The 46,998-nt window shown below is 61.6% G+C and carries 54 protein-coding genes, 1 tRNA gene and 3 pseudogenes; 4 read left to right on the top strand and 54 right to left on the bottom strand.

The features are described from left to right. The first annotated feature begins 294 nt into the window (after positions 1-294). Entirely contained in the window at positions 295-672 is a 378-nt protein-coding gene (locus tag AB4Y85_RS18405; RefSeq protein WP_441986374.1) for a hypothetical protein, read from the top strand. Positions 673-727: 55 nt separating this feature from the next. Here AB4Y85_RS18405 and AB4Y85_RS18410 read toward each other — a convergent pair whose 3' ends face one another. The 3 genes from AB4Y85_RS18410 to AB4Y85_RS18420 form a co-directional block, all read right to left on the bottom strand. Then, positions 728-1,462, bottom strand: coding sequence for an ATP12 family chaperone protein (locus AB4Y85_RS18410; RefSeq protein WP_441986375.1), 735 nt, complete (start codon positions 1,460-1,462; stop codon positions 728-730). A 65-nt stretch (positions 1,463-1,527) separates the two neighbouring features. After that, complete coding sequence (locus tag AB4Y85_RS18415; RefSeq protein ID WP_441986376.1) at positions 1,528-2,205, bottom strand: HAD-IA family hydrolase; 678 nt, start codon at positions 2,203-2,205, stop codon at positions 1,528-1,530. A gap of 18 nt (positions 2,206-2,223) precedes the next feature. Next, complete coding sequence (locus tag AB4Y85_RS18420; protein ID WP_441986377.1) at positions 2,224-2,349, bottom strand: hypothetical protein; 126 nt, start codon at positions 2,347-2,349, stop codon at positions 2,224-2,226. Positions 2,350-2,624: 275 nt separating this feature from the next. On the opposite strand from AB4Y85_RS18420, the gene AB4Y85_RS18425 reads away from it, so the two are divergent. Next, entirely contained in the window at positions 2,625-4,307 is a 1,683-nt protein-coding gene (locus AB4Y85_RS18425; RefSeq protein ID WP_441986378.1) for a sensor histidine kinase, read from the top strand. On the opposite strand, the gene ftsH is transcribed toward AB4Y85_RS18425, so the two are convergent. The 9 genes from ftsH to AB4Y85_RS18470 all read right to left on the bottom strand — a co-directional run bounded on the left by ftsH (position 4,304) and on the right by AB4Y85_RS18470 (position 12,789). Then, positions 4,304-6,091: an ATP-dependent zinc metalloprotease FtsH gene (ftsH, locus tag AB4Y85_RS18430; RefSeq protein ID WP_441986379.1), complete on the bottom strand. Its 1,788-nt coding sequence runs from the start codon at positions 6,089-6,091 to the stop codon at positions 4,304-4,306. The two genes, AB4Y85_RS18425 and ftsH, sit on opposite strands and share 4 nt — an antisense overlap. Before the next feature lie 113 nt (positions 6,092-6,204). Beyond that, complete coding sequence (locus AB4Y85_RS18435) at positions 6,205-6,480, bottom strand: GNAT family N-acetyltransferase (protein WP_441986380.1); 276 nt, start codon at positions 6,478-6,480, stop codon at positions 6,205-6,207. 83 nt (positions 6,481-6,563) lie between these two features. Beyond that, entirely contained in the window at positions 6,564-7,151 is a 588-nt protein-coding gene (locus AB4Y85_RS18440) for a GNAT family N-acetyltransferase (protein WP_441986381.1), read from the bottom strand. Between the two features lie 139 nt (positions 7,152-7,290). Beyond that, complete coding sequence (locus tag AB4Y85_RS18445) at positions 7,291-7,752, bottom strand: hypothetical protein (protein WP_441986382.1); 462 nt, start codon at positions 7,750-7,752, stop codon at positions 7,291-7,293. A 117-nt stretch (positions 7,753-7,869) separates the two neighbouring features. Next, on the bottom strand, positions 7,870-9,153 hold the full coding sequence (locus AB4Y85_RS18450) for an RluA family pseudouridine synthase (protein WP_441986383.1): 1,284 nt from the start codon (positions 9,151-9,153) through the stop codon (positions 7,870-7,872). 68 nt (positions 9,154-9,221) lie between these two features. Further along, the gene (gene crcB / locus AB4Y85_RS18455; protein ID WP_441986384.1) at positions 9,222-9,608 is read right to left on the bottom strand and encodes a fluoride efflux transporter CrcB; all 387 of its coding nucleotides are present in this window, start codon (positions 9,606-9,608) and stop codon (positions 9,222-9,224) included. 3 nt (positions 9,609-9,611) lie between these two features. Continuing rightward, on the bottom strand, positions 9,612-10,931 hold the full coding sequence (locus tag AB4Y85_RS18460; RefSeq protein ID WP_441986385.1) for a replication-associated recombination protein A: 1,320 nt from the start codon (positions 10,929-10,931) through the stop codon (positions 9,612-9,614). Then, positions 10,928-11,371, bottom strand: coding sequence for a GNAT family N-acetyltransferase (locus tag AB4Y85_RS18465; RefSeq protein WP_441986386.1), 444 nt, complete (start codon positions 11,369-11,371; stop codon positions 10,928-10,930). The genes AB4Y85_RS18460 and AB4Y85_RS18465 overlap by 4 nt, the downstream gene beginning before the upstream one ends. Further along, a complete protein-coding gene (locus AB4Y85_RS18470) occupies positions 11,368-12,789 on the bottom strand; it encodes a Do family serine endopeptidase (protein ID WP_441986387.1) in 1,422 nt (473 codons plus the stop codon). The genes AB4Y85_RS18465 and AB4Y85_RS18470 overlap by 4 nt, the downstream gene beginning before the upstream one ends. A gap of 128 nt (positions 12,790-12,917) precedes the next feature. On the opposite strand from AB4Y85_RS18470, the gene AB4Y85_RS18475 reads away from it, so the two are divergent. Further along, positions 12,918-13,583 carry a 3'-5' exonuclease gene (locus AB4Y85_RS18475; protein WP_441986388.1) on the top strand — a complete coding sequence of 222 codons (666 nt, stop codon included), beginning with the start codon at positions 12,918-12,920 and terminating at the stop codon, positions 13,581-13,583. A 52-nt stretch (positions 13,584-13,635) separates the two neighbouring features. Here AB4Y85_RS18475 and rplQ read toward each other — a convergent pair whose 3' ends face one another. From rplQ to rpsL, 31 genes and pseudogenes are all read right to left on the bottom strand, one after another. Then, positions 13,636-14,058: a 50S ribosomal protein L17 gene (gene rplQ, locus AB4Y85_RS18480; RefSeq protein ID WP_441986389.1), complete on the bottom strand. Its 423-nt coding sequence runs from the start codon at positions 14,056-14,058 to the stop codon at positions 13,636-13,638. 121 nt (positions 14,059-14,179) lie between these two features. Beyond that, positions 14,180-15,202: a DNA-directed RNA polymerase subunit alpha gene (locus AB4Y85_RS18485; protein WP_441986390.1), complete on the bottom strand. Its 1,023-nt coding sequence runs from the start codon at positions 15,200-15,202 to the stop codon at positions 14,180-14,182. A 94-nt stretch (positions 15,203-15,296) separates the two neighbouring features. Next, positions 15,297-15,686 carry a 30S ribosomal protein S11 gene (gene rpsK / locus AB4Y85_RS18490; RefSeq protein WP_047186967.1) on the bottom strand — a complete coding sequence of 130 codons (390 nt, stop codon included), beginning with the start codon at positions 15,684-15,686 and terminating at the stop codon, positions 15,297-15,299. Positions 15,687-15,764: 78 nt separating this feature from the next. After that, on the bottom strand, positions 15,765-16,133 hold the full coding sequence (gene rpsM, locus AB4Y85_RS18495; RefSeq protein ID WP_441986391.1) for a 30S ribosomal protein S13: 369 nt from the start codon (positions 16,131-16,133) through the stop codon (positions 15,765-15,767). Positions 16,134-16,328: 195 nt separating this feature from the next. Continuing rightward, complete coding sequence (locus AB4Y85_RS18500; protein WP_441986392.1) at positions 16,329-16,910, bottom strand: adenylate kinase; 582 nt, start codon at positions 16,908-16,910, stop codon at positions 16,329-16,331. Between the two features lie 59 nt (positions 16,911-16,969). Then, positions 16,970-18,307, bottom strand: coding sequence for a preprotein translocase subunit SecY (gene secY, locus AB4Y85_RS18505; protein ID WP_441986393.1), 1,338 nt, complete (start codon positions 18,305-18,307; stop codon positions 16,970-16,972). Positions 18,308-18,513: 206 nt separating this feature from the next. Next, positions 18,514-18,987, bottom strand: a complete 474-nt coding sequence (gene rplO / locus AB4Y85_RS18510) for a 50S ribosomal protein L15 (protein WP_441986394.1) — start codon at positions 18,985-18,987, stop codon at positions 18,514-18,516. Between the two features lie 10 nt (positions 18,988-18,997). After that, positions 18,998-19,204: a 50S ribosomal protein L30 gene (rpmD, locus tag AB4Y85_RS18515; RefSeq protein WP_441986395.1), complete on the bottom strand. Its 207-nt coding sequence runs from the start codon at positions 19,202-19,204 to the stop codon at positions 18,998-19,000. 14 nt (positions 19,205-19,218) lie between these two features. Beyond that, positions 19,219-19,782 (bottom strand): 30S ribosomal protein S5, encoded by a 564-nt coding sequence (rpsE, locus tag AB4Y85_RS18520; protein WP_441986396.1) that lies wholly within the window; start codon positions 19,780-19,782, stop codon positions 19,219-19,221. 120 nt (positions 19,783-19,902) lie between these two features. After that, positions 19,903-20,265, bottom strand: coding sequence for a 50S ribosomal protein L18 (gene rplR, locus AB4Y85_RS18525; RefSeq protein WP_441986397.1), 363 nt, complete (start codon positions 20,263-20,265; stop codon positions 19,903-19,905). 12 nt (positions 20,266-20,277) lie between these two features. Beyond that, on the bottom strand, positions 20,278-20,811 hold the full coding sequence (gene rplF / locus AB4Y85_RS18530; RefSeq protein WP_441986398.1) for a 50S ribosomal protein L6: 534 nt from the start codon (positions 20,809-20,811) through the stop codon (positions 20,278-20,280). Between the two features lie 36 nt (positions 20,812-20,847). Then, on the bottom strand, positions 20,848-21,243 hold the full coding sequence (gene rpsH / locus AB4Y85_RS18535) for a 30S ribosomal protein S8 (protein WP_036352993.1): 396 nt from the start codon (positions 21,241-21,243) through the stop codon (positions 20,848-20,850). Positions 21,244-21,258: 15 nt separating this feature from the next. Next, the gene (gene rpsN, locus AB4Y85_RS18540; protein ID WP_441986399.1) at positions 21,259-21,564 is read right to left on the bottom strand and encodes a 30S ribosomal protein S14; all 306 of its coding nucleotides are present in this window, start codon (positions 21,562-21,564) and stop codon (positions 21,259-21,261) included. A 39-nt stretch (positions 21,565-21,603) separates the two neighbouring features. Next, the gene (gene rplE / locus AB4Y85_RS18545) at positions 21,604-22,164 is read right to left on the bottom strand and encodes a 50S ribosomal protein L5 (RefSeq protein WP_441986400.1); all 561 of its coding nucleotides are present in this window, start codon (positions 22,162-22,164) and stop codon (positions 21,604-21,606) included. After that, entirely contained in the window at positions 22,157-22,474 is a 318-nt protein-coding gene (gene rplX / locus AB4Y85_RS18550; protein ID WP_441986401.1) for a 50S ribosomal protein L24, read from the bottom strand. Before rplX ends, rplE begins: the two co-directional genes overlap by 8 nt. Further along, complete coding sequence (rplN, locus tag AB4Y85_RS18555; RefSeq protein ID WP_009764309.1) at positions 22,474-22,842, bottom strand: 50S ribosomal protein L14; 369 nt, start codon at positions 22,840-22,842, stop codon at positions 22,474-22,476. The genes rplX and rplN overlap by 1 nt, the downstream gene beginning before the upstream one ends. Before the next feature lie 165 nt (positions 22,843-23,007). Beyond that, positions 23,008-23,247, bottom strand: coding sequence for a 30S ribosomal protein S17 (gene rpsQ, locus AB4Y85_RS18560; RefSeq protein ID WP_243375466.1), 240 nt, complete (start codon positions 23,245-23,247; stop codon positions 23,008-23,010). 12 nt (positions 23,248-23,259) lie between these two features. Next, a complete protein-coding gene (gene rpmC, locus AB4Y85_RS18565) occupies positions 23,260-23,472 on the bottom strand; it encodes a 50S ribosomal protein L29 (protein ID WP_190846515.1) in 213 nt (70 codons plus the stop codon). A gap of 10 nt (positions 23,473-23,482) precedes the next feature. After that, entirely contained in the window at positions 23,483-23,896 is a 414-nt protein-coding gene (gene rplP / locus AB4Y85_RS18570; protein ID WP_009764306.1) for a 50S ribosomal protein L16, read from the bottom strand. A 24-nt stretch (positions 23,897-23,920) separates the two neighbouring features. Further along, a complete protein-coding gene (rpsC, locus tag AB4Y85_RS18575; protein ID WP_441986402.1) occupies positions 23,921-24,625 on the bottom strand; it encodes a 30S ribosomal protein S3 in 705 nt (234 codons plus the stop codon). An 11-nt stretch (positions 24,626-24,636) separates the two neighbouring features. Beyond that, complete coding sequence (gene rplV / locus AB4Y85_RS18580) at positions 24,637-25,017, bottom strand: 50S ribosomal protein L22 (protein ID WP_441986403.1); 381 nt, start codon at positions 25,015-25,017, stop codon at positions 24,637-24,639. Position 25,018: 1 nt separating this feature from the next. Further along, the gene (rpsS, locus tag AB4Y85_RS18585; RefSeq protein WP_036352963.1) at positions 25,019-25,297 is read right to left on the bottom strand and encodes a 30S ribosomal protein S19; all 279 of its coding nucleotides are present in this window, start codon (positions 25,295-25,297) and stop codon (positions 25,019-25,021) included. 15 nt (positions 25,298-25,312) lie between these two features. Continuing rightward, the gene (gene rplB / locus AB4Y85_RS18590; protein ID WP_441986404.1) at positions 25,313-26,149 is read right to left on the bottom strand and encodes a 50S ribosomal protein L2; all 837 of its coding nucleotides are present in this window, start codon (positions 26,147-26,149) and stop codon (positions 25,313-25,315) included. A gap of 20 nt (positions 26,150-26,169) precedes the next feature. Further along, positions 26,170-26,466 (bottom strand): 50S ribosomal protein L23, encoded by a 297-nt coding sequence (locus AB4Y85_RS18595; protein WP_230533535.1) that lies wholly within the window; start codon positions 26,464-26,466, stop codon positions 26,170-26,172. After that, complete coding sequence (rplD, locus tag AB4Y85_RS18600; protein ID WP_441986405.1) at positions 26,463-27,083, bottom strand: 50S ribosomal protein L4; 621 nt, start codon at positions 27,081-27,083, stop codon at positions 26,463-26,465. Before rplD ends, AB4Y85_RS18595 begins: the two co-directional genes overlap by 4 nt. Continuing rightward, complete coding sequence (gene rplC / locus AB4Y85_RS18605) at positions 27,083-27,811, bottom strand: 50S ribosomal protein L3 (RefSeq protein WP_441986406.1); 729 nt, start codon at positions 27,809-27,811, stop codon at positions 27,083-27,085. The genes rplD and rplC overlap by 1 nt, the downstream gene beginning before the upstream one ends. A 47-nt stretch (positions 27,812-27,858) precedes the next feature. After that, positions 27,859-28,167, bottom strand: coding sequence for a 30S ribosomal protein S10 (gene rpsJ / locus AB4Y85_RS18610; RefSeq protein ID WP_009764298.1), 309 nt, complete (start codon positions 28,165-28,167; stop codon positions 27,859-27,861). 67 nt (positions 28,168-28,234) lie between these two features. Beyond that, positions 28,235-29,127 (bottom strand): annotated as a pseudogene (locus AB4Y85_RS18615) (elongation factor Tu). A gap of 2 nt (positions 29,128-29,129) precedes the next feature. Further along, positions 29,130-31,055, bottom strand: a pseudogene (fusA, locus tag AB4Y85_RS18620) (elongation factor G); the annotation flags it as partial. An 18-nt stretch (positions 31,056-31,073) separates the two neighbouring features. Continuing rightward, positions 31,074-31,544 (bottom strand): 30S ribosomal protein S7, encoded by a 471-nt coding sequence (gene rpsG, locus AB4Y85_RS18625; protein WP_441986407.1) that lies wholly within the window; start codon positions 31,542-31,544, stop codon positions 31,074-31,076. A 35-nt stretch (positions 31,545-31,579) separates the two neighbouring features. After that, complete coding sequence (gene rpsL / locus AB4Y85_RS18630; RefSeq protein ID WP_009764294.1) at positions 31,580-31,951, bottom strand: 30S ribosomal protein S12; 372 nt, start codon at positions 31,949-31,951, stop codon at positions 31,580-31,582. A gap of 445 nt (positions 31,952-32,396) precedes the next feature. Here rpsL and AB4Y85_RS18635 point away from each other — a divergent pair, with 445 nt between their 5' ends. Then, a complete protein-coding gene (locus tag AB4Y85_RS18635; RefSeq protein ID WP_441986408.1) occupies positions 32,397-34,058 on the top strand; it encodes a glycosyltransferase family 4 protein in 1,662 nt (553 codons plus the stop codon). 72 nt (positions 34,059-34,130) lie between these two features. Here AB4Y85_RS18635 and rpoC read toward each other — a convergent pair whose 3' ends face one another. The 11 genes and pseudogenes from rpoC to tuf form a co-directional block, all read right to left on the bottom strand. Further along, a complete protein-coding gene (gene rpoC, locus AB4Y85_RS18640; protein WP_441986409.1) occupies positions 34,131-38,306 on the bottom strand; it encodes a DNA-directed RNA polymerase subunit beta' in 4,176 nt (1,391 codons plus the stop codon). Positions 38,307-38,415: 109 nt separating this feature from the next. Next, the gene (gene rpoB / locus AB4Y85_RS18645) at positions 38,416-42,549 is read right to left on the bottom strand and encodes a DNA-directed RNA polymerase subunit beta (RefSeq protein ID WP_441986410.1); all 4,134 of its coding nucleotides are present in this window, start codon (positions 42,547-42,549) and stop codon (positions 38,416-38,418) included. Positions 42,550-42,789: 240 nt separating this feature from the next. After that, the gene (rplL, locus tag AB4Y85_RS18650) at positions 42,790-43,167 is read right to left on the bottom strand and encodes a 50S ribosomal protein L7/L12 (RefSeq protein ID WP_441986411.1); all 378 of its coding nucleotides are present in this window, start codon (positions 43,165-43,167) and stop codon (positions 42,790-42,792) included. Between the two features lie 52 nt (positions 43,168-43,219). Further along, on the bottom strand, positions 43,220-43,738 hold the full coding sequence (gene rplJ, locus AB4Y85_RS18655; RefSeq protein WP_441986412.1) for a 50S ribosomal protein L10: 519 nt from the start codon (positions 43,736-43,738) through the stop codon (positions 43,220-43,222). A 496-nt stretch (positions 43,739-44,234) separates the two neighbouring features. Beyond that, entirely contained in the window at positions 44,235-44,375 is a 141-nt protein-coding gene (locus AB4Y85_RS18660; RefSeq protein WP_441986413.1) for a hypothetical protein, read from the bottom strand. 109 nt (positions 44,376-44,484) lie between these two features. Continuing rightward, entirely contained in the window at positions 44,485-45,183 is a 699-nt protein-coding gene (gene rplA, locus AB4Y85_RS18665; protein WP_441986414.1) for a 50S ribosomal protein L1, read from the bottom strand. A gap of 11 nt (positions 45,184-45,194) precedes the next feature. Further along, positions 45,195-45,644: a 50S ribosomal protein L11 gene (gene rplK, locus AB4Y85_RS18670; RefSeq protein WP_441986415.1), complete on the bottom strand. Its 450-nt coding sequence runs from the start codon at positions 45,642-45,644 to the stop codon at positions 45,195-45,197. Between the two features lie 167 nt (positions 45,645-45,811). Next, the gene (gene nusG, locus AB4Y85_RS18675; protein ID WP_441986416.1) at positions 45,812-46,345 is read right to left on the bottom strand and encodes a transcription termination/antitermination protein NusG; all 534 of its coding nucleotides are present in this window, start codon (positions 46,343-46,345) and stop codon (positions 45,812-45,814) included. Between the two features lie 12 nt (positions 46,346-46,357). Continuing rightward, positions 46,358-46,558 (bottom strand): preprotein translocase subunit SecE, encoded by a 201-nt coding sequence (gene secE / locus AB4Y85_RS18680; protein WP_441986417.1) that lies wholly within the window; start codon positions 46,556-46,558, stop codon positions 46,358-46,360. 169 nt (positions 46,559-46,727) lie between these two features. Further along, positions 46,728-46,800: transfer RNA gene (locus AB4Y85_RS18685), tRNA-Trp, on the bottom strand. Positions 46,801-46,849: 49 nt separating this feature from the next. After that, a pseudogene (tuf, locus tag AB4Y85_RS18690) lies at positions 46,850-46,998 on the bottom strand (elongation factor Tu); the annotation flags it as partial.

Raw genomic sequence — 46,998 nt, forward strand, 5'->3', positions numbered from 1 at the left:
GCCCTTGTCGAGCAGAAGCTCGATGCGCTCGCGGGCCGTGAGCTTGCCACGGGCGTGCTGCGCCTCGATGCGCTTCGCACCGCCGCCGAGGCGGGCCTGGGCGCGCCGATCTTCAAGACGTTCGAGGATGTCTTTCATAGGGTCTTCCCTGACCTTGAGGGGAAAAGGTCTTCTCGCTTAGCACAGCCATACGCCCCTTAAAAATCCCACTAACGGCGTGTGCTCCACAGCACTTCACAGTCAAGGTTCAGGCCCTAGAACCAAAAACGCAATAACATTGTGTTGGAGCCTCACTTGAAAACCATTCAAACTTTCGCCGCTCTCGTGGCCACCCTGTCCCTTACCGCCGCCGGCTGCGCCAGCCGCTCGGAGGACGTGGCCGCCGCTTACGTGTCACCCATGGCTTATACCAGCTACAGCTGCCGCGAGCTGCGGATCGAGGCCCAGCGCGTCAGCGCGGCTGCAGCCGCCGCCGCCGGTGCCCAGGACTCGTCCCGCACCAAGGACGTGGTGGCGACCACCGCCGCCGTCGTCATCTTCTGGCCCGCCGCCTTCTTCGTGGGCGGCAACAGCGCCCAGACCGCCGAGCTCGCCCGCCTGAAGGGTCAGATGCAGGCCGTCGAGGAAGCTTCGATCCAGAAGCGTTGCGGCATCACCTTCCAGCGTTCGTAAAGCTGTCTCGCGTAAGAAAAGGCCGCCGGGGAGCCCCTTCGGCGGCCTTTTCTTTTTATTCGGCTGTAAGCCTGTAAACTTCGGACGCGGCCCTGAAATCGGCCTCGCGCTTGCGCCTGCGCTCCATGGCCTCGTGATCTTCACCCCAGACGCTTTCCTGGAACAGCTCGTCAACATGGGCAGCGGACCAGGCCTGATCGACATCGAGCGGCCCTTTGGCATGGGCGAGCGCGATCAGGACAGAGCCCGACAGCGTGGTCATCACGTGGAGAGCGGCCAGGGCAAAGGGCGATTCTATTCGCTCCACCGCGCGCCGGACGGCCGCGACTGATTCTTCCGGCTGGGTCACATGCATGACGCCTTCCGCCAGAGAAAACCGCGCGCCGTGCTCATCCCGTGCCCAATCGAGAACCGGATTCCAGGCCTCACCCTGCGCGCGGGCCAGACGCTCCGGTTCGCTTGCCCTGTAATAGACGAGATCAGAACCGGCATAGCGCGCCAGATCGTCAACCACCTCCGTTTGGCGCGGCACAACGCCGTCAATGGCGGAATTCACGATGCGGGTGATCGGCATGGTGGCGGGGTCTATCTCATCCCCCTGCCCGGCCCATTCCTCGGCCATCGCTTCGGCTAGACCGCGCGTCGGCACGGCCAGCACCTGCTTGGTCGGGGTCTTGGCCGTGCGCCCGTCGAGAGTCAGGTGGAATAGGCCGTCCCGCTCCTCGACGCCCGCTTCCTTGTAGAAGCGTTTGGGCAATGTGGGCTTCATGCCGGCCTGGGCCGAGCGCATGGGATTCGGTTCGTCCTGTGGGGGAAACCAGTCGCGAGAATCTGTCATGGGTTTGAGATAGGCGATCAGGCGCGAAGATTCGAGGGCTTGTCGAGGAAGGTGCTCAGCACTGGGTCGAGTTCAGCATAGCTGTCCACGATATGGGCCGCTCCCGCCTCGGTGAGAGCCGCCACCGGCTGGAATCCCCAGGAGACGCCAATCGGCAGGGCGCCTGCTGCACGGGCCATCGCCATATCGTAACTCGAATCGCCGATCATCACCGTGTCACGCCCCGCCACACCCACAGCCTCCATGGCCTGATGGATCATGGCCGGATCGGGCTTCGAGGGCGCATCGTCCGCTGTTTGAATGATCGAGAAGATCTCAGCCCAGCGATGCCGCTCCAGGAGATGCGCGACACCTCTGCGGGACTTGCCCGTGGCGATCCCGAGCACCACGTCTTCCCGCGCCCTCAAAGAAGCCAGGCATTCGACGGCTCCAGGGAAGACGGTCTCGTGGTAGGCCGGGTCTTCGCGGAAGACTGAGAAGACGTCCTTGTAGGCCTTGACCAATCCCTCGATGGGAGCCTTCGATCCCAGCAGCACCGTGAAAGCCTCCGCCAGCGAGAGGCCGACGATGGAGAGCGAACGCTCCCGGTTCGGCGGCTCCAGGTCATAGGTCAGAAACGCTTCGCGCAGAGATGCGACGATGATGTTCTGGCTGTCGACCAGCGTGCCATCGACATCGAAAAGGACGAGCTTCACGTCAGGCGCCAGGGACAATCAGTTCTGCGGAAGGGTGGATTGGCAGAACTGGGGCTTGTTGATGTTCCAGTTGCCGCATTTATCGCAAGCCGTTGCCAGAAACCCGATGCCGACGACGAGAGCGGCTTGAATGATACGCTTCATACTCTGTGCCCCTTGATAGGGTGCCACCTTATTCAAGTTCCAGGCTCTGCGCCAGCATGCCGTTAAACGACAATTTTCCTATCAAGGGAACCGATTTGCACTCTCGATGCTTCAAGCTTTGCGGGAACGATTGTCATGGGCCCGCACTTCCGTTCTGGAACATGAATCCTAGTTAGGAGCCGGGACCTTTCGCTGATGATCGAACATTCATTGACGGAGGGTCGAGAACTGCCGACAACGATTGATGGGACCCAAATCCGCCTGGGCAAAGGTGAATGAATAAATCCGAGACCATCGACGCAGATTCCCTTCTGAAGCGCCTTGAAATGCTCGAGCGTGAAAACCGGGCGTTGCGTGGCCAGTTGCAGGAGCAGAGCACCAGATCAGCTGCAGTGACGCTCGGCCACGAAGCAGAGAGTCGCGAGCGTGACAGGGCCATGACCTCGGCGACTTCACGCATCGATAGGCTGGAGGATTCGCACACCTTTCTGGAGGCCAGCGAGAAAAGACTGCGCGACAGCGAGAAGAAGCTGCGGGAGATCACGGACAACATTCCCGCGCTCATCGCATATGTGGATGCGGAGCAGCGCTACCGCTTCAACAACAAGGCTTATCAAACCTGGATGGGGAGGTCGCCGGAAAGCTTTTATGGCGTCACACTGCTCGATGTGGTCGGCGAGAAAGCTTATTCCCGCGTGAAGCCTTACATCGAGACGGCTCTCGGCGGTCAGCGCACAAACCACGAATGGTGGGCCCCGCTTCCGGGCGGACTTCGTTACGTGCGCTCGGAATATATCCCGGATTTTTCCGAGGACGGAAACGTCGCGGGCTTTTATGTGCTGGCCTCCGACCTGACGGAGTCGAAGCGCTCGCAGGAGGCGCTTACTGCCAGTGAAGGCCGACTGAAGCTTGCCATCGACGCCGCCCGCATGGCGATCTGGGAATCCGACAACGTCACGCGGACCATCAAATCATCGCCGGAGCTGAACCAGCTTCTCGGCTTCCCACCGGATGCTTCTCCGACGACGGAGGAGATCCAAGGCCGCTACTCACCGGGAGAGCGCAAGCGCCTGCATCAGATCGCGCGGGAGGCCATTTCCCGGGACGATCGGTACGTGGAGACCGAACTCCAGATCATCTGGCCGGATGGCTCCCTCCATTGGCTCCTTCTCCGCGCCGAACTCCTCGGCGACGCGAGCGGCCTGCCGACCCGCGCGGTCGGTGTCGCGCTCGACATCACGGAGCGCAAGAAGGCGGAAGACCATCAGCGTCTTCTCATCAACGAGCTGAACCACCGGGTGAAGAACACACTCACGACGGTGCAATCCATCACCACCCAGAGCCTGCGCAATGCCGAAACCGCCGCCGGCGCACGCGATGCAGTCGAAGGACGCCTGTTCGCCCTTTCCAGGGCCCATGACGTGCTCACCCGCGAAAACTGGGACGGTGCTTACTTGCGGGAAGTGGTTCACAGGGCGCTCGAACCATTCCAGGCCGCACGCGGTGACCGGTTCGACGTGTCAGGCGCGGATATCCGCCTGCCGCCCCGCATTGCGCTCGCGCTCGCGATGGCGATCCAGGAGCTTGGCACGAATGCGGTGAAATACGGCGCGCTCTCAAGCGAGGATGGACGCATTGCCATCGACTGGACCGTTGTCGGCGAGAGAAAAGATCAAAAGCTTTTTGATGAAATGGCGAGAGGACGACGGCCCACCCGTCGTCCCTCCCGAGCGCCGCGGCTTCGGCACACGCCTCATCGAGCGCAGCCTTGCTCAGGAGCTGAACGGATCTGTCGAGATCGACTTCGCTCCCAAGGGCGTGATCTGCACGATCAGCGCGCCTCTGACGGTGGAATAATGAGTCTTAGAGGCTCATCGAAGTATGCTGACAGCTTCTCCCCCAAGGGGGAGGGAATAAGGACGGCTCATCCATCTCGAAAATCGACAAATGCCAGTTAGGCTGCCGCCAGCTTCGTCTCGCTCTGCACCGCACTCATGGCAACGATCCGGCGAACCTCGTCGCCATCGATGGTCTCATCCTGAAGCAGAGCATCGACCAGCGCATCGAGTCCGTCGCGGTTGTCCTCGATGCAGGATTTCGCGGCAGCGTACATCTCTTCGATGATCCTGCGGATTTCCTGCTCAACCTCCCGGGGCAGGCTCTCACCGGAGCGAGTGATCTTCACCATGCCGATGGTCGGGCTCATGCCCCATTCCGTGACCATGCGGGTTGCGATGTTGGTCGCGTGAGCAATGTCGCTCGCGGCACCCGTCGTTACCTTGCGCGCGCCGAACACCACTTCCTCGGCGGCCCGACCGCCCATGGCGACGATGAGATCGGCTTCGAGCTTTTCGACCGGAATGCAATAGCGGTCGTTCTCGGGCAGACGCATGACGAGGCCCAGCGCCTGGCCGTGCGGGATGATGGTTGCGCTGTGCACCTTGTCGGAACCGGGCGTCAAGCAGGCGCAGAGAGCATGTCCCGCTTCGTGAACGGCGACGAGATGGCGCTCCTCGCTGGTGATCACGAGGGAGCGGCGCTCCAGGCCCATGATGATCTTGTTGCGGGCGGATTCCAGATGCTCACGGGTGATCTCCGCGACGCCCTCACGGGCGGCAAATATCGCGGCCTCGTTCAGGAGATTGCCGAGATCGGCACCGGAGAAGCCGGGCGTGCCCCGCGCGATGGAACCAAGCTCCACGCAGGCGGCAAGCTTCACGTTGCGCGCATGCACGCCGAGGATGGCCTCGCGGCCCGTGATGTCGGGCAGACCGATATGGACCTGCCGATCGAAGCGGCCCGGACGCAGCAAGGCCGGATCGAGCACATCGACCCGGTTCGTCGCGCCGATGACAATCACGCCGGAGGTGGTGTTGAAGCCATCCATCTCCACGAGAAGCTGGTTGAGAGTCGATTCGAACTCGCGATCCGCCGCCGAACCGCCGCCGCCGCGCTTACGCCCGATGGCGTCGATCTCGTCGATGAAGATCAGGCACGGAGCCTTCCGGCGCGCCTGCTCGAACAGTTTGGAGACGCGGCCCTTGGCGATACCGATGAGAGGCGCGGAGAAATCGCTGCCCGACACGGCGATGAAGGACACACCGGCCTCGCCCGCCAATGCCTTCGCAATCAGAGTCTTGCCGGTTCCGGGAGGACCGACCATCAGCACGCCTCGCGGAATGCGGGCTCCCACCGCCTCGAAGGCTTTCGAGTCGCTCAGGAAGGAGATCACCTCCTGAAGCTCGGCCTTGGCCTCCTCCTGCCCCGCCACGTCATCGAAACGGTCGGCGACATTCTTGACGCTGCGCGGCCAGCGGGAGGTCGGCTTGAAGTCCGCCTGGATGGCAACGAGCGCCAACACGGCGGCCACCATGATCAGAGAGACGAGAAAGCTCGCCACGTGGGAAGGATCGATACCGGACTTCTTGAAATCCACCTCTGCGCCCGCAGCGGTAGCGCGCTCAATGGTCTGTGCGCTCAAGAGAGAGCTGGGCAGCCGGACAAAAGCTTCGCGCTGATTCATCCACACGGTCAGGCCGCCATCCTCCACCTGCACCTTGCTCACCTTGCCTGCAGTAAGCTCGCGCGAGAAATCGGAATAGGCGATCTCGTCGATATTGTTCGACAGCGTAAAGGGCACGGTCACGGCAGAAACGACGACCATCAAAGCCACGACGGCAGCGGCAATGGCTACGCTTTTCTTACGGAAAAGCCTTCTTGCCTTCTTAATCACGTTGGACACGGGAGCCCCCCTAGAACGGCTGTCACTTTTTTCAATGAATGCCGATCTCTAGTCTGTTTTGCCGCACCACGCAGTACGGCGAATAGGCACACCCGGTTTGGGGAGGATCAATTTTAGTTCAGAAGATCGTGATATTCCCGATGGCGGCGGACCCAGGCATAAGCGTAGCCGCAGAGCGGCGTGATCTTGCGGCCCTCAGAGCGGGCAATCTCCGCCACGCCCTGCATGAGATCGCCGGCGGCACCCGTGCCGCGCAGCGGGATGGCCGCCTCCACATGCCGAATCACGAGATCGGACTCACGACGCTCATAATTGGCGAAGGCCATGTGTCCGTTGCGCTCAAGCTCGAAGCGACGGCGCTCCGTATTGTCGCGAATTGCACTGCCCATTGACTCAAAGTCCCGTGTCACAACGTTCAGGGTTCAACGCAACCTGAAGGCGGGCGTTCCTGCCTTCTCTGTTTCTGCCATCTCTATGCCGGCAGCCGCTTCTCCAGCCTCGCCCTCACCTCGGGCCACTCTTCCCGAATGATACTGTAGACTGCCGTATCGCGGATGTGCCCGTCGGGCATGATCATGTGACGGCGCAGGATGCCGTCGAGTTTGGCGCCCAAGCGCTCGATGGCAGCCCTTGACTGATCGTTGAGGGAATGGGTGCGGATCTCGACCGCATTGCATCCCAGATCCTCGAAAGCATGCCGAAGCATCAGGAACTTGGCATGCGTATTGACGAAGCTGCGCTGCCAGGACTTGGCGATCCACGTGGTGCCGATTTCAACCCGGTGATTGGCCGCATCGATGTTCATGAAACGGGTCGAGCCCACTATCTGATTGCCGTCCCTCACCGTGGTCGCGAAGGGAAGCGCGAGGCCTGCTGCCTGCAGCTCAAGTGCCTTCTTCACATAGTCCTCGAAACCCTCCGGACGCGGCACCGTCGTGGTTTTCTTCTCCCAGAGATCGCCATCGCTCGCAGCCTTGGCGAGAGCCGGGACGTGATCGAGGGTCAGGGGCTGAAGAATGAGGCGGTCCGTCGACAGGGTAACGGGAGCGATGCGAAGCATGGGTCGGGAGCCTTGTGCGATGGGCTGACCCTTTCTTCATCGTCGAGCTTGCGGCAACAGTCAAACGGGCCCGACCGCAAACAGGCCCGACCGGAGGACGGGTGACGTCTTCCGGTCGCGTGATGATGTGCGTGCCGTCTCAGCTCAGCAGATAAATGATGCCCGGCAGGCTGACGGCGAGGCTGGCGAGTGCCCAGGCTCCGATGGCGGAATGCCAGGCGGTGCTACTCGTGCTGTTGCGCAATCTGCGGGCGAAGGAACCGGCTTCCGCCGTATGCCCGCTGAGGCACGAGCACAGGGCGTAATGCGCCTGCCCGTCCGAGATTTCGAAATAGCGCATGGCATCGCCAAGCCGGTCGCTTTCAAGTCCATCCGTCCTGAGGACCGGATCATCAAAAGCGACGGTGAGCGGTGAGTTGTCTTCCCTCACGAGCGCCCGCTCCGCCGGCGGCTTGTATTCGATTTCACCAAGGGAGTTGAGGCGGCGCGCCGGATCCCTCTCGAGAAGGTCGATCCATCGCTCAAGCCGTTCCTGCCGGGTCAGGGGCCTCGGCTGAACGTCGGCTACGTTACGGAGAGTGTCGAGATCCTTGTGTTCCATCGATCTCCTCCTTGCCTATGGCTCGCACGGCCAGCAGGCCGAACGAGTCGTGGCATGGTGTGCCGAACGCACGGCAAAAGTGCGACGGCGGAGGATCTCGAAAGAAGTAGTTGCCCGCTATTCCTCGGGCGCTTCGACGATGGGATCGTACTGGCTGGTATCGAAGCCGAGCAGGTTGAAGCTCTGCTGCATATGCGGCGGCAGCGGCGCGGTGACATCGATGGGCTTGCCCGTGCGCGGATGCGCGATGACGATGCGCCGTGCGAGCAGGTGCAGCTTGCTCTGGATGCCGCCGGGCAGTTCCCAGTTCTCGATGTCGAAATACTTCGGATCGCCGACGATGGGATGGCCGATATGGGCCGTGTGCGCGCGCAGCTGGTGCGTGCGTCCTGTCACCGGCTTCAGCGATAGCCAAGCAAGCTTCTGAGCGGCCGTATCGATGGTCGCATAATAGGTGAGCGCGTGGCTCGCGCCTTCATCACCGTGATGCGCGACCTTCATGCGGGAATCACCCTCGTCGCCTTCCTTGGCGAGATAGGTCGAGACCCTGCCCTGCCGCACGCGCGGCACGCCTGCCACCAGCGCCCAATAGATCTTGCGCGTGGTGCGGGCGCGGAAGGACTTCGCCATGGTGGACGCGGCAAAGCGCGTCTTCGCGATGACGAGGCAGCCCGCCGTGTCCTTGTCGAGACGGTGGACGAGGCGCGGCTTTTGTCCATCGGCATCGGTCATGCATGCGAGAAGGCCGTCCACATGACGCGTGGTGCCCGAACCGCCCTGCACGGCAAGCCCCATGGGCTTGTTGATTATGAGAACATCCTTGTCCTCATAGAGCGTGATCGACTTGAGGAAATCGAGATCGCTCTGGTCCTTCGCCGGGCTGCGCGAGACGGGACGCGGCTGATCGAGCTTCAGGGGCGGGATGCGAACCTTCTGCCCCGCGCTCAGGCGGTCGTTGGGCTGCGCCCGCTTGCCATCAACGCGCAGCTCGCCCTTTCGGACGATACGCTGGATATGGGTGAAAGCGAGCTGGGGAAAGCGCGCGACGAGAAACCGGTCGACGCGCATGTCGGCCTCATCCGGCTCGACCACGAGCGTCTGCACGCCGGTCGCCAGAACTTCCTGGGCCGCAGCCCTGGCCTGGGCGCGCGTGGGCTTCGGAGCCTCTGCGGAAGCAGCAGGCCGTGCCTGCGCCTTCTCCACGGGCCGTTCGCGCTTCTCCGCTACCGGGCGCGCACGGCTAGGGGCCTTTGTGGCTCCTTTGCCTGTGGTCTTCGCGGCGCCTTCCTTGGCGGCCCTGCCGCCACGCACGGGCTTGTCCTCGCGTGAGCGAAAACCCTGTCGGGTGCCCGAGCGTCCGCCGCTGCGGGCGCCATTCTGTCCTGAACCATTCTTTCTCATGCGATGTGGGTAGCAGAGCGCCGCATCGGCGGCAATTCTCCTCAGCAATCATCGAGAATTAAGTCCATTTACCCGACGAGTGAGCGGATAGCAGCAAGCCCCGCAACGAGGCCCGCAATCGACAGGGCGACGGACGCCGCCACATAAGCTCCTGCAAGGCCCAGCTGCCCGCGCTCCCAGATCAGCACCGCATCGAGGGAAAAGGCGGAGAAGGTCGTGAAGCCGCCAAGAACGCCCGTGGTCAGGAACAGGCGCAAAGGCTGGCTCCATCCTTCGCCTGCCTTGAAGGCAAGCCATCCTGCAAGCATACCCATCACGAATGAGCCCACCACGTTCACCGTCAACGTCCCCCACGGAAGCGCGGTGCCGCACAAACGGGCGCAACCGATATTGACCCCATGACGAAGAGCGCCTCCGATCCCGGCGCCGAGAAAGACGAGAAGATAGGCTTTCATGGCTTAGTCCCGCTCATCCTCTCCCCGCTCCCGCCTGAGCTTTTCCCACCAATCCAGCCGCTTCTTCACTTCGCGCTCAAAGCCCCGGTCCACCGGCTCGTAGAATTGCTGCCGTCCCAGTTTCTCCGGCCAGTAATCCTGACCTGAGAAGGCATCCGGCTCGTCATGATCGTAGCGGTAGGTGGCGCCATAGCCGATCTTCTTCATGAGCTTGGTAGGCGCATTCAGAATGGTCTTGGGCGGCATGAGCGAACCATGCTCCTTCGCCACCCTGGTCGCCGCCTTGTAGGCGTTGTAGATCGCGTTCGATTTCGGCGCGGTGGCGAGGTAGACCGTCGCCTGCGCCAGTGCCAGCTCGCCCTCGGGCGAGCCTAGGAAGTCGAAGGCGTCCTTCGCAGCATTGGCGACCACGAGCGCCTGCGGGTCGGCCAAGCCGATATCCTCCACCGCCATGCGCACGAGGCGGCGGGCGATGAACAGGCGATCCTCCCCCGCATCGAGCATGCGGGTCAGATAGTAGAGCGCCGCATCCGGATCTGACCCACGGACGGTTTTATGCAGAGCCGATATGAGGTTGTAATGCCCCTCCTGACCCTTGTCGTAGATCGGCGCGCGGCGCTGGATGATCTCCTGCAGCTGCTCCGCATCGAAGACCTCGTCAGGCTTGGCAGAGCGCCACACTTCCTCCGCCAGCGTCAGCACCGCGCGGCCATCGCCATCCGCCATGCGCACGAGGGAGGCGCGCGCCTCCTCGTCGAGCGGAAGGGATTTTCCGGTGATCTCCTCGGCCCTTAGCAGGATTTTCTGAATCGCGTCCTCATCGAGAGACTTGAACAGCAGCACCCGCGCGCGGGAGAGGAGCGCCGCGTTCAGCTCGAAGGATGGGTTCTCGGTCGTTGCGCCAACGAGCGTGATAGTGCCGTCCTCCATGACGGGCAGGAAGGCATCGAGCTGGGCACGGTTGAAGCGATGGATCTCATCCACGAACAGCAGGGTACCCTTGCCCGTCGAGCGGCGATGCCGAGCGGTCTCGAAGACCTTCTTCAGATCGGCGACGCCGGAGAAGATCGCCGAAATCTGGTCGAAGTGAAGCTCGGTCTCATGGGCGAGAAGCCGGGCGACCGTGGTCTTGCCGGTGCCCGGAGGGCCCCAGAAGATCAGGGAGCCGAGGGACTTCGAGGCGATCAGGCGGCTGAGAATGCCGTCCGGCCCGACCAGATGACCCTGACCGACGACTTCGGACAGCTTCTGTGGGCGCATCCGGTCGGCCAGGGGCCGAGGCGCGTTCTGATCGAGGCCGGCGGATGAAAACAGGTCGCTCATGGTCTTTCAGAGCTTAAGCGGGCATAGAGGCCCTGGTCCAGACGAACCATCAGCCTTTCGGGGTTTTGAGGTATCTCAAAGCCGTAGTTTTCGTAGAGCCCATGCGCATCGCGCGTCACCAGCATCCAGCGACGCAGAAGCTGCAATTCAGGGTGATCCATGATGGAGGACATGAGGACCTTTCCTGCTCCCTGCCCGCGCACGGAAGCACAGACGAACACATCGCAGAGATATGCGAAAGTGGCCTTGTCGGTGACCACTCGGGCAAAGCCGCGAAGGTCGCCTTGCCTATCGCGCAGGGCAAAGCTTAAAGAGTTGGAGACCGAGCGCTCGAAGATCTCCCGCGGGATCCCGGCAGCCCAATAGCTCTCCTCCGAAATCCAGCGATAGGCAGTGCCGATTTCCGCAAGCGACAATGCGTTGGAAACCGACCAGCTCATCGCCCGAGAACCGTGGTGAAGACCCGCCCGCCGCGATTGACGGTGATCTCCCAATAGCCGCCGGTCCTGCGGTCGATCAAGCGGTCCGCATCCTTCGTCGTGCTTAGGCGCTCGCCGTTGATGGCCACGATCTGGTCGCCCTTCTCGAAGCCGAGGCTCGCGGCGACGCTGCGCTCCTCAAGTTCCGAGACGACCACGCCGTCATCTCCGACCTCGACCTGCAATTCATCGGCCACAGCCGGCGACATGTTCACGAGGGTTGCGCCTGCGAACGGCGTGCGGGCGCGGCCCTTGACCGGCTCCCGCGCAGGCGTCTCCGGCGGAGGCATCAGCTTCACCTGAATAGCACTCTGCTTGCCGCCGCGCAGGATGGTAATCGGCACCTGGCCCTGGGTGCCCTTGAGGGTGAAACGGTAGCCGAAGGAATCCGGGTTATCGATGGGCTGGCCATCCACCGCGAGGATCGCGTCTCCCCGCTTTAGGCCGGCCTCCGCAGCCGGGCCCTTCTCATAAACCGAGGTGACGAGAACGCCGGTGGGGCGCTCCAGGCCAAGGCCTGACGCGATATCGCCGTCCACGGGCTGGAGGCGCGCGCCGAGCCAGGGACGGACCACGTTGCGGGCGCCACCCTTAGCGGAATTGAGCACCACGCGGACCATGCTTGATGGCACGGCAAAGCCGATGCCGATGCTGCCGCCGGAGCGGGAATAGATCGCCGTGTTGATGCCCACGACCCTGCCGTTCATGTCGATGAGCGCACCGCCGGAATTGCCGGGATTGATGGCCGCATCCGTCTGAACGAAGAACTGGTAGTCGGAGATGCCGACCTGCGTGCGAGCGAGCGCCGAAACGATGCCTTGGGTCACCGTCTGCCCGACGCCGAAGGGGTTGCCGATGGCGAGCACTATATCACCCACCTGCAGGGCCTCGGAATCGCCGAGCTCGACGGCCTGAAGATTCGTGGCATTCTTAAGCTTCAGCACTGCGATATCCGTGCGAGGATCGCGCAGGACGATCTCGGCCTCGAACTCGCGCCGGTCGGCGAGCGCCACCTTCACCTCGTTCATGTTCTCGATGACGTGGTTGTTGGTGATGACGAGGCCTGAAGAATCGACGATGACACCCGAGCCGAGAGAACTCTGTCCCCGTCCGCGCGGAACGCCCGGTGCATTGTCTCCGAAGAAACGGCGGAAATACTCCTCCATGGCCGCATTCTGCCGCCGCTCGGAGCGGGTCGCGTAAACATTGACCACGGAACCTGCGGTCTGCTTCACCACCTGCGCGAAGGAGAGCTGAACCTGGGCCTTGCTCTCGGGAACGACGCGCTGGGCCTGGGCCTGGGCGCCGGTGAAGGAGCCGCAGCACAGGACGAGGCCGAGGCACAGGCTGGGGAGCGCGCGAAGGGCGGATAGACGCATAGCTGCAGTTTCCTGTTGCAAAGGGAACGGAATAATCTGAATTCCAAAAAACGCAAAAGAGTTGGCCCTCTTCGCTTATAAAATCTGGGGTGGCATCGGACGCGTCCTCCGCAAAGCCAAGGATATTCATGGAAAACGGTCTTCTGAAGCATTCCGAGCTCATCTTCGCGGATGTAGAAACCACGGGCGTGGGCGCGGAAGACCGGGTCGTTTCCATTGGGCTCGTGAAGATATCGACAGCGTCCGTTCGAACCGGCTCCCTGGAGGCGGAATGGATGCATCTTGTCTTCGATCCGGGGCGAGACAGTCACCCTCGCGCGGAACAGGTTCACGGCCTCTCGAACTGGACACTTCGGCACCAGGACGCCTTCAAGGATCATGCCGAGACGATCTGGGACTTTCTGCACCAAGCGCCGGTTGTTGTCGGCCATAATGTGAGCTTCGATGCCAAGTTCATCAGCCGGGAACTCGCCGCGTCCGGCTTCCCGCCAATCGGCAGCTCCCTGTTCTGCACACTCGCGGCTTACCGACGCCGAGGGGTAACCCGCTCCGCATCTCTGGACACGGCCTGCTCACAGATCGGCCTTACACGCATTGGGCATACCCACGGAGCCTTGGAGGACGCCTGGCTCGCTATGTCCGTTTTCCTCTGGCTACACGATTGCCCTTACCGCTTCCGCCTTCCTGAGGCGATGCACGGCGAACCGACCAACATGAAGCCAGCACCATCCCGGTCCATGCGCACCTCCCTGGAGCGACCGCACGGCAAGGTCGCGGATCTCATTCGGGCATAAGAAAAGGGCGGCCCAAGAGCCGCCCTTCATGAATTCTAGCTGGCGCTGAGGATTACTCAGCGGCCTCGACGATCTCGTCCTTCATGGTCGGACCGGAATCCTGGCCGCGCGCATCCACGTCGCGGTCCACGAACTCGATCACGGCCATCGGGGCATTATCGCCATAGCGGAAGCCGGCCTTCAGGACGCGGGTATAGCCACCGTTGCGCTCCTGATAACGCGGGCCGAGGACGGCGAAGAGCTTCTTCACCATACCTTCGTCGCGCAGCTGGGACATTGCCTGACGGCGGGCGTGCAGGTCGCCGCGCTTGCCGAGCGTGATCAGCTTCTCGACGACGGGACGCAAGTCCTTCGCCTTCGGGAGCGTGGTGACGATCTGCTCGTGCTTGATCAGGGCAGCCGCCATGTTGGCGAACATTGCCTTGCGGTGCTCGGTCGTGCGGTTGAAGCGACGACCACGAAATCCGTGACGCATTGGCTTTCTCCTAAATCTTCCGGCCGCCGTGCCAAGGTACGGCCGTCTCTCTTAATTAACCGCCGGTTTTTCCGGCGGGGTGATCGAAGCCGCCCCATGTGGAAGGGCGGCTCCGGAATTCTTAGTAATGCTCTTCGAAGCGCTTCGCGAGGTCTTCGATGTTCTCCGGCGGCCAGCCCGGCACGTCCATGCCGAGGTGCAGGCCCATGCCGGCGAGAACTTCCTTGATCTCGTTGAGCGACTTGCGGCCGAAGTTCGGTGTGCGGAGCATTTCCGCCTCGGACTTCTGGATGAGGTCGCCGATATAGACGATGTTGTCGTTCTTCAGGCAGTTCGCCGAACGGACCGATAATTCGAGCTCGTCGACCTTCTTGAGCAGCGCAGGGTTGAACGGAAGCTGCGGCGCGGCGGCGGCAGCCTCTTCCTTGCGGGGCTCTTCGAAGTTCACGAAAACCTGGAGCTGATCCTGCAGGATGCGGGCGGCATAAGCCACGGCATCCTCAGGCGTCACGGCGCCATTGGTCTCGACCGTCATGATGAGCTTGTCGTAGTCGAGAATCTGACCCTCACGGGTGTTCTCGATGCGATACGACACCTTCTTCACCGGGCTGTAGAGCGAGTCGACCGGGATCATACCGATCGGAGCGTCTTCAGCGCGATTGCGCTCGGACGGGACATAGCCCTTGCCGGTATCGACCGTGAACTCCATGCGGATCTCGGCGCCCTCGTCGAGGGTGCAGAGCACCAGCTCGGGGTTCAGGATCTGCACGTCGCCAACCGTGTTGATGTCGCCAGCGGTGACAGCGCCGGGGCCGGTCTTGCGAAGCGTCATGCGCTTCGGGCCCTCGCCCTGCATCTTGATGGCGATCGTCTTCACGTTGAGGACGATGTCCGTCACGTCCTCACGGACGCCCGGGATGGAGGAAAACTCGTGCAGCACGCCGTCGATATGAATCGACGTCACTGCGGCGCCCTGGAGCGACGACAGCAGAACGCGACGCAGGGAGTTTCCGAGCGTCGTACCGAAACCGCGCTCGAGCGGCTCAGCCACGACCGTCGCAATGCGCTTCGGATCGTCGCCGGGAGCAACTTCGAGCTTGTTCGGCTTAATCAGTTCTTGCCAGTTCTTTTGGATCACAACCACACCTCTTGAGGTACGGCTTGAAGGGGAGCTTCAGGCCAACCCTTTAAACCGGGAAGCGCGTGAGCGGAGGCCCACGCGCCGGATGATCTTGATATTAGACGCGGCGACGCTTGCGCGGGCGGCAGCCGTTGTGCGGGATCGGCGTCACGTCACGGATCGAGGTGACGGTGAAGCCTGCCGACTGGAGGGCGCGCAGCGCGGACTCACGGCCGGAGCCGGGGCCGGACACTTCGACCTCGAGGGTGCGCATGCCGTGCTCGGAAGCCTTGCGGGCCGCATCTTCAGCGGCAACCTGCGCGGCGTAAGGGGTCGACTTACGTGAGCCCTTGAAACCCATCGCGCCGGCCGAGGACCACGAAATCGTGTTGCCCTGAGCGTCGGTGATGGTGATCATGGTGTTGTTGAACGAGGCGTTCACATGCGCCACGCCGGAGACGATGTTCTTACGTTCGCGGCGGCGGACGCGGGTCGCTTCTTTAGCCATTCCAAAGGTCCTTCAAACGCGCCCGTCATGCCAGGCGCTCGGGAGAAAGGGCCACCCAGGCGGGTGGCCGTCAGAAAACTATTTCTTCTTGCCGGCGATCGGCTTCGCCTTGCCCTTACGGGTACGGGCGTTGGTGTGCGTGCGCTGACCACGGGTGGGCAGGCTGCGGCGGTGGCGCAGGCCACGGTAAGCAGCGAGATCCATCAGGCGCTTGATGTTCATGGACACTTCGCGGCGAAGGTCACCTTCCACGAGGTAGTCGCGGTCGATGGTTTCGCGGATGGCCAGAACTTCGGCGTCGGTCAGCTGGTTCACGCGGCGCTCGGCCGGAATGTTGACCTTCTCGATGATCTCTTGGGCCTTCTTGGCGCCAATGCCGTGGATGTACTGAAGCGCGATCACAACGCGCTTGGCTGTCGGGATGTTGACGCCTGCTATACGGGCCATCGTCCGTCTCCATGTCTCGAAGCCAGAAGCTTCTGTTGATGTTATCGCGCGTCCGGTGGAGGCCGGCCCCTGCGCGGGTTTATTGCGAACACAACAAGCCAGAGAGGTTCCTTACGAAACCCTCTGGATATGCAGGCTCTTGTGCAAGAGGCATGGCCCTAACGAGATTCTTCCCGCGAGTCAAGCCCTTGCCCCTCAGCGACCCAAGATTCCCTTGACCGCTTCGGTGACTTCGTCGATCGGGCGCATGCCGTCGACGGTCTTCAGCTTCGCCTTGCTTTCGTAATAAGCCGAAAGCGGAGCCGTTTGATTTCTGTAGGCTTCGAGGCGGGTCTTAAAGACGTCCGGATTGTCGTCCTTGCGGACGGGCTCGCCCCGCGCCTCGGTTTCCTTGGCCCGCTTCACGATGCGGTCCACCAGCTCGCCCTCGTTGACCTTGAACTCGATGACGGCATCGAGCTTCAGGCCCTTCTCGGCTAGCATGGTGTCAAAGGCCTCGGCCTGCGCCACGGTGCGGGGAAAGCCATCGAGGATGAAGCCGTCCTTGGCATCGGCCTCTTCGATCCGATCGGCAATGATGCCGACCACGATGTCGTCGGAGACCAGGTCGCCCCGGTCCATCACCGCCTTGGCCTTGAGGCCCACCGGTGTGCCGGCAGCCACCGCTGCGCGGAGCATATCGCCGGTCGACAGCTGGGGAATCCCCAGGCGCTCGACCATGCGCACGGCCTGGGTCCCTTTGCCGGCCCCAGGCGGCCCCAGCAGGATGATCCTCATCGACGTCCCCCTCACAATTCTTGAAGTCCCCTCGCCTCGCCCGGTGAGGAGCCCCGTTCTTACCGCCGCCGCGCGCCCTTGAGCTTCGCCTTCTTCACGAGCCCCTCATACTGGTGAGCCAGCAGATGGCCGTGAACCTGGGCCACGGTGTCCATGGTAACAGACACCACGATCAGAAGCGAAGTGCCGCCAAAGTAGAATGGCAGGGCCGCATAGGACACTAAAAGCTCTGGAATCAAGCAGATGATGACGAGGTAGGCTGCACCAAGAACGGTGATGCGAGTCAACACCTGATCGATGAAATCGGCAGTGCGCTCGCCTGGACGGATGCCCGGAATGAAGCCGCCCTGCTTTTTCAGGTTGTCGGCAGTCTCGGTGGGATTGAACACGATGGCCGTATAGAAGAACGCGAAGAACACGATCAGGGCCGCGTACATGAACATGTAGGCGGGACGGCCGTGGCCGAGATAGGCGGTGAGCGTCGAGATGATGCCAGTGCCGTCCGCATTGCTCTGGAAGCTGGCGATGGTGGCCGGCAGCAGCAGTAAGGAGGAGGCGAAGATCGGCGGAATCACGCCCGAGGTATTCAGCTTGAGGGGCAGGAACGAGGTCTGCCCCTCGTACATCCGGTTGCCGACCTGGCGCTTGGGATAGTTGATCAGCAGGCGGCGCTGGGCGCGCTCCATGAACACCACGAAGTAGATGATCAGGATCGCCATGGCGATAACGCCGATGATCAGGCCGGTGGAAATCGCGCCTTGACGGCCGAGCTCCAGGGTGCCGGCGATGGCCGTCGGCAGGTTAGCGACGATGCCCGCGAAGATGATCAGCGAGGTTCCGTTGCCGATGCCGCGCGACGTGATCTGCTCACCGAGCCACATGAGGAACATGGTGCCGCCGGTCAGGGTAATGACCGTCGAGATCAGGAAGAACGGACCGGGCGAGACCACGATGCTGCCCGAGCTCTGCAGGCCGACGGCGATGCCCCAGGACTGGAAGACCGCCAGGAAGACCGTGAGATAACGGGTATATTGATTGAGGATCTTGCGGCCTGCCTCGCCTTCCTTTTTCAGCGCCTCGAGCGAGGGCAGAACGGAGGTGAGGAGCTGCACGATGATCGATGCCGAAATATAGGGCATGATGTTCAGGGCGAAGATCGCCATGCGCTCGACAGCACCGCCCGAAAACATGTTGAAGAGGCCAAGGACACCACCGCTGGCACCCTGGAAGCTCTGGCGCAGGGCCTCCGGATCGATTCCGGGCAGCGGTATGTAGGTGCCGAGGCGATAGACGATGAGCGCGCCGAGGGTGAACCAAATGCGCTTCTTCAATTCCTCGGCTTTGGCGATTGAACCGAAATTGATGTTTGCGGCGAGTTGCTCGGCTGCTGAAGCCATTTTTCGTCCCCGAAATACCCAAGCATGGTCGACGTTACGCGAAGAGGGTCTCCGCACGGACCGTGCAATTCTTGGAAGGCAGGAGCTTGATCGCGCCTTCACGCAGCGCAGTCAAACTGAAACTTACGTAACTCACATCACACAAACGGCGGCCACGCGATCAGACGCGGGCCGCCGCTTGGATCTTGATTAATGTGGGCGCTGGCTCACGCCTGCGCAACGGCGCCCAGAAGGGTCACCGAACCACCAGCCTTCTCGATAGCCGCGACGGCCGACTTGGACGCGCCATGGACCTGGAAGGACAGCTTGGCCTTGAGCTCGCCAACGCCGAGGATCTTCACGCCGTCGCGCGGCTTGGAGACTACACCGGCGGCAACCAGCGACTCGACGGTGACCGCAGCGGTCTTGTCGAGCTTGCCGGCCTCGATGGCCTGCTGGATACGGCCGACATTGACCTCGTTGAGATCGATCGCGTTCGGCTTGTTGAAGCCACGCTTCGGAAGACGACGATGCAGAGGCATCTGACCGCCTTCGAAGCCCTTGATCGCCACGCCGCTACGGGAGGTCTGACCCTTGACGCCACGGCCGCCGGTCTTACCCTTGCCGGAGCCGATACCACGGCCGACACGCATGCGGTTCTTGGTAGAACCTTCGTTGTCACGAATTTCGTTCAGTTTCATGACGCTCTCCTCACTGCCCGTCGACAACGCGCACGAGGTGCTTGACCTTCTCGATCATGCCGCGCACGGACGGCGTGTCTTCGAGGGTCGAGGTGCGGTGAAGCTTGTTGAGCTTGAGACCGATCAGCGTCTGGCGCTGCTTAGACTCACGGCGAATCGGCGAACCGATCTGCTCAACGGTGATGGTGGATACTGCAGCTGCAGGCTTCTTTGCCATTATCGAAGCCTCCCTTAAGCATCAGCGCCGAGGTCGGCGGACGCATCGGCGTCACGACGACGAGCCTGCAGCGTCGAGACCTTCAGGCCACGGCGAGCAGCCACGGAACGCGGGCTGTCCTCGTTCTTGAGCGCGTCGAAAGTCGCGCGAACGAGGTTGTAGGGGTTGGACGAGCCGAGCGACTTGGACACGACGTCCTGCATGCCGACCGCCTCGAAGACGGCGCGCATCGGGCCGCCGGCGATGATGCCGGTACCCTGGGGAGCAGCACGCAGCACGACCTTGCCGGCGCCATGGCGGCCGTTCACGTCGTGGTGCAGGGTGCGACCCTCGCGGAGCGCAACGCGGATCATCGAGCGCTTGGCAGCGTCGGTGGCCTTGCGGATCGCTTCCGGAACTTCGCGGGCCTTGCCGTGACCGAAGCCGACGCGACCCTTCTGGTCACCGACGACGACGAGAGCAGCGAAGCCGAAACGACGGCCGCCCTTTACGACTTTTGCAACACGGTTGATGTGGACCAGGCGATCCACGAATTCGCTGTCTTCGCGATCAGCACGTTCTCTTGGTTCTCTTGCCATGAGACCTCTCACTTGCGCGGGCGGCGGGCCCGCTCGCTAGGGGTTTATACGATACCCGCCGTAAAGCACGATCAGGGCAGGAGGTAAACACCACCCGCCCCGTTCATGAATGTCTTAAGATTAGAAGTCCAGACCACCTTCACGGGCAGCGTCGGCGAGAGCCTTAACGCGACCATGATAAAGGTAGCCCGAGCGATCGAAGATCACCTGCTTCACGCCAGCCTTGGCTGCGCGCTCAGCGACGAGCTTGCCCACTTCCTTTGCGGCCTCAACGGTCGCGCCGGTCTTGAGCTTGCCCTTCAGGTCCTTCTCGACCGTCGAAGCCGAAGCGACGGTTACGCCGCGCTCGTCATCGATAACCTGGGCGTAGATCTGCTTGGACGAACGGAACACCGACAAACGCGGGCGTCCATTCGCAGCCTTCCGGATCGCACGGCGCACACGGGCCTTGCGGCGATCTTCGGCGCCTTTCTTCTCAGCCATGATACGTCGTCCTTACTTCTTCTTGCCTTCCTTGCGGAAGATGAATTCGCCGGCATACTTGACGCCTTTGCCCTTGTAGGGCTCGGGACCGCGATAGTCGCGGATCTCGGCGGCGGTCTGGCCGACCTTCTGCTTGTCGATGCCGGTGACGACGACTTCCGTCGGCTTCGGCGTCGCGATCGCGATACCAGCCGGGATTTCGTAGTCGATGTCGTGGCTGTAGCCGAGCGACAGCTTCAACATCTTGCCCGCGACAGCGGCCTTGTAGCCGACGCCGTTGATCTCGAGGCGCTTTTCGAAGCCGTTGGACACGCCCTGCACCAGGTTTGCAACCTGAGCGCGGGACAGGCCCCACTTCGCACGGGCGGCCTTGGACTGATCGCGCGGGGTCACCGACACGGCACCGTCCTCAAGAACGACCGACACCTCTTCGGGAACGAGGAACGAGAGTTCGCCCTTCGAGCCCTTCACCTTAACCATCTGACCGTCAACGGTCGCCGTCACACCCGACGGAACCGGAACTGGCTTTTTGCCTACTCGTGACATTTTCGAATCTCCGTGGTTCTGTGCTGATGCCTGGCCTTAGAAGACCTTGCAGAGCACTTCGCCGCCCACGTTCTTCTCACGGGCCTCATGATCGGCCATCACGCCCTGGGGCGTCGAGAGAATGGTGATGCCGAGGCCGTCAGCCACGCGAGGCATGGTGTCGACGGAAGCATACACGCGGCGGCCCGGCTTGGAGACGCGCTCGATAGAGCGGATCACCGGCTGACCGTCATAGTACTTCAGCTCGATCGAAAACTCGGTACGGCCATTGCCGAACTCGGTCTGCGAATAGTCGCGGATGTAGCCTTCGCTCTTGAGAACCTCAAGAACGCGGGCACGGAGCTTCGAGCCAGGGGTGGAAACAGTACCGCGGCGGCGCATCTGCGCGTTGCGGATACGGGTGAGCATATCGCCCAACGGATCGTTGATCATATGATGCTCTCCCTCTTACCAGCTGGACTTCACAAGGCCCGGGATCAGGCCTTTGTTGCCGAGCTCACGCATAGCGATGCGCGACATGCCGAGCTTGCGGTAGTATGCGCGCGGCCGGCCCGTGATTTCGCAACGGTTGCGAATGCGGGACTTGCTCGAGTTGCGCGGCAGCTCAGCCAGCTTGAGGCGCGCTTCGAAACGCTCCTCCATGGACTTCGACTCGTCGTTGGCGACCGCCAGGAGGCGCTCACGACGGCCCGCGAATTTCTTCACGAGCTCGCGACGAAGCTTGTTCTTCTCAATAGCGCTTTTCTTAGCCATTCTTTTATCTCCAGTGTCCGCGTCTGAGGACAGCTATCCTCACTGCCGGAACGGGAAGTTGAAGTGACGCAGCAGAGCGCGGGCTTCATCGTCGGTCTTGGCTGTCGTCGTGATGACAACGTCCATACCCCAAACCTGCTCTACCTTATCGTAGTTGATCTCAGGGAACACCAGGTGCTCCTTGATGCCCATCGCGTAGTTTCCGCGGCCATCGAACGACTTGGGGTTCAAACCCCGGAAGTCGCGGACGCGAGGAAGCGCGATGGTGACGAGACGATCGAGGAACTCGTACATACGCACCTTGCGGAGCGTAACCTTTGCACCGATCGGCATGTTCTCGCGGACCTTGAACTGCGAGATAGCCTTGCGGGCCTTCGTGATCACCGGCTTCTGACCTGCGATGAGCGCGAGGTCGGCAGCGGCAACCGTAGCCTTCTTGGAATCGGCGGTCGACTCGCCAACGCCCATGTTGAGGACGATCTTCTCGATCGTCGGCACTTCCATGGGGTTCTTGTAGCCGAATTCTTCGATCAGCTTCGGACGCACCACTTCTTCGTAGTGCTTCTTCAGCCGCGGGGTGTAGATGTCAGCCTTAGCCATCGATCAGGTCTCCCGAACGCTTGGCGAAGCGAACCTTGCGGCCGCCTTCGAGAACTTTGAAACCAACCCGGGTCGGCTTGCCGTCCTTGGGGTCTGCGTAGGCCAGGTTCGACAGCTGGATCGAGGCTTCTTTCGTAATAATGCCGCTTTCCTGGGTCGCCGTCTGGCGCTGATGGCGCTTCACGAGGTTCACGCCACGGACAACCGCGCGATCGTCCTTCGGGAGCACCTGAACGACTTCACCGGTCTTGCCCTTGTCGCGACCGGTCAGGACGACGACCTTGTCGCCCTTCTTGATCTTCGCGGCCATTAGAGCACCTCCGGCGCAAGCGAAATGATTTTCATGTGATTCTTGGCACGCAGTTCACGCGGAACGGGGCCGAAGATACGGGTGCCGACCGGCTCTTTCTGATTGTTGATCAGAACGGCGGCATTGCGGTCGAAACGGATGACCGAGCCGTCAGCGCGACGGATGTCCTTCGCGGTGCGCACGACGACCGCCTTCATGACGTCGCCCTTCTTCACGCGGCCGCGCGGAATAGCCTCTTTCACGGATACGACGATGATATCGCCCACCGAAGCGTATTTACGCTTCGAACCGCCGAGAACCTTGATGCACATCACGCGACGGGCGCCGGAATTATCGGCGACGTCAAGATTCGTCTGCATCTGGATCATGGCTTTGATCCTTTCCTTTGTTTCAGACAGGTTTCCGGGCAAAAGGCACTATTGCCCCCCGGACTACGCCTGACGGGGATCTGCTGTCCCCTGCCCTTCAAATGTCGAGAGAGGCGGTCGTATACACGAACCGCCCCTATCGGACAACCCCAAAAGAAAGCCTTATTAGGCTTTCGCTTGGTCGACGAGCACCCAGGTCTTGAGTTTGGAGAGCGGTTTGGTCTCTTCGATGAAGACCGTATCGCCCACCTTGGCCTTATTGGCCTCATCGTGTGCATGGTAGTTCTTCGTCTTACGCACGGTCTTCTTCAGAACCGGGTGCGTGAAACGACGCTCCACCTTCACGACGACCGTCTTGTCTTGCTTATCGCTGACAACGACGCCCTGCAAAACGCGCTTCGGCATCTTGATTTCCTCTTAAGCCTTAGCCGCAGCGGCCTTCTGGCGCTGCAGCGTCTTGACGCGGGCGACGTCCCGGCGGACTTCGCGGACACGTCCGGTGTTCTCGAGCTGGCCGGTGGCGCGCTGGAAGCGGAGGTTGAACTGCTCCTTCTTCAGGTTCAGCAACTCATCCGACAGCTGATCAGCGGACATTGCCTTAAGGTCAGAGAATCTCTGCTTGGTTTTCATGATTCTCTCCTTACTCGGCAATGCGCTGGATGAAGCGCGTCTTGATCGGGAGCTTCGCTGCGCCGAGGCGCAGGGCCTCACGAGCGATATCTTCCGGCACGCCGTCGATCTCGAACATGATGCGGCCAGGCTTTACCTTGGCTGCCCAATATTCGGGAGCGCCCTTACCCTTACCCATACGCACTTCGGTCGGCTTCGTCGACACCGGCACGTCCGGGAAGATGCGGATCCACACCCGACCCGCGCGCTTCATGGCGCGGGTGATGGCGCGGCGAGCCGCCTCGATCTGACGAGCGTTAACACGCTCGGGTTCCATCGCCTTCAAGCCGAACTGGCCGAAGTTGAGGTCCGTACCACCCTTCGCAGTGCCGGAAATACGGCCCTTGAACTGCTTACGGAACTTGGTTTTTTTCGGTTGCAACATGGCAAACCTCTCCTGACCTCTCCGTTACGCCGCGTGATCGCGGCGGCCACCAGAGCGGCCCCCTTCGTCACTCATACGCTTGTCCTGGGCCATCGGATCATGCTCAAGGATTTCGCCCTTGAAGATCCAAACCTTGATGCCGCAGGTGCCGTAGGTCGTAAACGCGGTGGACACACCGTAATCGACGTCCGCACGCAGCGTGTGCAGCGGAACGCGACCCTCGCGATACCATTCGAGGCGGGCGATTTCAGCGCCACCCAAACGGCCCGAGCAGTTGATACGGATGCCCTCTGCGCCAAGACGCATCGCCGACTGAACGGCGCGCTTCATGGCACGGCGGAAGGCGACGCGACGCTCGAGCTGCTGAGCGATCGAGTCCGCCACCAGGGTGGCGTCCACTTCCGGCTTACGGACTTCGACGATGTTGATCGCCACATCCGCGTCCGTCATCTTGGCGACGGTCTTGCGGAGCTTCTCGATGTCGGCACCCTTCTTGCCGATCACCACGCCCGGACGACCCGAGTGAATGGTGACGCGGCACTTCTTGTGCGGACGCTCGATCACGATCTTCGAGACGGCGGCCTGCTTCAGCTGCTTCATCAGAGCTTCGCGGATCGCCATATCCTCGTGCATCAGCTTGGCGTACTCGCCCTTGCCGGCGAACCAGCGCGAGTCCCAGGTCCGGTTGATGCCGAGCCGAAGACCGATCGGGTTGATTTTCTGACCCATCTGGTTCTCCTTTATGCCTGTTCGGCAACTTCCCGAACCACGATCGTGAGGTTCGAGAACGGCTTTTCGATACGAGCGCCGCGACCGCGGGCCCGGGCGTGGAAGCGCTTCATGACGAGCGCCTTGCCGACGAATGCCTGGCTGACGACGAGATCGTCCACATCGAGATTGTGGTTGTTCTCGGCGTTGGCGATGGCGCTCTCGAGGCACTTCCTTACATCGCGAGCGATGCGCTTACGGGAGAACTCGAGATCAGCGAGAGCCGTCGAAACCTTCTTGCCGCGGATGAGAGCCGCAACAAGGTTAAGCTTCTGAGGGCTGACGCGCAGCATGCGAGCGACGGCTTTCGCCTCGGAGTCGCTCAATGCGCGAGGAGTTGCGGCCTTACCCATCTTACTTCCTCTTCGCCTTCTTGTCCGCCGCGTGGCCGTGGAAGGTGCGGGTCGGCGAGAACTCGCCGAACTTGTGACCCACCATTTCCTCGCTCACGTTGACGGGAATGTGCTTCTGACCGTTGTAGACCCCGAACGTGAGGCCCACAAACTGCGGGAGGATCGTGGAGCGGCGGCTCCAGATCTTGATGACCTCGTTGCGGCCCGAAGAACGGGCAGCCTCGGCCTTCTTGAGGAGGTAACCGTCGACGAACGGACCCTTCCAAAGCGAACGTGCCATGACGTGCCTCTATCCTTACTTCTTACGAGCGTGACGGCTCGACACGATGAACTTGTCGGTCCGCTTGTTCGAACGGGTTTTCTTACCCTTGGTGGGGACGCCCCACGGGGACACCGGATGGCGGCCACCGGAAGTACGACCTTCACCACCACCGTGCGGGTGGTCGATCGGGTTCATGGAAACGCCGCGGTTATGCGGACGCTTGCCGAGCCAGCGGTTACGGCCAGCTTTACCGAGCGAGGTGTTCATGTGGTCAGGGTTCGACACCGCGCCGATGCTGGCGAAGCACTGCCCATGGACCATGCGCTGCTCGCCGGAATTCAGGCGGACCGTCACGTAGCCCTGATCACGACCCACAATCTGAGCATAGGTGCCGGCAGAGCGGGCCAGAGCGCCGCCACGGCCGATCTTCAGCTCGACGTTGTGGATGATCGTTCCCACCGGCATGTTGCCGATCGGCATGGCGTTACCCGGCTTGATATCGACCTGCTCGCCAGCCGACACCTTATCGCCGACAGCAAGGCGCTGCGGAGCCAGGATGTAAGCCTGCTCGCCGTCGGCGTAGCCGATCAGCGCGATGAAGGCGGTACGGTTCGGATCGTACTCGATCCGCTCCACGACAGCCACATCGCCCATACGGCCGCGACGCTTGAAGTCGACCAGGCGCAGGGTGCGCTTGTGACCACCGCCACGGAAGCGAACGGTCACGCGACCCAGGTTGTTACGGCCGCCGGAGGAGCTCTTGCCCTCCGTCAGCTTCTTGACCGGCTTGCCCTTGTAGAGCTCGCTGCGGTCGACGATCACCAGCTGGCGCAGGCCGGGGGTGATTGGTTTGAATGTTTTTAAAGCCATCGGATCACTCTCTCAAACGATCAGAGGCCCGTCGTGACGTCGATGGTTTGGCCCTCTTCGAGGGTCACAACCGCCTTCTTCACGTCCGACCGCTGGCCGCGGGTGCCGCGGAACAACTTCACTTTGCCTTTGGTGACGAGCGTGTTGACGCTCTTCACCTTGACATCGAACAGCTTCTCAACCGCTTCCTTGATCTGCGGCTTCGTCGCATCCGGGCGCACCTTGAAGACGACCTTGTTCTGTTCGGACAGGGTCGTAGCCTTCTCGGTGATGACCGGGCTTACGATCACATCGTAATGGCGCGGGTCCAGGCTCATTTGAAGCGCGCCTCCAGCGCATCGACAGCCGCCTTCGTGAGAACGAGCTTCTCGCGACGCAGGATGTCATAGACGTTGATGCCCTGCACCGGCAGGACGTCGATGTTCGGGATGTTGCGAGCAGCCCGCTGGAAGTTCGTCTCAATTTCAGCACCGCCGATGATCAAGGCGTTGCCGAGACCGAGCTTGCCGAAGCGCTCGACGAGGGCCTTCGTCTTGGGCTCGGAGAGCGTCACGTCGTCGATCACGATGAGCGTGGCATCCTTTGCCTTGGACGAGAGGGCGTGCTTCAGAGCGAGAGCACGAACCTTCTTGGGAAGGTCGTGAGCATGGCTGCGGACCTGCGGCCCGAAGGCACGACCGCCGCCCCGGAACTGGGGAGCGCTCGCGGCGCCGTGACGGGCGCCACCGGTGCCCTTCTGCTTATAAACCTTCTTCGTCGTACGATCGATGTCAGAACGGTTCTTCACAGCGTGCGTGCCAGCCTGGCGCTTCGCGAGCTGCCAGCGGACGCAACGGGCGAGAAGGTCGGCGCGCGGCTCGAGACCGAAGATGGCCTCGTTCAGATCGACCGAACCAGAGGTCTTGCCCTCGAGCGTGGTGATATCAAGCTTCATCACGCATTCTCCTCTTGGGCCTGCTCAGCCTGGGGGGCCGGTGCAGCGTCATTGGCCGAGCGGAACGAGCCGGGCATCGGCACTTCCTTCGGCAGCTTACGCTTCACCGCGTCGCGGACGAAGATCCAGCCGCCGGCAACGCCAGGAACGGCGCCTTCGACGAGGATCAGACCGCGCTCGACATCGGTCGACACGACACGCAGGTTCTGCGTGGTGACGCGCTCGACGCCCAGGTGACCCGGCATCTTCTTATTCTTGAACGTTTTGCCCGGATCCTGGCGGCCACCGGTCGAACCGATCGAACGGTGGGAGACCGACACGCCGTGAGTGGCGCGAAGACCGCCGAAGTTCCAGCGCTTCATACCGCCTGCGAAGCCCTTACCGGTGGTGATGCCCGTGACGTCCACGAACTGACCGGCAATGAAGTGATCAGCGGTAATCTCGGCGCCCACGGGGATGACAGCATCCTCGGAAACGCGGAACTCCGCGAGCTTGCGCTTCGGCTCGACCTGAGCGACGGCAAAATGCCCACGCTCGGCCTTCGAAACGTTCTTAACCTTGGCCTTGCCGACGCCGACCTGCAGCGCGGTGTAGCCGTTCTTTTCTTTGGTCCGGTGGGCAACAACCTGACAGCTGTCGACCTTCAGAACCGTGACGGGAATATGTTCACCGGCATCCGTGAAGATGCGGGTCATCCCGAGTTTCTGTGCAATGACGCCTGAGCGCATGTGCGTATCCTCTCGGCGTGTCTACCGAAAGCTCCAAGCCCAACGGCTTAGAGCTTGATTTCCACGTCCACACCAGCAGCGAGATCGAGCTTCATAAGAGCGTCAACCGTCTGCGGGGTGGGGTCCACGATATCGAGAACACGCTTATGAGTGCGCATCTCGAACTGCTCGCGCGACTTCTTGTCGATGTGCGGCGAGCGAAGCACCGTAAAGCGCTCGATGCGCGTCGGCAGCGGGATAGGCCCGCGAACCTGGGCGCCGGTCCGCTTCGCGGTCGACACGATTTCCCGTGTCGAAGCGTCGAGGATCCGATGGTCGAATGCCTTAAGGCGAATACGAATGTTTTGACCGTTCATGGCTTATCCATTCAACAAGGGAAGCGGCCAGACCGTAACCCGGCCGCTGTCCTTTGATCCTCTACAATTAATCCATCACGGCGGCGACGACGCCGGCGCCGACGGTACGGCCGCCTTCACGGATAGCGAAGCGCAGCTTCTCTTCCATGGCGATCGGCGCGATCAGGGTGACTTCCATCGTGATGTTGTCGCCCGGCATCACCATCTCGGTGCCTTCACGATCTCAACTTCCTCGCCGACCTTCACGATGCCGCGCTCGACGCGGCCCGTCACCACCGTGCCGCGGCCCGAGATCGAGAACACGTCCTCGATCGGCATCAGGAACGGAAGGTCAATCGGACGCTCAGGCTGCGGGATGTAGGCATCCACCGCTTCCATCAGCTTGAGAACAGCCTCGCGGCCGATCTCAGGGGAGCGGTCTTCCAGAGCGCACAGGGCCGAGCCCTTCACGATCGGAATGTCGTCGCCGGGGAAGTCGTACTTCGACAGAAGCTCGCGCACCTCGAGCTCGACCAGGTCGAGCAGCTCGGCGTCGTCGACCATGTCGACCTTGTTCATGAACACCACCAGAGCCGGAACGCCGACCTGACGCGCCAAAAGGATGTGCTCGCGGGTCTGCGGCATCGGGCCGTCGGCCGACGACACCACCAGGATCGCGCCGTCCATCTGCGCCGCACCCGTGATCATGTTCTTCACATAATCCGCGTGCCCAGGGCAGTCCACGTGCGCATAGTGGCGGTTCGCCGTCTCGTACTCAACGTGAGCCGTCGAGATCGTGATGCCGCGCGCCTTCTCTTCCGGTGCCTTGTCGATCTGGTCGTACGCCGTAAACGTCGCGCCGCCAGCCTCCGCCAGAACCTTCGTGATCGCAGCCGTCAGCGACGTCTTGCCATGGTCAACGTGACCAATCGTTCCGATGTTGCAGTGCGGCTTATTCCGCTGAAACTTTTCCTTCGCCATTTGATGACCACTGCGTTGCCGCGCATGTCCTGACCCTGGATCTGGCCACGACGGGAGTTAAGGTCACCAATGACCGAACCCGTGTAGTCTTCAGGAGTCGTCACTTCGACCTTCATCACCGGCTCGAGCAGAACCGATCCACCCTTCTGCAGGGCCTCACGGAGAGCAGCGCGAGAAGCGATTTCGAACGCCAGAGCGGACGAGTCGACTTCGTGGAAAGCGCCGTCGATGAGCTCGACCTTGAGATCGACCACCGGGAAGCCGGCAACGACGCCGGAACCCACGACCGAGGCAAGACCCTTTTCAACGCCCGGGATGTATTCCTTCGGAACAGCACCGCCGATGATCTTCGACTCGAAGGAGAAGCCAGCACCCGTCTCGTTCGGCTGGACGACCAGCTTCACACGAGCGAACTGACCCGTACCACCGGTCTGCTTCTTGTGGGTGTAGTCCACCTCGGTCTTCTTCGTGACCGTTTCGCGGTAGGCCACCTGAGGAGCGCCGACATTCGCATCGACCTTGTAGGTACGACGAAGAATGTCGACCTTAATGTCGAGGTGCAGTTCGCCCATGCCCTTCAGAATCGTCTGACCGGATTCCTGATCGGTGGAAACGCGGAAGGACGGATCTTCGGCAGCGAGCTTCGAGAGAGCCAGACCAAGCTTCTCCTGGTCGGCCTTCGACTTCGGCTCGATGGCGATTTCGATCACCGGCTCCGGGAATTCCATGCGCTCGAGGATCACGGGCTTGGCAGGATCGCAAAGCGTGTCGCCGGTGCGGACTTCCTTGAGGCCAGCGAGAGCGACGATGTCGCCTGCATAGGCCTCTTTGATGTCTTCGCGGTTGTTCGCATGCATCAGAAGCATGCGGCCGACGCGCTCTTTCTTGTCGCGAGACGAGTTGAGCAGCGTTTCGCCGGCATTCACCTTGCCCGAGTAGACCCGGCAGAAGGTGATGGTGCCCACGAAGGGATCGTCCATGATCTTGAAGGCGAGCATGGAGAAGCCTTCGTCGTCCTTGGGCCGACGGATCGTCGGCTCTTCGGTCTTGAAGTCGATGCCCTGAATAGCTTCACGGTCGGCAGGCGACGGCAGGAAGTCCACTACCGCGTCGAGAAGCGGCTGAACGCCCTTGTTCTTGAACGCCGAACCGCAGAGAACCGGATGGAACGCGCGGCGCTGCACGGCGGTGCGAACCAGACGGCGCAGGGTCGCCTCATCGGGCTCCTGACCTTCGAGGTAGGCAACCATGGCGTCGTCGTCCATCTCGACGGCAGCTTCGATGAGCTTGCCGCGATACTCGACAGCCTGGTCCTTCAGATCGGCCGGGATCTCGACTTCGTCGAAGGAAGCGCCGAGCGCCTCGCCCGACCAAACGAGAGCCTTCATCTTGATCAGATCGATAACGCCCTTGAAGTCGCTCTCAGCGCCGATGGGGAGCTGAAGGCAGACGGGCTTGCCGGCAACGCGCTTGATGATGTCCGCGACGCAGTTGAAGAAGTTTGCGCCGGTCTTGTCCATCTTGTTGACGAACACGACGCGCGGAACGTCGTACTTGTCGGCCTGGCGCCAAACGGTCTCGGTCTGGGGCTCGACGCCCTGGTTGCCGTCGAGAACGCAGACGGCGCCGTCGAGCACGCGCAGCGAACGCTCGACTTCAATGGTGAAGTCGACGTGGCCGGGAGTGTCGATGATGTTCAGACGCTTGTCGTTCCAGAAACAGGTGGTGGCAGCAGACGTGATCGTGATGCCACGCTCCTGCTCCTGCTCCATCCAGTCCATGGTGGCGGCACCCTCGTGCACTTCACCGATCTTGTGGGACTTACCGGTGTAGTACAGGATGCGCTCAGTCGTCGTCGTCTTGCCGGCATCGATGTGCGCCATGATGCCGAAATTACGGTAGTCCTCAATCGCGTGCGTGCGGGGCATCGCCTAAGCTCCTTACCGTTACCAGCGATAGTGCGAGAACGCACGGTTGGCTTCAGCCATCCGGTGAGTGTCTTCGCGCTTCTTGACGGCATTGCCGCGGTTGTTAGAGGCATCGAGCAGCTCAGCAGAGAGACGCTCGATCATGGTCTTGTCGTTACGGCCGCGAGCGGCCTGGATGATCCAGCGGATCGCAAGAGCCTGACGGCGCTCGGAACGAACTTCGACCGGAACCTGGTACGTCGCACCACCGACGCGGCGGGAACGGACCTCAATCGCCGGAGCGACGTTGTCGAGGGCCTGCTTGAAGACCTCAAGCGGGTTGGACTTGGCACGGTTTTCAACGATGTCGAACGCACCGTAGACGATGCTCTCGGCAGCGGACTTCTTGCCGTCGTACATGATGGAGTTCATGAACTTCGTAACGACGATATCACCGAACTTCGGATCCGGGATGATCTCACGCTTTTCGGCGCTATGGCGGCGGGACATGAGCGAGCTCCGACCTAAAAATGAGTGTTGACGGCTTACTTCGGCCGCTTCGCGCCGTACTTCGAACGACGCTGCTTACGATTCTTGACGCCCTGGGTATCGAGCACACCACGGAGAATGTGGTAGCGGACACCAGGAAGATCCTTCACACGGCCGCCGCGGATCATGACCACGGAGTGCTCTTGAAGGTTGTGGCCTTCGCCGGGGATGTAACCGATGACTTCGAAGCCATTGGTCAGACGAACCTTGGCGACCTTACGGAGAGCCGAGTTCGGCTTCTTCGGGGTCGTGGTGTAAACGCGCGTGCACACGCCACGCTTCTGCGGGCAGGCCTCAAGCGCGGGAACCTTATTCCGGCTCTTTTGCGCCGTCCGCGGCTTGCGGATCAGCTGAGAAATCGTTGGCATCCTGTGCCCTCTTTCACCAGCCACCAAAGTGGCCTTTGAGTTCAACGGTTAAACGCCGCATCCCTCGTTTCTGCGGACCTAATTCGGCTGCACAAAACGAAGCCACGCCATTGGCTTGGAAAAGCCCTTGGCGTGGTGCGATTGCAGAGGACCACGATGTTTGGCACCGCGGTCGTGCCCTAAATCTGACAAGTGTCAGTCAAGGTTGAGTTCGGAAGCGTTTAGGCAGCATGGGTCGAAGCTAGGCGCTTCAACTCGCTAAAACCTACGGCCAGCCGGAAAGTCCGGTCTCTCTAGCGTCCGAGTCGCGGAAAGTCAACAGGTTTCACTAATCAGGCGTAAAGGGCGGGCCTTGTTGCGCCAAATCGCTACCCTGTTCTGTTAGATAGTTCTATTCTCTCTCCATACAAGATTATTCAAGCGATACGAATTCAGAGGGTTCGACGTGGCGAGTGCAGTCATTCATTACGAGAGCGAAGCCTTTGATGTGGGTCACGCCAAGCCCATGGGCCGGCATTTCGCCGGATTGGGCTTCCTTTCAGCTTTCGCCCGGCACGCCGCCGATCCGCAGATTACAGGCCTGGTGCGCGATTCCGCTGCCGGGCAGGAATTCAGTAATTTCGTCAAAGACTTGAACCCTTCCGCGGAACCAAGAGTCATGCTTAGTGCGCAGCAGGCGGGTATTGCCAAGGTCGGCTGCCTTTTTACCCCCGCCACGATCAGTGCTTCGCAGGMCTGGACCCGTGAGCTGTTCGGTGCGCGCTCGTGGAGTTTATGCGGTGTGAACCATACCCTCTCCTCCGACAGGATGATGAGTGCGATTACGGAATGGCTCACTCTGCCGATTCAGCCTTGGGATGCGGTCATCTGCACCTCAACCGTGTCACGCAACGTCATCGTCAAGCTTCTTGAGCGGCAGGCGGACTATCTCAGGCAGCGAGTCGGCGCGACCAAGTTCATCACGCCCCAGCTTCCGGTGATTCCGCTTGGCGTCGATTGCAACGCGCAAAACGGATATGCCTCTCATCGAGATAAGGCTCGGGCTGCACTCGGGCTTGCAGCGGACGAGGTGGTGGTTCTCTTCCTCGGGAGACTGTCCTTCCATGCGAAAGCCAACCCGGCTCCCATGTATCTTGCCCTGGAGCGCTTGGCCAAAAAGCACCGCTTGGTTCTCGTGGAATGCGGCTGGGTGGCCAACGACCTTATTGCGAAGGCGTTTGAGGCGGCGAGAGCGAAGCTTTGCCCTTCGATCCGCTCCATCGTGCTCGATGGGCGCCAGCAGGAAGAGCGCACCAAGGCTTGGGCCGCCGCCGATATATTCTGCTCCCTCTCGGACAATATCCAGGAAACCTTCGGCCTAACCCCCATTGAAGCTATGGCCGCAGGCCTCCCTGTGGTCGTGACGGATTGGGACGGCTACAAGGACACCGTACGGAACGGGGTGGACGGCTTTACGGTGCCGACCTTGGCAGCCCCGGCGGGCGCCGGCGTGGATCTCGCGGTCCGTTACGCCATGGAGATCGATAGTTACGATGTCTATATCGGCCAGGCTTCCCTTGGCGTTGCAGTAGATGTCGGAGCAGCCGCTGACGCCATCGACAAGCTGGCCTCCGATCCGGATTTGCGCCGCAGGCTTGGCGCTAATGGCGCGGCTCGGGCGCGCAAGGTCTATGACTGGAAGGTGATCGTCCGCGCTTATGAGAACCTCTGGGATCAGCTCGGCCGCATCAGGCAGGAAGAGGCCCTCTCGCCGGCTGCCAGCACAGCCTTAACCTACCGACCAGCTCGGCCTGATCCTTACGATCTCTTCGCCAGCTTCCCCTCCTCTATTATCTCCGTCGATCATCAGGCTCGCCGGGAACCTGACATCGACCTCGATGAAGTAAAGGAGCGGCTTCAACTGAAGATGCTTCTTGTCGATACGGCGGCCGGTATCGACTCGGATTTCCTGACGGCACTTTGGCTCGGCCTTGGCACTGAGGCCACAGCGGTCAAGAGCATTCTGGCCGGGCGTCCGCAAGAAGAGTCCAGGCGCGTCATCCGCTCTCTTCTATGGCTCGCCAAGTTCGGTCTTGCCTGGATCGGGCCTCCCGCGGCCCAAGCCTGACAGAAAAGAAGCCTGAAACGGAAAAGGCCGCCCGGAGGCGGCCTTTTCTATTCTTGAGTACAGCGTTGCAGCTTACTCGGCTGCCGGAGGCAGCTCGCTGACCTGAGCGGCCGACTCCGAGCGCTTCTGCTGGAGGATCAGCTCGTCGCGGTGGGTGGCGACTGCCTTGACCTGAGCGGTCATGGCACCCGTACCGGCCGGGATGAGGCTGCCGACGATGACGTTCTCCTTGAGGCCCTCGAGGGTGTCGACCTTGCCGTTGACCGCCGCCTCGGTGAGGACGCGGGTGGTCTCCTGGAAGGACGCCGCCGAGATGAAGGAGCGGGTCTGCAGCGAGGCCTTGGTGATACCGAGCAGAACCGGCACGCCTTCGGCGGGTTTCTTCTTCTCGGACACGAGACGCTCGTTGACTTCCTCGAACTCGAGACGGTCGACCTGCTCGCCGTTGAGGTACTCGCTGTCGTTACCCTCGGTGATCTCAACCTTCTGCAGCATCTGGCGAACGATCACCTCGATGTGCTTGTCGTTGATGAGCACGCCCTGGAGGCGATAGACCTCCTGGATCTCGTTCACGAGATAGGCTGCCAGCTCCTCGACGCCCTTGACCGCAAGAATGTCGTGCGGGGCCGGGTTGCCGTCCACGATGAAGTCGCCGATTTCGACCACGTCGCCGTCCTGCAAGTGGATGTGCTTGCCCTTCGGGATCAGGTACTCCACCGGCTCCGAACCATCGTGCGGGTTCAGCGTCAGGCGGCGCTTGCTCTTGTAATCGCGCCCGAACTGGATCGTGCCAGACTTCTCCGCGATGATGGCCGCATCCTTCGGGCGACGGGCCTCGAACAGCTCCGCCACGCGCGGCAGACCGCCCGTGATGTCGCGGGTCTTGGCGCTTTCCGTCGAAACACGGACGAGCACGTCACCAGCCTTCACCTTCGAGCCGGGATCGACCGCGAGGATCGCGTCCACAGGCAGGAGGTAACGGGCGTCACCGCCACGGGCCAGCTTGGCAATCTTGCCGCCCTTGCCCTCGATGATGACCGCCGGACGCAGATCCGCCGTACGGGCGGAGCCGCGCCAGTCGATGACCACGCGCTTTGCGATGCCGGTCGACTCGTCCACGGACTCGATCATCGATGCGCCGTCCACGAGGTCCTCATAGCCGACAATACCGTCGACCTCGGTCAGGATCGGGCGGGAGTAAGGATCCCACTCCGCGATCCGCTGGCCGCGCTTGATCGTGTCGCCCTCGTCCACTTTCAGGCGGGAGCCGTATTGCAGGCGGTGAACCGCACGCTCGGCGCCGTCCGGACCGTTGATCACAACAGCCACGTTGCGGCCCATGACGACGAGATCGCCATCGGAGTTGCGCGCAATGTTCTTGTTGCGGAAGCCGATCGTGCCTTCGAAGCTCGACTCGAAGAAGGACGAGTCAGCAATCTGCGCCGCACCACCGATGTGGAAGGTACGCATGGTGAGCTGGGTGCCCGGCTCACCGATGGACTGAGCGGCGATGACGCCGACAGCCTCGCCGTGATTGACCGGCGTACCGCGAGCCAGGTCGCGGCCGTAGCAGGTGGCGCAGACGCCGTTCTTGGACTCGCAGACGAGCACGGAACGGATCTTTACTTCCTGAATGCCGGCAGCGCCGATGGACTCGAGGTGATGCTCCTCGATCATCGTGCCCTTCGGAACGATGACGGTACCGTCCTGAGCGAACAGATCCTCGGCCGTGGAGCGACCCAGGATACGCGAAGCCAGCGACGCGACCACTTGGCCAGCGTCGATGATGGCGCGCATCTTGATGCCCTTCTCGGTGCCGCAATCCGTCTCACGGATGACCGCATCCTGCGCCACGTCCACGAGACGGCGGGTCAGGTAACCCGAGTTCGCGGTCTTGAGCGCGGTGTCGGCCAGACCCTTACGGGCGCCGTGGGTCGAGTTGAAGTACTCGAGAACGTCGAGGCCTTCCTTGAAGTTCGAGATGATCGGCGTCTCGATGATCTCGCCCGACGGCTTGGCCATGAGGCCGCGCATGGCAGCGAGCTGCTTCATCTGGGCCGGCGAACCACGAGCGCCCGAGTGGGACATCATGTAGATCGAGTTGACCTGCTTATCGCGGCCCTGATCGTCCTTCTGAACCGCGGAAATGCGGTTCATCATCTCACCGGCGAGACGGTCCGAGCACTTCGCCCAGGCGTCGACGACCTTGTTGTACTTCTCACCCTGGGTGATGAGGCCGTCCTGGTACTGCTGCTCGTAATCCTTCGCGAGAGCACGAGTCTCCTCGACGATTTCCCACTTGTTCTCCGGGATCACCATGTCGTCCTTGCCGAACGAGATGCCGGCTCGGAACGCATTGTAGAAGCCGAGGCCCATGATGCGATCGCAGAAGATCACTGATTCCTTCTGACCGCAATGGCGGTAGACGGCGTCGATCATTCCCGAGATTTCCTTCTTCGTCATGAGCTTGTTCACGACGTCGTAGGGAAGCAGCGGGTGCTTGGGCAGGAGGCGCGAGAGCATCACGCGGCCGGCGGTGGTCTCGTAGATCTTGGAGACGGGCTTGCCGTCCTCGTCGAGACCTTCCCAGCGATAGCGGATCTTGGAGTGGAGCGTGATCACCTTCTCGTTCAGGGCATGCTCGATCTCGCCCATGTCGGAGAAGGCCTTGCCCTGACCGGGCTGACCTTCAGAGAGGATGGACAGATAGTAGAGGCCCAGAACGATGTCCTGCGACGGCACGATGATCGGCTGACCGTTGGCCGGGTGCAGGATGTTGTTGGTGGACATCATCAGCACGCGGGCTTCGAGTTGCGCCTCGAGCGAGAGCGGCACGTGGACGGCCATCTGGTCACCGTCGAAGTCCGCGTTGAACGCGGCGCAGACGAGCGGATGCAGCTGGATCGCCTTGCCCTCGATCAGGGTGGGTTCGAAGGCCTGAATGCCGAGGCGGTGGAGCGTCGGTGCGCGGTTGAGCAGCACCGGATGCTCGCGGATGACTTCGTCCAGGATATCCCAAACCTCGGGCTTTTCCTTCTCGACGAGCTTCTTCGCCTGCTTGACGGTGGCGGACAGGCCGCGTGCGTCGAGCTTGGCGTAGATGAACGGCTTGAACAGCTCGAGAGCCATCTTCTTGGGTAGGCCGCACTGATGGAGCTTGAGCTCCGGCCCCACCACGATGACCGAACGGCCCGAATAATCGACGCGCTTGCCGAGCAGGTTCTGACGGAAGCGGCCCTGTTTGCCCTTCAGCATGTCGGCGAGCGACTTCAGCGGACGCTTGTTGGCGCCGGTGATGACGCGGCCGCGGCGGCCGTTGTCGAACAGGGCGTCGACCGCCTCCTGCAGCATGCGCTTCTCGTTGCGGACGATGATGTCCGGAGCGCGCAGCTCCATGAGCCGCTTCAGGCGGTTGTTGCGGTTGATGACGCGGCGGTACAGATCGTTCAGATCCGAGGTCGCGAAGCGGCCGCCGTCGAGCGGCACGAGCGGACGCAGATCCGGCGGGATCACCGGAACGACGGTCATGATCATCCACTCGGGCTTGTTGCCCGACTGGACGAAGGCCTCGATGATCTTGAGGCGCTTCATGAGCTTCTTGGGCTTCAGCTCGGACGTGGTGACCGCGATTTCCTCGCGGATCTCCTGGGCTGTCTTCTCGAGATCGAGCTCGTTCAGGATGCGGCGGATGGCTTCCGCGCCGATCATGGCGGTGAAGCTGTCCTCGCCGAACTCGTCCTGAGCACGGATGTACTCGTCTTCGGTCAGCAGCTGACGATCCTTGAGGGGCGACAGGCCGGCATCGACGACGATGTAGGACTCGAAATAGAGGATGCGCTCCAGATCCTTCAGCGTCATGTCGAGCAGCAGACCGATGCGGCTCGGCAGGGACTTGAGGAACCAGATATGCGCGACAGGCGCTGCAAGCTCGATATGGCCCATGCGGTCACGGCGAACACGCGCGAGCGTCACCTCGACGCCGCACTTTTCGCAGATCACGCCCTTGTACTTCATGCGCTTATACTTGCCGCACAAGCACTCGTAATCCTTGATGGGTCCGAAGATGCGAGCGCAGAACAAGCCATCGCGCTCGGGCTTGAACGTGCGGTAATTGATGGTCTCCGGCTTTTTGATCTCGCCGTAGGACCAGGACAGAATCTTCTCAGGGCTCGCGATCGAGATCTTGATCTGATCGAAGCTTTGCGGCTGGGCCGTCTGGTTGAAGAGATTCATGACCTCTTGATTCATCGCCGTCTCCTGGGCTGGAGGGCGCTAGATAAGCACCCTCGCCGGCAATTGCATGAGGCCGCGACATCAATGTCGCGGCCGAACGTCGAATTCATCAGCGCCTTGGCGCTTACTCGGCTGCCTCGGACGGAGGCAACTGCTCCGCTTCGTTGGCAGCCTTCTTGGAGTTCGTCAGCTCCACATTCAGACCGAGCGAGCGCATTTCCTTCACGAGAACGTTGAAGCTCTCCGGAATGCCCGACTCGAAGGTGTCGTCGCCACGAACGATGGCTTCGTAGACCTTCGTACGGCCGGCCACGTCGTCCGACTTGACCGTGAGCATTTCCTGAAGGGTGTACGCAGCGCCGTAAGCCTCGAGCGCCCAGACCTCCATTTCGCCGAAGCGCTGACCGCCGAACTGGGCCTTGCCGCCCAGCGGCTGCTGGGTAACGAGGCTGTAGGGGCCGATGGAGCGGGCGTGGATCTTGTCGTCCACGAGGTGGTGCAGCTTCAGCATGTAGATGTAGCCGACAGTCACCTTGCGGTCGAAAGACTCGCCGGTCTTGCCGTCATACAGCGTGACCTGACCCGACGGATCGAGGCCTGCCTTGGCCAGCATCGCCTCGATGTCCGACTCCTTCGCGCCGTCGAAAACGGGCGTGGCGAACGGAACGCCGCGGCGCAGCTTGTTGCCGAGTTCCACAAGCTCTTCGTCTGAAGCCTGCTCGATTTCCGGCAGATTGCCGTAGATCGAGACCAGCTGCTCGCGCAGGCCCTTGGACTGACCGGACTTCATGTACGCATCGACCGCCTGAGCGACCTGCTTGCCGAGACCGGCCGCAGCCCAACCAAGGTGCGTCTCGAGGATCTGACCGACATTCATGCGGCTCGGCACGCCGAGCGGGTTGAGCACTATATCGGCATGCGTGCCGTCCTCGAGGAACGGCATGTCTTCGATCGGGACGATGCGCGACACGACACCCTTGTTGCCGTGGCGGCCGGCCATCTTGTCGCCGGGCTGGATCTTGCGCTTCACGGCCACGAAGACCTTGACCATCTTCATGACGCCGGGCGGAAGCTCGTCGCCGCGCTGAAGCTTCTCGACCTTGTCGAGGAAGCGCTGTTCAAGGCGCTTCTTCGACTCGTCGTACTGCTTCTGCATGGCCTCCATCTCGGTCATGAGAGCGTCGTCTTCGACCGCGAACTGCCACCATTGCGACCGCGGATACTCATTGAGGAGTTCGCGGTTGATCGGAGCGTCCTTCTTGTAGCCCTTCGGCCCGGCCACGCCCTTCCGACCGTTCAGGATCTCGGCCAGACGCGCATAGGTGTTGCGGTCCAGGATCGCCTGCTCGTCGTCGCGGTCCTTGGCGAGACGCTCGATTTCCTCGCGCTCGATGGCCTGCGCACGCTCGTCCTTGTCGACGCCGTGACGGTTGAAGACGCGAACTTCCACGATGGTGCCGGTCACGCCTGGGGGCACGCGCAGCGAGGTATCGCGGACGTCCGAAGCCTTCTCACCGAAGATGGCGCGCAGAAGCTTCTCTTCCGGCGTCATCGGGCTTTCGCCCTTCGGCGTGATCTTGCCGACGAGAATGTCACCGGCGTGAACTTCGGCGCCGATATAGACGATGCCGGCTTCGTCGAGGTTCTTCAGCGCCTCTTCCGACACGTTCGGAATGTCGCGCGTGATTTCCTCAGGACCCAGCTTCGTGTCGCGGGCCATCACTTCGAATTCCTCGATATGGATCGAGGTGAAGACGTCTTCCTTCACAATCCGCTCGGAGAGCAGGATCGAATCTTCGAAGTTGTAGCCGTTCCACGGCATGAACGCGACGAGCACGTTGCGGCCGAGAGCCAGCTCGCCGTACTCCGTCGACGGGCCGTCGGCGATGATGTCGCCCTTGCGGACCATGTCGCCGGCGCGGACCAGCGGCTTCTGCGTGATGCAGGTCGACTGGTTGGAGCGCTGGAACTTCTGCAGGCGGTAGATGTCGACGCCGGGACGGGTCGGATCCGTGTTCTCCGTCGCGCGGATAACGATACGGGTCGCGTCCACCTGGTCTACGACGCCAGTGCGGCGGGCTGCAATCGCTGCACCCGAGTCACGGGCTACGATCGCTTCCATACCGGTGCCGACGAACGGAGCATCCGCCTGAACCAGAGGAACAGCCTGACGCTGCATGTTCGAGCCCATGAGAGCGCGGTTCGCGTCGTCGTTCTCGAGGAACGGGATGAGCGCGGCTGCAACCGAAACAAGCTGCTTCGGCGACACTTCCATGAGATCGACGCGGTCAGGAGCGGCCACGATCACGTCACCGGCGCGGCGGCAGATGACGAGCTCTTCCGTGAGCGTACCCTTGTCGTCGAGAGCGGCATTGGCCTGGGCGATGTTGTACTTCGCCTCTTCCATGGCCGACAGATACACGACCTCATCCGTCACGCGGCTGTCGCGCACGCGGCGGAACGGCGTCTCGATGAAGCCGTACTTGTTGACGCGGGCGAAGGTGGCCAGAGAGTTGATCAGACCGATATTCGGGCCTTCCGGCGTCTCAATCGGGCAGATACGGCCATAATGCGTCGGGTGCACGTCACGGACTTCGAAGCCGGCGCGTTCGCGGGTCAGACCGCCCGGGCCAAGCGCCGAGAGACGACGCTTGTGCGTGACCTCGGAGAGCGGGTTGGTCTGGTCCATGAACTGCGACAGCTGCGACGAGCCGAAGAACTCGCGCACGGCGGCGGCGGCAGGCTTCGCGTTGATCAGGTCCTGCGGCATGACGGTGTCGATATCGACCGACGACATGCGCTCCTTGATCGCGCGTTCCATGCGCAGCAGACCCAGGCGATACTGGTTCTCCATGAGCTCGCCGACCGAACGCACACGGCGGTTGCCGAGGTGGTCGATGTCGTCGATCTCGCCCTTGCCGTCGCGCAGGTCAACGAGCGCCTTCGCCACGGCGAGGATGTCCTCGCGGCGCAGCGTACGCACGGTGTCCTCGGCGTCGAGGTCGAGGCGCATGTTCATCTTCACGCGGCCAACGGCCGAGAGATCGTAGCGCTCGGCATCGAAGAACAGCGAGTTGAACATCGCTTCCGCCGTATCGAGGATCGGCGGCTCACCCGGACGCATGACGCGGTAGATGTCGAACAGGGCGTCCTCGCGGGAGGAAGCCTTGTCCACGGCCAGGGTATTGCGGATGTAGGGGCCGACCGTCACGTGGTCGATGTCGAGAACCGGGATCTCGGTGAAACCGGCATCGTCGAGACCCTTCAGCAGCTTTTCGCTGATCTCGTCACCGGCCTCGGCATAGACCTCACCCGTCTTCGGGTTCACGAGATCCTCGCCGATATACTGGCCGTACAGATCCTCGTCCGTGGCGCGCAGGTTCTTGAGGCCCTTCTCGGCAAGCTGACGAGCGGTGCGCACGGTCAGCTTCTTGCCGGCCTCGAGCACGACTTCGCCGGTCTTCGCGTCGATGAGATCGACGGAAGCCTTGAAGCCCTTCATGCGCTCCGCATCGAAGGGAACGGTCCAGCCGTCCTTCTTGTCCCGCTTATAAATGATGCGGTTGTAGAAGGTGTTGAGAATTTCCTCGCCGTCGAGGCCCAGCGCGTAGAGCAGCGCCGTGACCGGCAGCTTACGCTTGCGGTCGATACGGGCATACACGATGTCCTTGGCGTCGAACTCAATGTCGAGCCAGGAGCCGCGATACGGGATGATGCGGGCAGCAAACAGCAGCTTGCCGGAAGAGTGCGTCTTGCCCTTGTCGTGGTCGAAGAACACGCCCGGCGAACGGTGCATCTGCGAGACGATGACGCGCTCGGTGCCGTTGACGATGAAGGTGCCGTTGTCCGTCATGAGCGGCATGTCGCCCATGTAGACGTCCTGCTCCTTGATGTCCTTAACGGACTTGGCACCGGTATCCGGGTCCACATCGAACACGATGAGGCGCAGCGTCACTTTGAGAGGCGCAGCGAAAGTCATGCCGCGCTGGCGGCACTCGTCCACATCGTATTTCGGGGGCTCGAACGTGTACTTCACGAACTCGAGCAATGCAGTATTTGAAAAGTCCGAAATCGGAAAAACCGATTTGAAGACGGCTTGCAAGCCTTCTTCCGACCGGCCGCCCTTTGGCTCGTCGACCATCAGGAACTGGTCGTAGGATGCCTTCTGAACCTCAATGAGGTTCGGCATTTCCGCCACTTCCTTGATTTTGCCGAAGAACTTGCGAATGCGCTTCCGGCCGATCAGTGTATTGGCCATCTGGACCTCGTTCCTCATACACACCTAATCAAGAACCCCGGTTGTCGGGACCCTGGATTAGCCGCCCGGCGGAGAGCCGGTTTTTCGAACCAATCCGGGCTCGCTTAAGAGCCCTTGTGAATGCCGCCGAAGAGCCCTGCATCTTTGACGACACAACGGCCCCAAGCAAAACTGCCTGGGACCGTGTGTTTTTGAGCCCCGATTTCTCGGGGTAACCCTGCGGCCAGGAAGGCCGCAAAATTACTTGAGCTCGACCTTGGCACCCACCTTCTCGAGGGTGTCCTTGATCTTCTGGGCTTCGTCCTTGGAAACGCCTTCCTTAACGGGCTTCGGCGCACCTTCGACGAGGTCCTTAGCTTCCTTGAGGCCCAGGCCCGTGATGCCACGGACTTCCTTGATGACCTCGATCTTCTTGTCGCCGGCCGAAGCGAGAACGACCGTGAACTCAGTCTGCTCTTCAGCGGCAGCAGCACCGGCGCCAGCGCCAGGAGCAGCAGCAACGGCAACAGCAGCGGCAGCGGAAACGCCCCACTTCTCTTCGAGCATCTTCGAGAGCTCAGCAGCCTCGAGAACGGTCAGCGACGACAGATCGTCAACGAGCTTGGCAAGATCAGCCATTTTTTAGATCCTTAAGTTCAGTTCGAACGGGTTAGTGATTGAGGGTACGGCCTCACGCCGCTTCGCCTGTTTTGGCATAGGCCCCGAAAACGCGAGCCAGCTTCGCAGCCGGCGCGGTCGAGAGCTGAGCGATCTTCGTAGCCGGAGCCTGGATAAGGCCGACCAGCTTGCCGCGCAGTTCGTCGAGGGACGGCAAGGTCGCAAGCGACTTCACACCGTCCACGTTCAGGGCGGTCGCGCCCATTGCACCGCCAAGGATAACGAGCTTGTCGTTAGTCTTGGCGAAATCGACAGCGACCTTGGGCGCCGCGACCGGATCGCTCGAATAAGCGATCAGGGTCGGGCCTTTCATAAGGCCCGAGATGGACGCGACGTCCTTGCCTTCGAGAGCGATTTTGGCGAGGCTGTTTTTTGCGACCTTAACGGTGGCGCCGGCCTGCTTCATCTGCGCGCGCAGCTTCTGCATGTCGGCAACCGTAAGGCCAGCATAGTGGGCGACGACAACGACGCTCGTGGTGTTAAACACGTCGTCGAGAGTCGAGACGAGCTCGCGCTTTGCTGCTCTATCCACTGGGCTCTCTCCGGTAGGCGGAACGTATCCGCCGGTTACATCTGCCGTTCAAGGCCCGAGCTTGCGCTCGAGGCGCCCGAACGACGCTCTCGCAAGCCCTGTCCCCCTGCTGCGCCTGACGGCACAAAGGGTGAGATGGTTCGAACCGAAACTCGCTGCCTGCGTTGAACAGGCATGAAACTCGGCTTCCCCGTCTATGCAGGCCCTCTCGAATTAAGCTGGACCAAGCCAGCGCCTGCAGTCTCGGACAGGACATAGCCGGAACGCGCCAAAGGTTGCCCTCTGACCCGCCGGCCTGTCACCATCCCGTCTCCGGGATGGATTCCTAACTGAAGCCGCGCAAAAGCGCAGCTTCCGTACATATTGGAAACTCAACGCGTTCTAATAAGCCTTCTTCCGCCGATTGCCAAGAGGCTTTTTACCGGTTCTTCAGGTTTTTCGGGCTTGCGGAGCCGAGTTCGCTTGAGCGGCTGCCCGTCTCGGCACGACCTTAGGCCTAGAGCCAGAGCCACCAAGACTGTTTCCTGAAGCTGCGTATGGTCAGCCGGCCTGCGAGAATGAGACCGACGGTGGCGAGAGCAGCCACCCCCTGCCCGATTGTGCCGATAGCGTCGATTATGTCGAGAATTTCGCGCATGCCAAAGTCCTATCGAAACAATATAGCGCGAGAAGACCGTCTTCAACGGCGTATAACAGAAAAGCCCGGCGCGAGGCCGGGCTCTTCCAACTTTGTAGAGATGGACCGATCAGCCGTTTAGGACGGACGAGGGATCGACCTTCACACCCGGGCCCATCGTGGACGAAACCGCGATGCGCTGGATGTAGGTGCCCTTGGCGCCCGAGGGCTTTGCCTTGGAGACGGCATCGGCGAAAGCCTTGATGTTCTCCACGAGCTTGTCCTCGCCGAACGAGGCCTTGCCGATACCGGCGTGGACGATACCAGCCTTCTCAACGCGGAACTCGACTGCACCGCCCTTGGCGGCTTCGACGGCGCTCTTGACGTCCATGGTGACCGTGCCGACGCGCGGGTTAGGCATCAGGCCGCGCGGGCCGAGAACCTTACCGAGACGGCCGACGAGGCCCATCATGTCCGGGGTCGCAATGCAGCGGTCGAACTCGATCGTGCCGCCATTGACGGTCTCGAAGAGCTCCTCGGCACCCACGATGTCGGCACCGGCGGCCTTGGCCTCATCGGCCTTGGGGCCACGGGCGAACACGGCAACGCGCACGGTACGGCCGGAGCCGTTCGGCAGGTTGCAGACGCCGCGGACCATCTGGTCGGCGTGACGGGGATCGACGCCCAGGTTCATCGAGACCTCGATGGTCTCGTCGAACTTCGCCTTGGCGCGGTCCTTGATCATCTTCACTGCATCGCTGATCGCGTACAGCTTGTTGGCATCGATGCCCTCGCGGGCGGAACGGATGCGCTTACCTTCATTAGCCATCGTGCCCTCCCTTAGCCGACGATCTCAAGGCCCATGGCCCGAGCGGAGCCACGGATCATGCTCACGGCGGAGTCGAGTGAATCGCAGTTCAGGTCGACCATCTTCTTCTCGGCGATATCGCGAAGCTGAGCTTCGGTGATGCTGCCGGCAGGAGCGCCCTTACCAGGGGTCTTCGAGCCGGAAGCGGGCTTCTTGCCGAGCTTCAGGTTGGCGGCCTTCTTGAGGAAGAAGGAGACCGGGGGCTGCTTCATCTCGAAGGTGAAGGAACGATCCTGATAGGCGGTGATGATCACCGGGATCGGGGTGCCCTTCTCCATCTGTGCGGTCTTCGCGTTGAAGGCCTTGCAGAATTCCATGATGTTCAGGCCGCGCTGACCCAGCGCAGGACCGATCGGCGGGGACGGGTTGGCCGCGCCGGCGGGAACTTGAAGCTTAACGTAGCCCGCAATTTTCTTTGCCATAGGACTGCTCCTAATGGACCATCCGCCCGGCGCCAACCGAACGGAATGGCAGTTGCAGATCGTGGTGCAGCCTGCTTCTCCCGGATGGCAACCGGGCAGACCTCCCACGGATGAAAGCCTCCAAAGAGGCCATGAAAGCGGCGTTCAACCCGCCGCCCTCAGACAGCTCAGACCTTTTCGACCTGAGCGTATTCGAGTTCGACCGGCGTAGCGCGGCCGAAGATGGACACCGCCACCTTGAGGCGGGCCCGGGCTTCGTCGACTTCCTCGACAACGCCATTGAAGGAAGCGAACGGGCCGTCGGAGACGCGAACCTGCTCGCCGATTTCGAAGCTGATGGAGGGCTTGGGATGATCGACACCCTCGGCCACCTGCCCTTTGATGCGCTCGGCTTCGCGGTCCGGAATCGGAACCGGCTTGGCCTTGTCGGCGCCCAGGAAGCCCGTCACCTTCGGCGTATTCTTGATGAGGTGGTAAACCTCGTCGGTCAGGTCGCACTTCACCAGGACATAGCCGGGGAAGAACTTGCGCTCTGTGTCGACCTTGCGGCCGCGGCGCACTTCGACGACCTTCTCGGTCGGGACCATGACCTCTTCGAACTTGTCTTCAAGGCCGCGCTGAGCCGCCTGATCCTTGATCGACTGGGCCACCTTGTTCTCGAAGTTCGAGTAGGCGTGGACGATGTACCAACGCTTCGTCATTGCTTACGCCTCTTAACCGCCAAAACCGAGAAGCACGGAGCGGACGCCCCAGCCGAGAACCTGATCGACGACCAGGAAGAAGATGCTCGCCACGACGACCATCACGAACACCATCGCGGTCGTGATCATCGTCTCCTTGCGCGTCGGCCAGGTCACCTTCGCGGCTTCCGAGCGGACCTGCTGTATGAAATCTAACGGGTTCGTCTTCGCCATTTTTGCTTGCATTCACAGGCGCTTAACAGCGACTGCGAACGTCCTCTAAGGGTACGCTTGAGCCCAAATTGAAGGGGCGCGAGGCCGTTTTCTTAAGCCTCGCGCCACCTATTCAAATCATCTTGTGGACGCCTCATAATCGAAAACGTCCACTTTGTCGACCCGCCGGCAGGAGTGGAGGGGCTCGAACCCCCAACCCCCGGTTTTGGAGACCGGTGCTCTACCAGTTGAGCTACACTCCTGCGAGCGGGCCAACAGGCGGCGGCTTTAAGGCCGCCGCCTGGGTTTATTTTAATCCATCACGGCGGCGACGACGCCGGCGCCGACGGTACGGCCGCCTTCACGGATAGCGAAGCGCAGCTTCTCTTCCATGGCGATCGGCGCGATCAGGGTGACTTCCATCGTGATGTTGTCGCCCGGCATCACCATCTCGGTGCCTT

This window comes from Microvirga sp. 2YAF29 (genome assembly GCF_052114605.1).
Taxonomy (GTDB): domain Bacteria; phylum Pseudomonadota; class Alphaproteobacteria; order Rhizobiales; family Beijerinckiaceae; genus Microvirga.

Bases quoted from the DNA above. Each gene is read 5' to 3' on its own strand.
- AB4Y85_RS18410 (WP_441986375.1), bottom strand. From the start codon at position 1,462: ATGCGCTCGGCCCAGGCCGGCATGAAGCCCACATTGCCCAAACGCTTC.
- AB4Y85_RS18420 (WP_441986377.1), bottom strand. From the start codon at position 2,349: ATGAAGCGTATCATTCAAGCCGCTCTCGTCGTCGGCATCGGGTTTCTG.
- AB4Y85_RS18425 (WP_441986378.1), top strand. From the start codon at position 2,625: ATGAATAAATCCGAGACCATCGACGCAGATTCCCTTCTGAAGCGCCTT.
- AB4Y85_RS18435 (WP_441986380.1), bottom strand. From the start codon at position 6,480: ATGGGCAGTGCAATTCGCGACAATACGGAGCGCCGTCGCTTCGAGCTT.
- AB4Y85_RS18440 (WP_441986381.1), bottom strand. From the start codon at position 7,151: ATGCTTCGCATCGCTCCCGTTACCCTGTCGACGGACCGCCTCATTCTT.
- AB4Y85_RS18445 (WP_441986382.1), bottom strand. From the start codon at position 7,752: ATGGAACACAAGGATCTCGACACTCTCCGTAACGTAGCCGACGTTCAG.
- AB4Y85_RS18450 (WP_441986383.1), bottom strand. From the start codon at position 9,153: ATGAGAAAGAATGGTTCAGGACAGAATGGCGCCCGCAGCGGCGGACGC.
- crcB (WP_441986384.1), bottom strand. From the start codon at position 9,608: ATGAAAGCCTATCTTCTCGTCTTTCTCGGCGCCGGGATCGGAGGCGCT.
- AB4Y85_RS18460 (WP_441986385.1), bottom strand. From the start codon at position 10,931: ATGAGCGACCTGTTTTCATCCGCCGGCCTCGATCAGAACGCGCCTCGG.
- AB4Y85_RS18465 (WP_441986386.1), bottom strand. From the start codon at position 11,371: ATGAGCTGGTCGGTTTCCAACGCATTGTCGCTTGCGGAAATCGGCACT.
- AB4Y85_RS18470 (WP_441986387.1), bottom strand. From the start codon at position 12,789: ATGCGTCTATCCGCCCTTCGCGCGCTCCCCAGCCTGTGCCTCGGCCTC.
- AB4Y85_RS18475 (WP_441986388.1), top strand. From the start codon at position 12,918: ATGGAAAACGGTCTTCTGAAGCATTCCGAGCTCATCTTCGCGGATGTA.
- rplQ (WP_441986389.1), bottom strand. From the start codon at position 14,058: ATGCGTCACGGATTTCGTGGTCGTCGCTTCAACCGCACGACCGAGCAC.
- rpsK (WP_047186967.1), bottom strand. From the start codon at position 15,686: ATGGCTAAAGAAGCGACCCGCGTCCGCCGCCGCGAACGTAAGAACATC.
- rpsM (WP_441986391.1), bottom strand. From the start codon at position 16,133: ATGGCCCGTATAGCAGGCGTCAACATCCCGACAGCCAAGCGCGTTGTG.
- AB4Y85_RS18500 (WP_441986392.1), bottom strand. From the start codon at position 16,910: ATGAGGATCATCCTGCTGGGGCCGCCTGGGGCCGGCAAAGGGACCCAG.
- secY (WP_441986393.1), bottom strand. From the start codon at position 18,307: ATGGCTTCAGCAGCCGAGCAACTCGCCGCAAACATCAATTTCGGTTCA.
- rplO (WP_441986394.1), bottom strand. From the start codon at position 18,987: ATGAAACTGAACGAAATTCGTGACAACGAAGGTTCTACCAAGAACCGC.
- rpmD (WP_441986395.1), bottom strand. From the start codon at position 19,204: ATGGCAAAGAAGCCTGCAGCTGCAGTATCCACCATCACCGTTGAGCAG.
- rpsE (WP_441986396.1), bottom strand. From the start codon at position 19,782: ATGGCAAGAGAACCAAGAGAACGTGCTGATCGCGAAGACAGCGAATTC.
- rplR (WP_441986397.1), bottom strand. From the start codon at position 20,265: ATGGCTGAGAAGAAAGGCGCCGAAGATCGCCGCAAGGCCCGTGTGCGC.
- rplF (WP_441986398.1), bottom strand. From the start codon at position 20,811: ATGTCACGAGTAGGCAAAAAGCCAGTTCCGGTTCCGTCGGGTGTGACG.
- rpsH (WP_036352993.1), bottom strand. From the start codon at position 21,243: ATGATCAACGATCCGTTGGGCGATATGCTCACCCGTATCCGCAACGCG.
- rpsN (WP_441986399.1), bottom strand. From the start codon at position 21,564: ATGGCTAAGAAAAGCGCTATTGAGAAGAACAAGCTTCGTCGCGAGCTC.
- rplE (WP_441986400.1), bottom strand. From the start codon at position 22,164: ATGGCTAAGGCTGACATCTACACCCCGCGGCTGAAGAAGCACTACGAA.
- rplX (WP_441986401.1), bottom strand. From the start codon at position 22,474: ATGGCCGCGAAGATCAAGAAGGGCGACAAGGTCGTCGTCCTGACCGGT.
- rplN (WP_009764309.1), bottom strand. From the start codon at position 22,842: ATGATCCAGATGCAGACGAATCTTGACGTCGCCGATAATTCCGGCGCC.
- rpsQ (WP_243375466.1), bottom strand. From the start codon at position 23,247: ATGCCGAAGCGCGTTTTGCAGGGCGTCGTTGTCAGCGATAAGCAAGAC.
- rpmC (WP_190846515.1), bottom strand. From the start codon at position 23,472: ATGAAAACCAAGCAGAGATTCTCTGACCTTAAGGCAATGTCCGCTGAT.
- rplP (WP_009764306.1), bottom strand. From the start codon at position 23,896: ATGTTGCAACCGAAAAAAACCAAGTTCCGTAAGCAGTTCAAGGGCCGT.
- rpsC (WP_441986402.1), bottom strand. From the start codon at position 24,625: ATGGGTCAGAAAATCAACCCGATCGGTCTTCGGCTCGGCATCAACCGG.
- rplV (WP_441986403.1), bottom strand. From the start codon at position 25,017: ATGGGTAAGGCCGCAACTCCTCGCGCATTGAGCGACTCCGAGGCGAAA.
- rpsS (WP_036352963.1), bottom strand. From the start codon at position 25,297: ATGGCACGTTCGCTTTGGAAGGGTCCGTTCGTCGACGGTTACCTCCTC.
- rplB (WP_441986404.1), bottom strand. From the start codon at position 26,149: ATGGCTTTAAAAACATTCAAACCAATCACCCCCGGCCTGCGCCAGCTG.
- AB4Y85_RS18595 (WP_230533535.1), bottom strand. From the start codon at position 26,466: ATGAGCCTGGACCCGCGCCATTACGATGTGATCGTAAGCCCGGTCATC.
- rplD (WP_441986405.1), bottom strand. From the start codon at position 27,083: ATGAAGCTTGATATCACCACGCTCGAGGGCAAGACCTCTGGTTCGGTC.
- rplC (WP_441986406.1), bottom strand. From the start codon at position 27,811: ATGCGCTCAGGCGTCATTGCACAGAAACTCGGGATGACCCGCATCTTC.
- rpsJ (WP_009764298.1), bottom strand. From the start codon at position 28,167: ATGAACGGTCAAAACATTCGTATTCGCCTTAAGGCATTCGACCATCGG.
- rpsG (WP_441986407.1), bottom strand. From the start codon at position 31,544: ATGTCCCGCCGCCATAGCGCCGAAAAGCGTGAGATCATCCCGGATCCG.
- rpsL (WP_009764294.1), bottom strand. From the start codon at position 31,951: ATGCCAACGATTTCTCAGCTGATCCGCAAGCCGCGGACGGCGCAAAAG.
- rpoC (WP_441986409.1), bottom strand. From the start codon at position 38,306: ATGAATCAAGAGGTCATGAATCTCTTCAACCAGACGGCCCAGCCGCAA.
- rpoB (WP_441986410.1), bottom strand. From the start codon at position 42,549: ATGGCCAATACACTGATCGGCCGGAAGCGCATTCGCAAGTTCTTCGGC.
- rplL (WP_441986411.1), bottom strand. From the start codon at position 43,167: ATGGCTGATCTTGCCAAGCTCGTTGACGATCTGTCGTCGCTGACCGTT.
- AB4Y85_RS18660 (WP_441986413.1), bottom strand. From the start codon at position 44,375: ATGCGCGAAATTCTCGACATAATCGACGCTATCGGCACAATCGGGCAG.
- rplA (WP_441986414.1), bottom strand. From the start codon at position 45,183: ATGGCTAATGAAGGTAAGCGCATCCGTTCCGCCCGCGAGGGCATCGAT.
- rplK (WP_441986415.1), bottom strand. From the start codon at position 45,644: ATGGCAAAGAAAATTGCGGGCTACGTTAAGCTTCAAGTTCCCGCCGGC.
- nusG (WP_441986416.1), bottom strand. From the start codon at position 46,345: ATGACGAAGCGTTGGTACATCGTCCACGCCTACTCGAACTTCGAGAAC.
- secE (WP_441986417.1), bottom strand. From the start codon at position 46,558: ATGGCGAAGACGAACCCGTTAGATTTCATACAGCAGGTCCGCTCGGAA.